Origin of the sequence: Streptomyces sp. NPDC052023, assembly GCF_044548465.1 — a bacterium.
Lineage (GTDB): Bacteria > Actinomycetota > Actinomycetes > Streptomycetales > Streptomycetaceae > Streptomyces.
The window spans coordinates 496033-551597 of record NZ_JBIUBW010000001.1; the positions used below are offsets into that span (position 1 = coordinate 496033).

Annotated in this window: 57 protein-coding genes and 1 tRNA gene (2 of these 58 only partly in view); 30 read left to right on the forward strand and 28 right to left on the reverse strand. The window is 71.1% G+C overall.

Features of this window, described 5'->3' with window-relative positions; all coding sequences use genetic code 11:
• A protein-coding gene (locus ACIHCM_RS02295; RefSeq protein ID WP_399887890.1) for a helix-turn-helix domain-containing protein crosses the window boundary here: on the reverse strand, window positions 1-767 show its 5' portion. The gene continues 82 nt to the left of window position 1, outside the view; 767 of the gene's 849 nt are visible here — the first part of the coding sequence; the start codon lies at window positions 765-767; the stop codon falls past the left edge of the window.
• A gap of 92 nt (window positions 768-859) precedes the next feature.
• On the opposite strand from ACIHCM_RS02295, the gene ACIHCM_RS02300 reads away from it, so the two are divergent.
• From ACIHCM_RS02300 to ACIHCM_RS02315, 4 genes are all read left to right on the forward strand, one after another.
• Complete coding sequence (locus ACIHCM_RS02300) at window positions 860-1300, forward strand: ATP-binding protein (RefSeq protein ID WP_399887892.1); 441 nt, start codon at window positions 860-862, stop codon at window positions 1298-1300.
• 141 nt (window positions 1301-1441) lie between these two features.
• Entirely contained in the window at window positions 1442-3058 is a 1617-nt protein-coding gene (locus ACIHCM_RS02305) for a 4-hydroxyphenylacetate 3-hydroxylase N-terminal domain-containing protein (protein ID WP_399888702.1), read from the forward strand.
• A gap of 84 nt (window positions 3059-3142) precedes the next feature.
• Complete coding sequence (locus tag ACIHCM_RS02310) at window positions 3143-3622, forward strand: flavin reductase family protein (protein ID WP_399887894.1); 480 nt, start codon at window positions 3143-3145, stop codon at window positions 3620-3622.
• Between the two features lie 155 nt (window positions 3623-3777).
• A complete protein-coding gene (locus ACIHCM_RS02315) occupies window positions 3778-6834 on the forward strand; it encodes a BTAD domain-containing putative transcriptional regulator (RefSeq protein ID WP_399887896.1) in 3057 nt (1018 codons plus the stop codon).
• Between the two features lie 28 nt (window positions 6835-6862).
• Here ACIHCM_RS02315 and ACIHCM_RS02320 read toward each other — a convergent pair whose 3' ends face one another.
• Window positions 6863-8902, reverse strand: coding sequence for a bifunctional glycosyltransferase 87/phosphatase PAP2 family protein (locus ACIHCM_RS02320; RefSeq protein WP_399887898.1), 2040 nt, complete (start codon window positions 8900-8902; stop codon window positions 6863-6865).
• Window positions 8903-9259: 357 nt separating this feature from the next.
• On the opposite strand from ACIHCM_RS02320, the gene proP reads away from it, so the two are divergent.
• Complete coding sequence (proP, locus tag ACIHCM_RS02325; protein ID WP_399887901.1) at window positions 9260-10651, forward strand: glycine betaine/L-proline transporter ProP; 1392 nt, start codon at window positions 9260-9262, stop codon at window positions 10649-10651.
• Window positions 10652-10817: 166 nt separating this feature from the next.
• On the forward strand, window positions 10818-11489 hold the full coding sequence (locus ACIHCM_RS02330; protein WP_399887902.1) for an O-methyltransferase: 672 nt from the start codon (window positions 10818-10820) through the stop codon (window positions 11487-11489).
• A 16-nt stretch (window positions 11490-11505) separates the two neighbouring features.
• On the opposite strand, the gene ACIHCM_RS02335 is transcribed toward ACIHCM_RS02330, so the two are convergent.
• Window positions 11506-11898, reverse strand: a complete 393-nt coding sequence (locus ACIHCM_RS02335; protein ID WP_399887904.1) for a hypothetical protein — start codon at window positions 11896-11898, stop codon at window positions 11506-11508.
• A 98-nt stretch (window positions 11899-11996) separates the two neighbouring features.
• Here ACIHCM_RS02335 and ACIHCM_RS02340 point away from each other — a divergent pair, with 98 nt between their 5' ends.
• Window positions 11997-12407, forward strand: a complete 411-nt coding sequence (locus tag ACIHCM_RS02340) for a DUF1992 domain-containing protein (RefSeq protein ID WP_399887906.1) — start codon at window positions 11997-11999, stop codon at window positions 12405-12407.
• Window positions 12408-12429: 22 nt separating this feature from the next.
• On the opposite strand, the gene ACIHCM_RS02345 is transcribed toward ACIHCM_RS02340, so the two are convergent.
• Window positions 12430-12768 carry a hypothetical protein gene (locus ACIHCM_RS02345; RefSeq protein WP_399887908.1) on the reverse strand — a complete coding sequence of 113 codons (339 nt, stop codon included), beginning with the start codon at window positions 12766-12768 and terminating at the stop codon, window positions 12430-12432.
• 269 nt (window positions 12769-13037) lie between these two features.
• Window positions 13038-13733, reverse strand: coding sequence for a hypothetical protein (locus ACIHCM_RS02350; protein WP_399887910.1), 696 nt, complete (start codon window positions 13731-13733; stop codon window positions 13038-13040).
• 165 nt (window positions 13734-13898) lie between these two features.
• Between ACIHCM_RS02350 and ACIHCM_RS02355 the strand changes: the two genes are divergently transcribed.
• The 4 genes from ACIHCM_RS02355 (at window position 13899) to ACIHCM_RS02370 (ending at window position 16066) form a co-directional block, all read left to right on the forward strand.
• Window positions 13899-14027 (forward strand): hypothetical protein, encoded by a 129-nt coding sequence (locus ACIHCM_RS02355; protein ID WP_399887912.1) that lies wholly within the window; start codon window positions 13899-13901, stop codon window positions 14025-14027.
• Window positions 14028-14226: 199 nt separating this feature from the next.
• Complete coding sequence (locus ACIHCM_RS02360; protein WP_399887914.1) at window positions 14227-15012, forward strand: hypothetical protein; 786 nt, start codon at window positions 14227-14229, stop codon at window positions 15010-15012.
• A gap of 77 nt (window positions 15013-15089) precedes the next feature.
• Window positions 15090-15476, forward strand: coding sequence for a hypothetical protein (locus ACIHCM_RS02365; RefSeq protein ID WP_399887916.1), 387 nt, complete (start codon window positions 15090-15092; stop codon window positions 15474-15476).
• Window positions 15477-15559: 83 nt separating this feature from the next.
• Window positions 15560-16066, forward strand: coding sequence for a DM13 domain-containing protein (locus tag ACIHCM_RS02370; protein WP_399887918.1), 507 nt, complete (start codon window positions 15560-15562; stop codon window positions 16064-16066).
• Here ACIHCM_RS02370 and ACIHCM_RS02375 read toward each other — a convergent pair.
• Together ACIHCM_RS02375 and ACIHCM_RS02380 are read right to left on the reverse strand one after the other, a co-directional pair.
• Window positions 16044-16274, reverse strand: coding sequence for an anti-sigma factor family protein (locus ACIHCM_RS02375; RefSeq protein ID WP_399887920.1), 231 nt, complete (start codon window positions 16272-16274; stop codon window positions 16044-16046). The two genes, ACIHCM_RS02370 and ACIHCM_RS02375, sit on opposite strands and share 23 nt — an antisense overlap.
• A complete protein-coding gene (locus ACIHCM_RS02380; RefSeq protein ID WP_399887922.1) occupies window positions 16261-16941 on the reverse strand; it encodes an RNA polymerase sigma factor in 681 nt (226 codons plus the stop codon). The genes ACIHCM_RS02375 and ACIHCM_RS02380 overlap by 14 nt, the downstream gene beginning before the upstream one ends.
• A 92-nt stretch (window positions 16942-17033) precedes the next feature.
• Between ACIHCM_RS02380 and ACIHCM_RS02385 the strand changes: the two genes are divergently transcribed.
• Complete coding sequence (locus tag ACIHCM_RS02385; RefSeq protein WP_399887924.1) at window positions 17034-17513, forward strand: GNAT family N-acetyltransferase; 480 nt, start codon at window positions 17034-17036, stop codon at window positions 17511-17513.
• Window positions 17514-17741: 228 nt separating this feature from the next.
• Here the strand turns inward: ACIHCM_RS02385 and ACIHCM_RS02390 are convergent, their stop codons facing one another.
• A complete protein-coding gene (locus ACIHCM_RS02390; RefSeq protein WP_399887927.1) occupies window positions 17742-19796 on the reverse strand; it encodes a DHA2 family efflux MFS transporter permease subunit in 2055 nt (684 codons plus the stop codon).
• A gap of 191 nt (window positions 19797-19987) precedes the next feature.
• On the opposite strand from ACIHCM_RS02390, the gene ACIHCM_RS02395 reads away from it, so the two are divergent.
• On the forward strand, window positions 19988-20908 hold the full coding sequence (locus ACIHCM_RS02395) for a peptidoglycan-binding protein (protein ID WP_399887929.1): 921 nt from the start codon (window positions 19988-19990) through the stop codon (window positions 20906-20908).
• Window positions 20909-21218: 310 nt separating this feature from the next.
• Here the strand turns inward: ACIHCM_RS02395 and ACIHCM_RS02400 are convergent, their stop codons facing one another.
• The gene (locus ACIHCM_RS02400) at window positions 21219-21878 is read right to left on the reverse strand and encodes an HAD-IA family hydrolase (RefSeq protein ID WP_399887931.1); all 660 of its coding nucleotides are present in this window, start codon (window positions 21876-21878) and stop codon (window positions 21219-21221) included.
• Window positions 21879-22066: 188 nt separating this feature from the next.
• Complete coding sequence (locus ACIHCM_RS02405; RefSeq protein WP_399887933.1) at window positions 22067-22648, reverse strand: TMEM165/GDT1 family protein; 582 nt, start codon at window positions 22646-22648, stop codon at window positions 22067-22069.
• Between the two features lie 403 nt (window positions 22649-23051).
• Here ACIHCM_RS02405 and ACIHCM_RS02410 point away from each other — a divergent pair, with 403 nt between their 5' ends.
• The 5 genes from ACIHCM_RS02410 (at window position 23052) to ACIHCM_RS02430 (ending at window position 29131) form a co-directional block, all read left to right on the forward strand.
• Window positions 23052-23696 (forward strand): HNH endonuclease family protein, encoded by a 645-nt coding sequence (locus ACIHCM_RS02410; protein ID WP_399887935.1) that lies wholly within the window; start codon window positions 23052-23054, stop codon window positions 23694-23696.
• A 161-nt stretch (window positions 23697-23857) separates the two neighbouring features.
• Window positions 23858-25498 carry an alkaline phosphatase D family protein gene (locus ACIHCM_RS02415; protein WP_399887937.1) on the forward strand — a complete coding sequence of 547 codons (1641 nt, stop codon included), beginning with the start codon at window positions 23858-23860 and terminating at the stop codon, window positions 25496-25498.
• Window positions 25499-25703: 205 nt separating this feature from the next.
• Window positions 25704-27620, forward strand: coding sequence for an FAD/NAD(P)-binding protein (locus tag ACIHCM_RS02420; protein WP_399888705.1), 1917 nt, complete (start codon window positions 25704-25706; stop codon window positions 27618-27620).
• A gap of 93 nt (window positions 27621-27713) precedes the next feature.
• Window positions 27714-28319 (forward strand): DedA family protein, encoded by a 606-nt coding sequence (locus tag ACIHCM_RS02425; protein ID WP_399887939.1) that lies wholly within the window; start codon window positions 27714-27716, stop codon window positions 28317-28319.
• Window positions 28320-28507: 188 nt separating this feature from the next.
• Entirely contained in the window at window positions 28508-29131 is a 624-nt protein-coding gene (locus ACIHCM_RS02430) for an FxLYD domain-containing protein (RefSeq protein ID WP_399887941.1), read from the forward strand.
• A 277-nt stretch (window positions 29132-29408) separates the two neighbouring features.
• Here ACIHCM_RS02430 and ACIHCM_RS02435 read toward each other — a convergent pair whose 3' ends face one another.
• The gene (locus ACIHCM_RS02435) at window positions 29409-29639 is read right to left on the reverse strand and encodes a DUF2277 domain-containing protein (RefSeq protein WP_399887943.1); all 231 of its coding nucleotides are present in this window, start codon (window positions 29637-29639) and stop codon (window positions 29409-29411) included.
• A gap of 146 nt (window positions 29640-29785) precedes the next feature.
• Here ACIHCM_RS02435 and ACIHCM_RS02440 point away from each other — a divergent pair, with 146 nt between their 5' ends.
• Window positions 29786-30715, forward strand: coding sequence for a ketopantoate reductase family protein (locus tag ACIHCM_RS02440; protein ID WP_399887945.1), 930 nt, complete (start codon window positions 29786-29788; stop codon window positions 30713-30715).
• Window positions 30716-30752: 37 nt separating this feature from the next.
• On the opposite strand, the gene ACIHCM_RS02445 is transcribed toward ACIHCM_RS02440, so the two are convergent.
• From ACIHCM_RS02445 to ACIHCM_RS02455, 3 genes are read right to left on the reverse strand one after another with little or no spacing between them, the layout of a single operon-like run.
• Entirely contained in the window at window positions 30753-31118 is a 366-nt protein-coding gene (locus tag ACIHCM_RS02445; RefSeq protein ID WP_399887947.1) for an iron chaperone, read from the reverse strand.
• Window positions 31119-31128: 10 nt separating this feature from the next.
• Window positions 31129-31956: an NAD(P)H-binding protein gene (locus tag ACIHCM_RS02450; RefSeq protein WP_399887949.1), complete on the reverse strand. Its 828-nt coding sequence runs from the start codon at window positions 31954-31956 to the stop codon at window positions 31129-31131.
• Window positions 31953-32384, reverse strand: a complete 432-nt coding sequence (locus ACIHCM_RS02455) for a nuclear transport factor 2 family protein (protein WP_399887951.1) — start codon at window positions 32382-32384, stop codon at window positions 31953-31955. The genes ACIHCM_RS02450 and ACIHCM_RS02455 overlap by 4 nt, the downstream gene beginning before the upstream one ends.
• Before the next feature lie 137 nt (window positions 32385-32521).
• Here ACIHCM_RS02455 and ACIHCM_RS02460 point away from each other — a divergent pair, with 137 nt between their 5' ends.
• Together ACIHCM_RS02460 and ACIHCM_RS02465 are read left to right on the forward strand one after the other, a co-directional pair.
• On the forward strand, window positions 32522-33112 hold the full coding sequence (locus ACIHCM_RS02460) for a TetR/AcrR family transcriptional regulator (RefSeq protein WP_399887953.1): 591 nt from the start codon (window positions 32522-32524) through the stop codon (window positions 33110-33112).
• Between the two features lie 126 nt (window positions 33113-33238).
• Entirely contained in the window at window positions 33239-33574 is a 336-nt protein-coding gene (locus ACIHCM_RS02465) for a hypothetical protein (protein ID WP_399887954.1), read from the forward strand.
• Between the two features lie 147 nt (window positions 33575-33721).
• Here the strand turns inward: ACIHCM_RS02465 and ACIHCM_RS02470 are convergent, their stop codons facing one another.
• From ACIHCM_RS02470 to ACIHCM_RS02485, 4 genes are all read right to left on the reverse strand, one after another.
• Window positions 33722-34270 carry a DUF1062 domain-containing protein gene (locus tag ACIHCM_RS02470; protein ID WP_399887956.1) on the reverse strand — a complete coding sequence of 183 codons (549 nt, stop codon included), beginning with the start codon at window positions 34268-34270 and terminating at the stop codon, window positions 33722-33724.
• 203 nt (window positions 34271-34473) lie between these two features.
• Complete coding sequence (locus ACIHCM_RS02475) at window positions 34474-34608, reverse strand: hypothetical protein (protein ID WP_399887958.1); 135 nt, start codon at window positions 34606-34608, stop codon at window positions 34474-34476.
• A gap of 108 nt (window positions 34609-34716) precedes the next feature.
• Entirely contained in the window at window positions 34717-35544 is an 828-nt protein-coding gene (locus tag ACIHCM_RS02480; protein WP_399887960.1) for a zinc-dependent alcohol dehydrogenase family protein, read from the reverse strand.
• A gap of 194 nt (window positions 35545-35738) precedes the next feature.
• The gene (locus ACIHCM_RS02485) at window positions 35739-36014 is read right to left on the reverse strand and encodes a hypothetical protein (protein WP_399887962.1); all 276 of its coding nucleotides are present in this window, start codon (window positions 36012-36014) and stop codon (window positions 35739-35741) included.
• A 503-nt stretch (window positions 36015-36517) separates the two neighbouring features.
• Between ACIHCM_RS02485 and ACIHCM_RS02490 the strand changes: the two genes are divergently transcribed.
• Both ACIHCM_RS02490 and ACIHCM_RS02495 read left to right on the forward strand, forming a co-directional pair.
• Window positions 36518-36718, forward strand: a complete 201-nt coding sequence (locus ACIHCM_RS02490; RefSeq protein ID WP_399887964.1) for a hypothetical protein — start codon at window positions 36518-36520, stop codon at window positions 36716-36718.
• A gap of 402 nt (window positions 36719-37120) precedes the next feature.
• Window positions 37121-37765 carry an SMI1/KNR4 family protein gene (locus tag ACIHCM_RS02495; RefSeq protein WP_399887966.1) on the forward strand — a complete coding sequence of 215 codons (645 nt, stop codon included), beginning with the start codon at window positions 37121-37123 and terminating at the stop codon, window positions 37763-37765.
• A 612-nt stretch (window positions 37766-38377) separates the two neighbouring features.
• Here the strand turns inward: ACIHCM_RS02495 and ACIHCM_RS02500 are convergent.
• A tRNA-Val gene (locus tag ACIHCM_RS02500) sits at window positions 38378-38452 on the reverse strand.
• Between the two features lie 214 nt (window positions 38453-38666).
• On the opposite strand from ACIHCM_RS02500, the gene ACIHCM_RS02505 reads away from it, so the two are divergent.
• From ACIHCM_RS02505 to ACIHCM_RS02525, 5 genes are all read left to right on the forward strand, one after another.
• Window positions 38667-39560 (forward strand): DUF4097 family beta strand repeat-containing protein, encoded by an 894-nt coding sequence (locus ACIHCM_RS02505; RefSeq protein WP_399887968.1) that lies wholly within the window; start codon window positions 38667-38669, stop codon window positions 39558-39560.
• A gap of 77 nt (window positions 39561-39637) precedes the next feature.
• On the forward strand, window positions 39638-41023 hold the full coding sequence (locus ACIHCM_RS02510; RefSeq protein ID WP_399887970.1) for a hypothetical protein: 1386 nt from the start codon (window positions 39638-39640) through the stop codon (window positions 41021-41023).
• Window positions 41024-41175: 152 nt separating this feature from the next.
• Window positions 41176-41760, forward strand: a complete 585-nt coding sequence (locus tag ACIHCM_RS02515) for a DUF4383 domain-containing protein (RefSeq protein ID WP_399887972.1) — start codon at window positions 41176-41178, stop codon at window positions 41758-41760.
• A 9-nt stretch (window positions 41761-41769) separates the two neighbouring features.
• Complete coding sequence (locus ACIHCM_RS02520) at window positions 41770-41991, forward strand: zinc ribbon domain-containing protein (protein WP_399887974.1); 222 nt, start codon at window positions 41770-41772, stop codon at window positions 41989-41991.
• 81 nt (window positions 41992-42072) lie between these two features.
• The gene (locus ACIHCM_RS02525) at window positions 42073-42813 is read left to right on the forward strand and encodes a DedA family protein (RefSeq protein WP_399887976.1); all 741 of its coding nucleotides are present in this window, start codon (window positions 42073-42075) and stop codon (window positions 42811-42813) included.
• Between the two features lie 103 nt (window positions 42814-42916).
• Here the strand turns inward: ACIHCM_RS02525 and ACIHCM_RS02530 are convergent, their stop codons facing one another.
• The 3 genes from ACIHCM_RS02530 to ACIHCM_RS02540 form a co-directional block, all read right to left on the reverse strand.
• Window positions 42917-43744: an HAD family hydrolase gene (locus ACIHCM_RS02530; protein WP_399887978.1), complete on the reverse strand. Its 828-nt coding sequence runs from the start codon at window positions 43742-43744 to the stop codon at window positions 42917-42919.
• On the reverse strand, window positions 43744-46308 hold the full coding sequence (locus tag ACIHCM_RS02535; RefSeq protein ID WP_399887980.1) for a phosphoribosyltransferase: 2565 nt from the start codon (window positions 46306-46308) through the stop codon (window positions 43744-43746). Before ACIHCM_RS02535 ends, ACIHCM_RS02530 begins: the two co-directional genes overlap by 1 nt.
• Before the next feature lie 137 nt (window positions 46309-46445).
• A complete protein-coding gene (locus tag ACIHCM_RS02540; RefSeq protein ID WP_399887982.1) occupies window positions 46446-47624 on the reverse strand; it encodes an HpcH/HpaI aldolase/citrate lyase family protein in 1179 nt (392 codons plus the stop codon).
• Between the two features lie 208 nt (window positions 47625-47832).
• On the opposite strand from ACIHCM_RS02540, the gene ACIHCM_RS02545 reads away from it, so the two are divergent.
• Window positions 47833-48717: a TerD family protein gene (locus tag ACIHCM_RS02545; RefSeq protein WP_399887984.1), complete on the forward strand. Its 885-nt coding sequence runs from the start codon at window positions 47833-47835 to the stop codon at window positions 48715-48717.
• Window positions 48718-48815: 98 nt separating this feature from the next.
• Here the strand turns inward: ACIHCM_RS02545 and ACIHCM_RS02550 are convergent, their stop codons facing one another.
• From ACIHCM_RS02550 to ACIHCM_RS02575, 6 genes are all read right to left on the reverse strand, one after another.
• The gene (locus ACIHCM_RS02550) at window positions 48816-49553 is read right to left on the reverse strand and encodes a Tellurium resistance (RefSeq protein WP_399887986.1); all 738 of its coding nucleotides are present in this window, start codon (window positions 49551-49553) and stop codon (window positions 48816-48818) included.
• A 121-nt stretch (window positions 49554-49674) separates the two neighbouring features.
• On the reverse strand, window positions 49675-50808 hold the full coding sequence (locus ACIHCM_RS02555; RefSeq protein WP_399887988.1) for a DUF475 domain-containing protein: 1134 nt from the start codon (window positions 50806-50808) through the stop codon (window positions 49675-49677).
• Window positions 50809-50866: 58 nt separating this feature from the next.
• Window positions 50867-51442 (reverse strand): TerD family protein, encoded by a 576-nt coding sequence (locus ACIHCM_RS02560; protein ID WP_385381546.1) that lies wholly within the window; start codon window positions 51440-51442, stop codon window positions 50867-50869.
• A 103-nt stretch (window positions 51443-51545) separates the two neighbouring features.
• The gene (locus ACIHCM_RS02565; RefSeq protein ID WP_399887991.1) at window positions 51546-52121 is read right to left on the reverse strand and encodes a calcium homeostasis/redox stress adaptation protein; all 576 of its coding nucleotides are present in this window, start codon (window positions 52119-52121) and stop codon (window positions 51546-51548) included.
• 112 nt (window positions 52122-52233) lie between these two features.
• Window positions 52234-52692 (reverse strand): peroxiredoxin, encoded by a 459-nt coding sequence (locus ACIHCM_RS02570; protein WP_399887993.1) that lies wholly within the window; start codon window positions 52690-52692, stop codon window positions 52234-52236.
• Between the two features lie 109 nt (window positions 52693-52801).
• The gene (locus ACIHCM_RS02575; protein WP_399887995.1) at window positions 52802-53239 is read right to left on the reverse strand and encodes a DUF3052 domain-containing protein; all 438 of its coding nucleotides are present in this window, start codon (window positions 53237-53239) and stop codon (window positions 52802-52804) included.
• Between the two features lie 418 nt (window positions 53240-53657).
• Here ACIHCM_RS02575 and aceE point away from each other — a divergent pair, with 418 nt between their 5' ends.
• A protein-coding gene (gene aceE, locus ACIHCM_RS02580) for a pyruvate dehydrogenase (acetyl-transferring), homodimeric type (protein ID WP_399887996.1) crosses the window boundary here: on the forward strand, window positions 53658-55565 show its 5' portion. It continues 840 nt past the right edge of the window; the window shows 1908 of its 2748 coding nt (coding positions 1-1908); its start codon is at window positions 53658-53660; its stop codon lies beyond the right edge, outside the window.

A 55565-nucleotide genomic window follows, 5' to 3' on the forward strand; every position in this document is an offset into this window, starting at 1 on the left:
CTGAGGGAGAGAGCGGCGGCCTGGAGATGATCGTAACGGAGCGAGCAGTCCCTGACGGTGTCCGGATTGGCGGTCGGATGCCCGCTGCCGTAGCCCTCGGTGTAGACGATCGCCGGATCGCTTGGAAAGCGATAGATGTCGAACGAGCCTTGCAGTCCCGCGTGAGCTCCTGCCGTGAACGGCAGCACCTGCATGTTGATCCGTGGGTTGCCCTCGAAGGACAACAGGTGGGCGAGTTGTTGCCGCATGGGCTCCCGGCCGCCGATCTCCTGATACAGCGCTGCCTCACTGAGGATGAGCCAGAAGATCGGCGGCTCGGCCTGTTCGAAGATGTGTTGTCGAGCCAGTCGGACGGCTGTGCGGTCGTCGAGGTCGGTCTGGTCCAGCACGCCGAGCACCGCACGCGCATACCCGTCGGCCTGCACCAAACCGTGCACGAGGTTCATCTCGAAGCAGCAGATCTCCGTGGCCCGCGATTGAAGTTCCGCCGTCTGCTGAAACCAGGCCGGAAGTTGGCTGCGCAGCACCAGCTCGGTCAGCCGGGAGAGCAGACCGCCCGTCCCCAGCGCCGCGTCCACCCGCTCGCTGAACGCGGGCGTCGGCAGCTTGCGCGCGGTCTCGATCTGCCCCACCAGCGAGCCGGTGTAGTTGATGATCTCGCCGAGCTGCCGCTGCGTCAGTCCGGCCGCCTCGCGATGTCGCCGCAGTTCGTAGCCGTAGTAGTCCAGCGGCGACGCACCCGGGTCGAGGACGTTGATGTGGGTCATGCTCGGTCCCCTCTCACGCAACTCCGCCCACAGCGGGACGGGTTGTATCCGATCCGTTGCCCACAGTAGTCACGGCTGGCCAGCCTCGTAGCGTGAACGAATACATTCCGCCGGCCTACCTGGCCCCTCGTCCCGTCCAGTACCGCATGAGCCTCGCCGTGGGTGAGCACTCGGCGCGGCATGTCCGCCGTATCGTCCGCTCGCTCCTGTCGGAGTGGGAGATGACGGAGCTGACCGACGCGGTGGAACTCGGCGTGACGGAGCTGGTCGCCAACGTCGTACGGCATGTCCGGGACCGGCGCTGTGTACTGCTGGTGCTGCGGCTGAAGACGGGGGTGCGGGTGGAGGTGACCGACTCCTCTCCCCAACTTCCGCGCATGCGCCGAGAGTTGTCGGCGGACGCGGAGGGCGGGCGGGGGCTCGTTCTGCTGGACGCGCTGGTCGACAAGTGGGGTGTGGATCAGGGGCCCCTGGGAGGCAAGACCGTGTGGTTCGAGTGCGGGCCGACGGAGAGCGGGCTCGGCGCACGGTGAGCGAGCCGCCCGCGGGCACCCCGCCGTCGGGCGGCACGGCGGTGCCCGTTCGCAGGACCATAAACACCCTGTTCGCGGAGTGTTAACGCCGTGACCACCACGATGAGCCCCGTCCCTGGAGAACTGGAGGCAGACGTGACCATGAGGACCGGTTCCGAGTACCTGGAATCTCTGCGTGACGGGCGTAACGTCATCATCGACGGCGAGCGCATCGAGGATGTGACGAAGCACCCTCTGACCCGTGGCTACGCCGAACAGGCCGCCCGCTTCTACGACCTGCACCACGAGCCCGGGAACCAGGATTCCCTGACCTTCGTCGACGAGGACGGCAAGCGGCGCCCCATCGGCTGGCTGTATCCGCGTAGCCAGGGCGACCTCGAACGACGGCGCGACTACGCGAACACGGTGATCCGCAGCTTCGGGGGCGGCGCGTTCGGCCGCCTCCCCCAGAGCAACAACGGCAACTGGTACGCGCTCGTGGACGACACCGCCCCCTGGGCCGAGCTGTCCGTGGACACGCCCGAGACCGTCGACCTCGCCCGCAACATCGTCGCGGACTTCGAGGCCAACCGCGACGCGGACCTCTGGACGGTCCCCCTGCTCAACGACGTCCAGCGCGACCGCTCGGACCCCTCGGTGGCCGCACGCAACCCGATGCTCCGCGTCAAGGAGCGAAACGACGAAGGCATCGTGGTCGAGGGCTGGAAGGGCGTCTCCACCGCGGTCATCTTCGCCGACACGATTCTGCTCGGCAACATAGTGAAGCCCGGGACGGAACCGGAGCACATCGTCTGGGCGAGCGTCCCCGTCAACCACCCCGACGTCACGCACGTGGGACGCCGTTCCAACGCCACACCCCCCGACGCCGGCTTCGAGCGGCCGCTGTCGAGCCTCGGCGACGAGCTCGACTCCATGGCGTACTTCGACAACGTGCTCATCCCGTGGGAGCACGTCTACCACCTGGGCAACGTCGATCACTCCAGGCTGTACGCGCAGCGTACGTTCGACTTCGAGCACGCCGACACCCTGCACCACATGATCGTCAACGCGGAGCTCATGACCGGACTTGCGGTCCTCGTCGCACAGTCCACCGGAACGGCTCAGCACCCGGTCGTCGGATCCGACATCGCCGACCTCGTCCGCTTCCACGAGACGCTGCGCGCCTTCAGCATCGCGTCGGAGGCGACCGCGTTCGTCACGCCCAGGGGGCTGTGCAAGCCCAACAACATTTTCTACGACTTCGGCCGCGCCCACTACCTCGAGAACGTGAGCCGGCTGACGGAGAAGCTCGTGGAGATGTGCGGCCGCTCCGCGGTGCTGTCGCCGAGCGCGAAGGACTTCGAGGTTCCCGGGATCGGCACCCGGCTTCTGGAGATGTTCCACGGCACGACGTTGAGCGCGCACGACCGGGTGCGGCTGTTCAAGTTCGTCCAGGACCGGTTCCTCAGCGACTGGGCCGGACGCTTCAGGTCGTTCGAGAGGTTCCAGGGCACGCCGCTGTTCCTCATCAAGCTGCTGACGATGCAGCGCATCTCGACCGACCCCGGCGGCTCCATCACCGAACTGGCCCGCCAGGCCGTCGGTCTCGGCACCTCCGAGGAGATGACCGCACGCGCCGTCGCCGAGCGGAAGGAGCTGTTCGGCTCGGTGGCTCCCGTCGCCACCGGGGCCGTCCCCACCGGTGCCGCCGCGGCCAACCAGGGCTTCTCGCTGGACGACAAGGATCAGCCCGACTACATCAAGACCCAGGACGCGTGACCGCCTCCGGTGTGCCCGGCCCACAGGATCCCGCGGGCCGGGCGCACCGGCAGAGCGCCACACCCGCCCTTTCGGAGGTTTTCCATGACTGAGACCCTCGACACGACCGTCGCGTTCCGGGCCACCATGGGCCGTCTCGCCAGCGGTGTCAGCGTCATCACGACCCGGACCGGAAGCACGCCCATCGGCATGACGGCCAGCGCGGTCTCCGCCTTGTCGCTGGACCCGCTGCAGTTGATCGTGTGCGTCGGCAACCACCTGTTCACCCGCACCGCGATCGCCGAGCACGGACGCTTCGCCGTCAACATCCTGGGCGAGGACGGCGAGGACCTGGCCCGCACCTTCGCCGCGCCGGTGCCCGACCGGTTCGCCGGCGTGGCCGTCGACGACAGCCACGGCGTTCCGGTCCTCCAGGACGCCATCGCCACCGTGGTCTGCCAGGTCTCCCAGGCCCTGCCCGGCGGCGACCACACCATCTTCGTCGGCGACGCACGGCACTTCACGCACAAATCCGCGAGCCGTCCGCTGGTCTACTTCGCGGGCGAGTTCGGTGTCATGAGCTAGGGACGATCTCCCCGACTTGTCAGGCGCTCTTTTCGGACAACCGGCTTAGACTCCAGCAGGAGCCAGGAAGCGCGGAGGTTGGGCGATGTCGGACCACATGGCCTGGAGTGCCGGGAGAGGAGCCTGCTCCCCCGGACGTCACGGAAGTTGCTCCGATGGCTGAATCCGGTACCGGCCGGTCGACCGGCCCCAAGGCACCAGGCCGTCACCACCGCACGATCATCAGACGCAAACTCGCCGTACCCGAGCCGGCGAAGGAGACGGTCCACCGCCGCAGGCTCAGCCGGCGTATCCACGAACTCCTCGACCGCCACACGGTGGTGAAGGTCTGTGCGACCGCGGGCGCCGGCAAGACGACCGCGGTCGTGCTGGCTCTTCGCGACCTCGACAGGCCCGTCGCCTGGGTCTCCCTGGACGGGACGGAGCAGGCCGCGGGACGTCTGCTCGTCTATGTCGAGGCGGCCGTCGAGGAGAAGGTCTCCGGGGCGGCGGGTGTCGCCTCGGACGCCCTGAGCAGCGGCCTTCAGATCGGTGAGGCGGCCGGACTGCTCGCCGAAAGCCTGCAGGGCGGCCGGCTCGTCGTGGTCTGCGACAACGTGGAGCGCGTCGCCTCCGACGAGAGCTGCGCCGCGGTGCTGTCCTCCTTCGCCCGCTACCTGCCGTCCGACGCGAACCTCGTCCTGATCTCGCGCGTCGACGTCCAGCTCGACGTGGGCTCCACCAGCGAGCGCGACCGGGTCGGCGAGCTGGTCGAGGCCGACCTCGCCTTCGACGTCCAGGAGGCGGGCGACGCGCTGCGAACGGCCGGCGGCCCCGACGTCGACCCCGGGCAGGCGGTGGCCGCGACGGGGGGATGGGTGACCGGCGTCCTGTTCAACGGCTGGCGCCACACCCGCTCCGGCGAGATGGACCCCGACGCGCTGCACTCCTACGTCGCCGCCAACATATTCGACTCCCTTTCCCCGACGGAACGAACCTTCCTGCTCCATACGAGCCCGCTGGACGAGATATCGGTCGACGCGGCCCGGGCACTGGGCCAGGAGAACGCGGCGCACCTCATCGCGGGCCTGCGGCGCCGGCATCTGCCGGTGACGTGGTCCGCCGACGGTTCGCGCATGACGCCCCACCCCATGTTCCGCGACTTCCTGCGGGTGGCCCTCGAACGGGAGGACGCCAGGACGCTCGGCGAGGTGCGTCGCAGACACGCGGAAGTCCTGATCAAGGGCGGCGCACGCGAGCAAGCGGTGGACGAACTGCTCCGGCTCGGCGACCTGGAGACGGCCGGGCGGCTGGCCGCCGCCGCCCTCCCGAGCCTGGTGGCGCGCATGGACTTCGCGCAGGCGGCACGGTGGCTCGAAGCGCTGGGCGCGTCGGCCCGGACCCCGACGCCGGAGATCGGATCCGTCGTCCTGCACGTGGCCTTCGCGCTGGAGCAGTGGGGACGCGGAGTCGAGTTCATCGACCGGCACGGCTACGGCTGGCTTCCGGAACTGGGGGCTCCAGGCTCCGAGGAGGCGCGCGTCCTGGCGTGCTGGAGCCTTTGGCACTCCGGGCGGGTCGGCGAGGCCCGGTCCCTCGGCGACCAGCTGCCACCCGGCCGCAACCGGCGTCTCGCCGACTCGTTGATCGCGGGCGCGACCGGCGAGGAGCCGCCGCCCTTCCCGGAGTACTCGACGATGCCCTCCGGCCCCCTCGACGGCCTGCTGATGCGGCTGGCCTTCATCCGCGGTCGCCTCGACGGACTCGACAACCCGATCTCCTTCGACCCGTGGCGCACGGTCCTCGGGGGTCCCTGGGTCGTCGCCGCGTCACGTGCCACCGGGCGCCTGGACGCCGCGATGGCCCTCTACGAGCCTCGTCGTGCTTCGTCGCAGCCGGTCTGGCTGCACGCCGTCGACGCCGTCGACCTCATGCTCGACGTGGGACGCGGAGAGGAAGCCTGGTCCTTGCTCAGGAGGGGGCGGGACCTCGTCGCGTCAACAGGCTCGAGGGTGTACCAGAACATGAGCCTGCTCACCGAGGCCAAGATGTGGCTGCGTCTCGAAGGCGACTGGCGGCGGGCCGACGGCGTACTGGCGGCGGCCGCCGCCAACGGCGCCGCGGACTACGCCCTGACGCGCGAGACATGGCAGCTGTGGACCGGTCTTTCGCTGCTGCTGCAGCGCAGGGACGCCGAGGCGCGGGAGCATCTGTCGGCGTGCCTGCTGAGCATGCAGCGAGGAGACCGCGGGCTCGATCTCCCGACGGCCGCGGTGTACTTGGCCGAGGCGCAGTGGCGGCTCGGTCTGGAGGACGAGTCCGACGCCACGGCGGAGCTGGCCATCGGCTCCGCCTCGGCCCACGGCACCCAGCACTTGCTGCTGACAGCCCTGGCGGACGCGCCGTCGGTCGCGCCCAGGGCGGCGGACACCAAGTCCAGCCGCATGTCGCAGTGTCACGAGATCCTCACCGTGCTGTCCGGACGCCACCCCGTGCGCGTGAACGCGATCGCGCCCCGTCTCGTCCTCGAGGAGTTCGGGGAGCCGACGCTCACGGTCGACGGGAAGGTGGTCCAGCCCCGCCTGACGAAGAGTGTGGAACTGCTCAGCTATCTGCTCGGCACCCCTGACCGCAGGGCCACCCGCGACGAGCTGCTCGGCGCGCTCTTCGGCGGCCGCAACGATGCCGCCAGCCGGAGCTACCTGCGTCAGGCCCTCTTCCGGCTTCGCCAGGCGCTCCCCGCGGACCTCGGGCCCTCGCAGGACGGGGACGTCTTCAGTCTGGTCGGTCCGGAGCTGGCGGCGGGCTCGGCACAGCGGGCCGTCGACACGGTCGCGCAGGCCGGCAGACAGGACGGCGAGATCCGGCTCCGGACGCTCCTGCAGGCCCTCGCCGGCGCCGAGCGGGGCCCCTTCCTGGCGACGGTGTCGGGGAACTGGGCCGCGGAGCGTCGCGTGGCTGTGAGCGAGGTCCTGCTGTCCGCCAGGGTCGACGCGGCCAGGCTGGCCCACCGGCTGAACCGGCTTCGTGAGGCGAAGGACCTGGTCGACCGCGTGCTGCGCGACGATCCCTACCGCGAGCAGGCCTGGCAGCTCGCGATCCAGCTCGAGTCCGCCGGCGGCGGCGAGGACACGGTGCCGGCGCTCTACCACCGCTACGTCTCACGGATGAGGGAACTCGGCGTCGCGCCGTCCGCCGAGGTCCGCCGCCTCGTCACCCGGCTGCGCCGCTAGGCCGCCCTCGCCCTTCGCCCCGGCCGCACTACACGCTGGGCGCCTTCTGCGGGTCGGGCTGCCGGTCCGTGCCGGGCGCGGCGGCCGGTTTCGGGGCGCGCGCCCGCGGGCCCTGGAAGACGTACGCCAGTCCGAAGCCCGCGCCCACCACCAGCGCGCCGCCGGCGGCGTCCAGCACCCAGTGGTTGCCGGTCACGACGATCGCGGTCACCGTGAAGGCCGGATGCAGCAGACCCAGCGCCTTCATCCACATCTTGGGCGCGACGATCGCGATCACCACGCCGCACCACAGGGACCACCCGAAGTGCAGGGAGGGCATCGCCGCGTACTGGTTGGTGAGGGAGGTCAGGGTGCCGTAGTCCGGCTGGGAGAAGTCCTGGACGCCGTGGACGGTGTCGATGATGCCGAAGCCCGGCATCAGGCGCGGCGGGGCGAGCGGGTAGAGCCAGAAGCCGATCAGGGCCAGCAGGGTCGTCAGGCCGAGCGTCGAGCGGGCCCAGCGGTAGTCGACCGGGCGGCGCCAGTACAGGACGCCGAGGACGGTCAGCGGGATCACGAAGTGGAACGACGTGTAGTAGAAGTCGAAGAACTGGCGGGCCCAGTCGACCTTCACTATCGCGTGGTTGAGCGTGTGCTCGATGTCGATGTGGAGGATCCGCTCCACGGAGAGGATCTGCTCGCCGTGCGCCTCGGCCCGCTCCCGGCCGCCGGATATCGTGCCGCCGGTCGCCGCCAGCCGGACCTGCGAGTACGCGGCGTAGGTGACGCGGATGAGCAGCAGTTCCAGCAGCAGGTTGGGCCGGTTCAGGACCCGGCGCAGGAAGGGCAGCAGCGGTATGTGCTTCCAGCGTGCGGGGACCGGTGCCGCGTACTCCGTGGGGACGGGCGCGCGGTAGTAGGGGGAGGTCCGCGACAGGAACGGCACGGCCGTGGCCGCGGCGATCGCGGCGAGGAGGACGACGTTGTCACGCAGCGGGTGCAGCGCGGCCACATTCGGCAGGAGCATCCTGGCCGGAAGCGTCATGACCAGCACGACCGCCACCGGCCACACCAGGCGGTCGGAGGCACGCCGGCCGACCCGGCCGACCACCGCGAGCAGCACCCACAGCAACTGGTGCTGCCATGCCGTCGGCGCGACGACGATCGCGGCGCAGCCGGTGAGGGCGACGGCCAGCAGCAGCTGCCCGTCACGGGCGTACCGGACGGCCCGGCGCAGGCCCAGTGCGGCGATCACCGCGCCCAGGGTCAGGAAGAGGGCTATCTCCAGCGGGCCGGACAGGCCGAGCCGGAGCAGCGCGCCGTGCAGGGACTGGTTGGCGAGGTCGTCGGCCCGGCCGCCGAGTCCGACGCCGGCCATGTGGTGCACCCAGTAGGTGTACGAGTCGCGCGGCATCGCCAGCCACGTCAGCGCGGTGGTGCCGGCGAAGGTCGCGCCCACGGAGGCCGCCGCGTCACGACGGCCGGTGAACCACAGCAGCGGGGCGAAGAGCAGCACCGTCGGCTGCAACGCGGCGGCGACGCCGATCAGCGCGCCGCCCGCCCGCCCGCCGCGCACGGCGAAGCAGCCGAGCAGCACCAGCAGGACCGGGATGACGCCGGTCTGGCCCAGCCAGAACGCGTTGCGCACCGGCAGCGACAGCATCAGCAGGCAGATCGCGACGGGCGCGGCGACCAGCGCCGTACGGCGGCTGACCGGGCGCGGCAGGGCGCGGGCCGCGACCAGGCCGAGCACGACCACCAGCAGCAGCGTGCCGAACGTCCAGCCCCAGCCGAGCGCCTGTTCCGCGGTCCGCGTCAGGGGCTTGAGCACCAGGCCGCCGAAGGGCGTGCCGGTGAAGCGGGTGGAGTCGTACAGCGAGCCCTCGACGTGCAGCACGCCGGCCGGGCCGACCCAGGTCTCCAGGTCGGTCAGCCGCTCGCCCCTGGGCGTGCCGAGGACGACCGCGATCTGCCGTATGCCGAGGACCGCGGCGACCAGCCACAGGGCCAGGCGCGCGGCGCGCAGCCGGGCACCCGCCGTCGCCTCGAAAGTCCCCACCGGTCTTCCGCCGTGTTCCGCATTCGCCACGCCCCGCGGCCTCCGCCCCATCGTTCTGCGCACCTTGAGGGGTCGCACCGCCCCCGGAGGGAGACGCAGGCAACCCCTGATTCACCTGACGTCCGCCCTCCTTTCGTCCGGAAGACGATAGTGGGCGGGGGGTCGGGTTGCTTCGGCCGGGCGCGAGATAGATCACAAGGCCCGTCCGGGAGCGGCGTCCGGACGTCCGCCGACACGCCTGGACAGGGCGTATTTACGTGCCCCATGCACCGAAATGGCCACCCTGCGTAATCGGGACAAGAGCACCTATCGTCGAATTTCGGCCTGCCGCCGACGCTGCCGCGTGGGCCCGTCCCTGTCCCCGTCGAGAGGTAGGCGAGCGAAGTCTTGTCCAGTGCCACCGTCGCCGCACCGAACCCGTTCCCCGTCCCCACCCGCCCGCCGGTGCAGGACGTCACCGTCACCGACCCCGCCCTGGTCAAGCGGGCCGTGAAGGCGGCGGCCCTCGGCAACGCCATGGAGTGGTTCGACTTCGGTGTCTACAGCTACATCGCGGTGACGCTCGGCAAGGTCTTCTTCCCGTCCGGCAACCCGACGGCGCAGCTCCTGTCCACCTTCGGCGCCTTCGCCGCGGCCTTCCTGGTCCGCCCGCTGGGCGGCATGGTCTTCGGCCCGCTGGGCGACCGCGTCGGCCGCCAGAAGGTCCTGGCGCTCACGATGATCATGATGGCCGCCGGCACCTTCGCGATCGGCCTGATCCCCTCGTACGCCGCGATCGGCGTCGGCGCCCCGATCCTGCTGCTCGCCGCGCGCCTCGTGCAGGGCTTCTCCACCGGCGGTGAGTACGCCGGCGCGTCCACCTTCATCGCCGAGTACGCCCCCGACAAGCGGCGCGGCTTCCTCGGCAGCTGGCTCGAATTCGGCACGCTCGCCGGCTACATCGGCGGCGCGGGCCTGGTCACCCTGATGACCGCACTGCTCTCCTCCGAGGACCTGCTGTCCTGGGGCTGGCGGATCCCGTTCCTGATCGCGGGCCCGATGGGCATCATCGGCCTGTACCTGCGGATGCGCCTGGAGGAGACCCCCGCGTTCGCGGCGGAGCTCGAGAAGGCGGAGACCGAGCGGCCGAAGGTGCCGCTGCGCGAGATGGTCACGGGCCAGTGGAAGGCGCTGCTGCTCTGCATGGGCCTGGTCCTGGTCTTCAACGTCACCGACTACATGCTGCTGTCGTACATGCCCAGCTACCTCACCAGTGAGCTGCACTACGACGAGACGCACGGACTGCTGGTCGTCCTGGCAGTGATGGCACTGATGATGATCGCCCAGCCGTTCACCGGCGCCCTGACCGACCGCGTCGGCCGCCGCCCGGTCATCGCCGTCGGCTGCGCGGGCTTCCTGTTCCTCTCCATCCCCGCACTGCTGCTGATCCGCCAGGGCAGCCTGCTGGCCATCGGCCTGGGCATGGGCGCGCTGGGCCTGCTGCTGGTCTGCTTCACCGCGGCGATGCCGTCCGCCCTGCCGGCGCTGTTCCCGACCCGGGTCCGCTACGGCTCCCTGTCCATCGGCTTCAACGTCTCGGTCTCGCTCTTCGGCGGTACGACGCCGCTGGTGGTCACGGCACTGATCGGCGCGACGGGCGACATGATGATGCCCGCGTACTACATGATGGCCGCGGCCGTGATCGGCGGCGTGGCGGTCTGGCTCATGACGGAGTCGGCAGGCCGACCACTGCCGGGGTCTGCGCCCTCGGTGGAACCGGCGGAGCTGCGCCGACCGTGACCGGACGTCCGGACAGGGCCGCCGCGGGATGCATGCGGCGGCCCGGCCGGCAAGGGACGGCCGGGGACGGCGTGCCCTCCTCTCCGTGGAACCGCCGTAGGACTACCTTCGTTAGGGCATCTAGTTAGGTGCGCTAATGAGGACCGTCTTATGAGAGGCAGAGCGCATGAGCGAGTCGCAGGTCTGGGACAACGTCGACGCGTACTTCACCACCCACCTCGCCCGTGACGACGAGGCCCTCCAGGCGGCCCTGCGGGACAGCGACGCGGCCGGTCTGCCCCCCATCGGCGTCACGGCGAGCCAGGGCAAGTTCCTCCAGCTGCTCGCCGAAGTGCAGGGCGCCCGCGCCATCCTGGAGATCGGCACGCTCGGCGGCTACAGCACGATCTGGCTGGCCCGCGCCCTCCCGGCCGACGGCCGGCTGATCTCACTGGAGTACAGCCCGAAGCACGCCGAGGTGGCGTCGCGCAACATCGCCCGCGCAGGCCTGGACAAGGTCGTCGACGTGCGCGTCGGCGCGGCACTGGAGTGCCTGCCGCAGCTCGCCGACGAGAACCCCCCGCCCTTCGACCTGGTCTTCATCGACGCCGACAAGGCGAACAACGCCCACTACGTCGAGTGGGCGCTGCGGCTCACGCGGGAGGGCAGCCTGATCGTGGTCGACAACGTCGTCCGGGGCGGCCGCGTCGCCGAGGCGGGCGCCTCCACCCCCGACGTCCAGGGCACCCGCGCCGCCATCGAGCTCATCGGCTCCCACCCGAGGCTCACCGGCACCGCCATCCAGACGGTGGGCAGCAAGGGCTACGACGGCTTCGCCCTGGCGCGCGTCCTCGGGTGACGCCGGCCGGGCCGCGTCAGACCTCGTGGTAGAAGCCCACGTTCACGCTGCGCGGCCCGGTGCGGTCCTGGATGACGATCTCGCCGTTGCCGCCCTTGGGCAACGGCATCGTGCCGCCGTACGCGAGCGGCTGCGCGTACTCGCCGGACACCAGCCGGACCTCGGAGGAGGGGTCCGGCTGTGAGCCGCGCAACCAGGTCACCTGCCAGTCGCCGTCCGGCCCGCACAGGAACTCCAGGTGCACCCGCGAGACGAACAGCCAGTCCTCGGGCGTCGCGAGCCGGCACACGGTGTTGTCCCGGCCCACCCGCAGCACCGTTCCCGGCTCGCTGGGCGCGTCGGCCATGATCATGCCGGCCGTGACACCCGCGTCCGCCCCGGAGACGGAGGCCATGGTCAGTTCGAGCACGTGCGCTCCCTTGCAACGTCCAGATACGGCAGCCCGGTTGGCCTGCCGCCGCCGAATGATAAATCGCCCGGCGCGGCGGCGTCCGGCACAATGGCCTCATGACCGAGCGAAAGCCACCGGGCGTCAGCTTCGAGTCCTGGACCGACAAGCAGATCCGGGACGCCGAGGCGCGCGGCGACTTCGCCCACCTGCCGGGCGCGGGCAAGCCCCTGCCGAAGGACGTCGAGGGAACCTACGACGAACAGTGGTGGATCAAGCGGAAGTTGGCGCGCGAGGGCATCTCGGTCCTGCCGCCCACCCTCGCCCTGCGCAAGGAGGCGGAGGACGCGCTGCTCGCCGCCATGCGGGCGCCCTCGGAGCGGCTCGTGCGGAAGATCGTCGAGGATATCAACGTCAAGATCCGCGACGTCATGTTCAAGCCGCCGCCCGGCCCCCCGCTGGGTCTGAAGCCGTACGACGTCGACGAGGTCGTACGGCGCTGGCGGGAGGGCCGGGCAGCGGCCGGATAGCTCTTTTTCCGGCTGCCTGCGCTCAGTGACGCAGGAGCCGCTCCGCGAGCTCGCGGTAGTCCCGCAGGGCGAGGCGGAGCTGTTCGGTGTCGGAGGTCGCCGTGGTGGCCTCGTCGGTCGACTCCCAGGACCTGCGCAGGGTGCGGCGCCGCTGGGTCACGGCCTCCGTGAACCGGGCCGCGATCTCCTCCAGCACATGGTCCGCCTCCTCGATGGCGGCCCGGGGACCGTCCACGAACGAGGACACCGCCTGCTGCATGCGCAACTCCAGCTTGCCGGTCTCCTCACCCGACAGCAGCGGGGACATGCGGGAGGTGGGCGCGGAGGGGTCGGCCGGGGGCCGCGCGGAACCCGTGGGCACCGCGGCGGAGCCACCGGCGGTGGGGGCGGCCCCACGAGCCTCCTGAGCATCAAGAGTCTCCTGAGCGCCACGAGACTCCTGTGCCCCACCGTCCCCGAAACCACCGGGCGCCACAGAACCCGCACGAAGCGAAGCACCGGACCCGTCCGGAACCTCCCTCGCCGTCCCCGGCGCCGTGTCCCGCCCTATGAGGTCGTCACGCCGCGCGGTGCGGTCCGGCTCCGGCGGCTCGCCGCCGCCCATGGGCCGTGTCACGTCGGTCATGTGTCTCAACTCCCCTTCGCGTGGCGCCCGAAGGCCGCCGGCAGATGCAGCCGGCCGGAGCCTGCGTGGGCTGTCGTCCTGGTCCGTTCGGCGGGCGGACGTCCGTGGCGGTCGTCACGCGCCGGACGCAGCAGGTCGTCGAACAGGGCGCGGGCCTCGACCATGGCCTCGCGCATCTCCTCGGTGGCGGCGCCCCCGTCCTGCACGGCGCCGGTACGGCCGTCCTGCGCACCGCTCGCGGGCGTGCGGGCGATGCGGTGGACGCGCCGGTAGCCGTGCACGTGGTGCGCGTGGTGGACGGACAGGGCGGCGAGCTGCTCCTCGTACTGCCCGCCGTCCGGGAAGCCCCGGACCCCGGCGAGCTCGGCGAGCAGCCGGTCCGCCTCGGTCACGGCGTCCTGCGGCGAGTCGACGAAGCGCTCCTGGGCCGCCGTCCAGCGGGCCTCGAACCGCTCGCGGTCCGCCGGTTCGAGCGGCCGCTCACGCAGCTTGCCGTGCCGCTCCACGCGCTCGGCGAGCTCACGTTCGGCGGCCGTGGCATCCCCGTCGTGCCGGGCCACCGCCCGGTCGTACTCAGGTCCGAAGCGCCGCCTCAGGTCCCGTCCGCCGCCCGCGCCACGGCCGCGCAAGGTCAGGGCGGCCGCGATGAGGGCGACCGCCGCCACAATCACGATCAGAGCAATGATCCAGCCAGTGGACATGAATGCCTTCCGGGTTCTCGACCCGACCGACCCCTCACCGGGCCGGTCCGCTGACCGGGTTGCCCGCAAAGCCCCACCCAAACGAGAACCCCCACCCGAACGAGCCCGCCCCGAAATCTTCGGATGCCGCTTGTAACGTTCGGCGCCCGGGCCGCACTGAGGAGTATGAGCCTTCACGACCCGCGTGCGCTGTTCCCCGACCGCACGCCGCAGAAGAGCCCCCAGCGCGGCCGCACCCAGGGCCTGATCGACCTCAGCCACCGGGGTGCCGGTCGAGCACCCGAGTACCGCTGAGCCCGGACACCGCTGAGCCGAGGCACCGCCGTGCCCGAAAGCCGCAGGTGCCCGGAGCCGCAGGTGCCGCAAAGCCGCAGGTGCCCGACGACAGCCGAGCCCGGCCACCACCGAGCCCGGCCACCACCGTGGCCGCCACCACCGAGCCCCATTGCCACTCAGCCCGACCAAACAGCAACACAGCGACGAGAGAGCCAACATGACCGTCGAGTCCGTCGAAACCGTCCCCACCTGCGCCTACCCGGGCTGCACCAATCCGCCCGAGGCGCCCGCGCCCGGCGCGCAGGGGCCGGCGCCCCGCTACTGCCCGCACCCGGAGCACAACGCACTCGGCGCGTTCCGGAAGTTCCGCGCCAAGCGTCAGCAGCGCAAGGAGGACAAGCGCGCGGCAGCCGAGGCCAAGAAGGCGGCAAAGCAGGCCCAGGCTCCGGTCACCGGACAGCCCTGGCCAGTCGCCTCCGCTGCCGTCATGGCTCACGGTGCGCCGGGGCACACACTCGCCCCGGAGACGATGCCCGAGCCGTCCGAGCAGGCGCCGGCCGCCCAGTCACGCGATGCCCTGGTCGCCCTCATCGAGCGGCTCGCCGCCGAACTCCCCACCTACATCGAGGAGTTGGCGATCATCACCGACTCCGCGGCGGCCGAGGCCCGCATAGAGGCGGTCACCCGCGCCGGCGCGCAGCGCATCCTGGCCGCGGAGGAGCGTGCCGTGCTCGCCGAGGAGGCGGGCGACATGGCCGTCGCCGCGCTCGACGCCGCACAGGAGAAGTTCACCGAGGAGACCGCCGCGATCCGAGAGGAGACGGCCCGCCAGGTGGCGGACGCCGCGTTCGTCCGGGCCGAGCTGGAGCGCTACCGCGAGCGGGTGGGCATGCTCGAGGCCCGCCTCGACGCCGTCCGTGACGAGGCCGACGAGCTGCGCCGGGAGAAGGCCGCGCGCGCCACCGGACACGACCGGCCGCGCCCCGACGGCCAGGGGTGCTGAACGACCGTCGGCACGAACCCGCGATGCCGTCCCCTGCGCCGGCATCGATCCCGCACTGATCAGACAAAGGAAAACGCATGCAGAACAGCGCGCTCAGGAAGAAGTGGTCCGCCCGGATCGCGGCCGCCACGGTGATCGCCGCGACCGCCGCCCTCGTCCCGGCGGCCGGCGCCCAGGCGGGCACCCCCCATCAGTTCCGTCTCTGCAACAACGGCCGCGGCTACGACACCGTCGTCGAGTTCCCGAGCCACGGCGGTTACGCGTTCCGCGTGCTCGCCGGAAAGTGCCAGACCGTCGGGGCCCCTGTCCCGTCCTCCAACCAGGCGGTCACCCTCCACGCGGTCCAGGGGGCGTGGAAGGGCTCCCGCAGCTACGTCTTCGCCGGGTTCAGCTACGACGACCGGCGAGGCATCGACATCACCACGTCGGGAACCTACGGCGCCGTCAACTGGAGCTGGCGTTAGGGAAAGTCCGGGCCGGTTCGGGTCCGCCCCGAACCGGCCCGTACGCCCCAGGACCACCGAGCACCTCACAGAAACGGACCCCCATGAGCCGAATCAAGCGCCCTGTCCTGTGGATCAGCACCGCCGCCGTCGTAGTCGTGGCGGCCGTCGGGCTCTACCTCTTCCAGCCCTGGCGGCTGTTCACCACGAACCGTGTGGATGAGGCGGTTCCCGCGTCCCGACAGGCGCAGCCGTCGGTCTCCGGCAGCTTCATCTCCCACGAGCACGAGACCAGCGGCTCGGTGGAGGTCCAGCAGCTCGCGGACGGACGGACCAACCTGCGCCTGACGAACCTGCGCACCTCCGACGGACCGGCCCTGCACGTCTGGCTCAGCGACCAGCCGGTAGAGCAGGACGGTGGCGGCAACCTCGACGACGGCACCCACATCGACCTCGGCGACCTCAAGGGCAACGAGGGCAACCAGAACTACGCGATCCCGGCAGGCACCGACCTGGACCGGTTCTCCACGGTGACGATCTGGTGTGAACGCTTCAGCGTCTCGTTCGGCGCGGCCGAGCTGAAGCAGGTCACTGCCGCGGCCAGTCCCTGAAGGCGGTGAGCAGCTGCTGCCGGGCGTCCGGAGAGATGCTGTCCGGCGTCAGTTCGCCCGTCGTGGTGATCGTCTGACGGAACTGATCGAGGTAGCGCTCGCACCCGGAGCACTCCGCCAGGTGCTCGATGAAGCGCCGCTCATCGCCTTCGGGCAGGGCGCCCTCGAGGAGTTCGGTCACCAGCTCCACGAAGTCAACGCAGTCCACGGTCGTCCCCTCCCGCTGCGACGTCCTGAACACCGGACAAGTAGTCCTCCAGTTTAAGCCGCAACAAAGCCCTCGCCCTATGGAGGAGGACGCGCTGGTTGCCCGGCGAGATCTCCAGCAGGGAGCACACCTCTTCGGAGCCGTACCCGTCGACGTCACGAAGCGTGATCACCCTGCGGAGGCGGGGCGGGAGTTCGTCGAGGGCCCGGGCTATCACCTCGCGGACCTCGCCCCGCAGCACATGGTCCTCGGGGATGTGCCAGGACCGCGGTTCCTGCCCGACGGCCCAGTGCCCCGCGTACCGCTCGCCGGGGGCGCGGAACCGCGAGGCCTCGACCGTCGGCCCTTCGTCCTCCGGCAGCAGGCTGGTGAAGGGAACGGTCCTGCTCTCCTTGGTACCGCGCGCCTTGGCGGTGCGGACCAGGATCCGGTACACCCAGGTCTTCAGGGAGGAACGGCCTTCGAAGTCGCCGATCCCCCTGATGACCGCAAGCCAGGTGTCCTGGACGGCCTCCTCCGCGGACGCCTTGGTCGGCACGAACGACATCGCCAGCCGCAGCATGCCACCCGACCAGGTGTCCAGCACGAGGGCGAACGTCTCCTCGTCACGGTCACGCAGCCGCTGGACCAGGACCTCGTCCGGCGGCAGTTCGCGTGCGCCCGCCATGCGTCTGTCTCCTTGCCGGCCGTCAACTGGGCTGTCAGCTTAGGGCAGTCCGGTGAGCGGCACGCTCGTCGCAACCCACGAGGATGCTGGGCATGACCTGGACGATCACCCCCGAACCCACCGACTCCCCGACCGCCGGCGCGCTCTGGCGGGCGTACTACACGGAGGTCAGCGACCGCTGGTACCTGCTGCACCACGGTCGCACGACCGAGCCGGCCGAACTGGAACGGGAGATCGCCGCCGACCCGGGCACGGACCTCACCCTGCTTCTCCTCGCACGCCACGAGGGCACCCCGGCCGGCATGGCGGGCATCCGCCTGACCGACCCGGCCACCGCCGAACTGACCCGGGTCTTCCTCCTGCCCCGCCTGCGCGGCAGCGGTGGAGCGGCCCGCCTGGTCACCGCCGCCGAGCAGGCCGCCCGCGACCTCGGCGCCACCCGGATGATCCTCGACACCAGAAGCGACCTCACCGAGGCCCGGGCCCTGTACGCCCGCCTCGGCTACGAGGAGACCCCACCGCACAACACGGCCCCGTACGCCGACCACTGGTTCACGAAGCCACTCGCCTGAGCCGCGAAGCCGCACCCGCGTGCGGCGAGACGGGGCCGTGCCGGGGGGTGTCCGCCCGCAGCGGCCGGCGCGTCAACCCTGGCGAGTCGGCAAGTGACCGATTCCGCGCCGTTCCCGAGGACGGACACCCCCGGCGCGGCCCCGACCCACCCGCCGCCCCCCGGCGCTGCAACAACCCCCACCCCACGCACACGGCCGCCGCAGGCATCCCCGAACCACCCCCGAACCTCACCGGAACCGAGCCACCGGCCGCGCCTCATGCGGCTCCTCCCGATCCGACCCGCACAGTTCCTCGTTCAGCTCCCGCACCAACTGCACCAGATCCGTGGGCCGCTCCGGCCCCCACCAGTCACCGAGCAACTCCGCCAGCGACTCCTCACGGGCCGAGGCCAGCCGCTCAGCGACCACCCGCCCCTGTTCGGTCAGCACCAGGTCGAGCCCCTCGCGCACGGCGAGCCGCCGTTCCTCGACCTGACGGGCACCGTCGCGGATCACCCCCAGCGGCACCGAGCTGCGCTCGGCGAGCACGCCCGGCTCCACCCGCCCGTACCTCTTGATCCGGAGCAACAGCCAACTGGCCGCCGGCACGAGGTCGTACCCCGCACGCACGGAGATCTTCCGGTACACCTCGTGCCGCCCCTCCCGCGTACCGAGCACCGACAACGCCCGGCACACCTCGTCGTACGACGACCGCTCGACCGGATTGCTGGCCAGCGTCTCGGAGACGTCGGGCGCGGTGACGGACACCCGCAGCCGGTCCTCCTTCAGGAACCACGCCAGCACGAACGCGACGAACGCGACAGGAGCGCTGTACAGGAACACATCGGTGATGGCGGACGAGTACGCGCCCAGCGCCCGCGCCCGCAACTCGCCCGGCAGGGCGGCGATCCCCCGCGAGTCGGCCGCCAGACTCTCCACGGACACACCGGGCGGCAGCGGCACGCCACGGAAGGCGGACGCCAGTTGCTCGCCGAGGCGCCCGGCGAAGAGGGATCCGAAGACGGCGACCCCGAACGCCGCCCCGATCGACCGGAAGAAGGTCGCACCGGACGTGGCGACGCCCAGGTCCTCGTACGGGACGGCGTTCTGCACGATGAGCACGAGCACCTGCATGACCAGCCCGAGCCCGAAGCCGAAGACGAAGAAGGTCCCGCTGATCACGGCGTCGGAGCTGTGCTCGTCGAGGTGGTGGAGCAACAGCAGCCCGAGCGTGGTGACAAAGGTCCCCGCGACGGGGAAGACCTTCCAGCGCCCGGTGCGGCTGACGATCTGCCCGGAACCGGTCGAGGCGAGCAGCAGCCCCAGCACCATCGGCAGCAGGTGCACACCCGACCAGGTCGGCGACACACCCTGCACGACCTGGAGGAACGTCGGCAGATACGTCATCGCGCCGAACATCGCGAAACCGATGATCAGGCTGATCGCGGCGGCGAGGCTGAAGGTGCGGACACGGAACAGCCGCAGTGGCAGCACCGGTTCCGCCGCCCGCCGTTCCGCCGCGACGAATCCCACGGCGAGCACGGCCGCCAGCACCAGCAGCCCGACGATCTGCGCCGAGCCCCAGCCCCAGGTGGTGCCCCCGAGGGAGGCCACCAGGACCAGGCAGGTGGCCACGGCGGCGATGAGGAAGGTGCCGAGGTAGTCGATGACGTGCTTGGTGACGGTGCGCGGCAGATGCAGCACGGTGGCGATCACGACCAGCGCGACCACCCCGACGGGCAGGTTGACGTAGAAGACCCAGCGCCAGCTCAGATGCTCGGTGAACACCCCGCCCAGCAACGGCCCGAGCACGCTCGACGCCCCGAACACCGCGCCGAACAGCCCCTGGTAGCGACCGCGGTCGCGCGGCGGGACCAGATCCCCGGCCATCGCCATCGACAGCACGATCAGCCCGCCGCCACCCAGCCCCTGGATCCCCCGGTAGGCGATCAGCTGCGGCATGTTCTGCGCGATGCCGCACAGCGCGGAGCCGATGAGAAAGATCACGACGGCGATCTGGAACAGCCGTTTGCGCCCGTACTGGTCGCCGAGCTTGCCCCACAGCGGGGTCGCGGCGGTCGACGCCAGCAGATAGGCGGTGACCACCCAGGACAGATGCTGCAGACCGCCCAGTTCGCTGACGATCGTCGGCAGGGCGGTCGCCACGATCGTCTGGTCCAGCGAGGCGAGCAGCATGCCGAGCAGCAGCGCGCCGATCGACACGAGGACGTTCCCCGGCACCTGCTCGCGGTCCACGGCGCCCGGTATCTGAGCGGCCCTGCCGCTGTGCGTCCGCCCGGCCATGCACACCTCCCGAGGCTGCCTCGCCCGGCCTGCATTACCTCCTCCATCGTGGGCGGTGTGCCCCGTTATGGCCTGTCGAGCCCGCGGGAAAACGGTCGTTCCCCAGCGATTCCGGGGGCGCCGCCTACGGGGCGTATACGGAATCTGCATAATCTCTGGGACCACGAAGCCGCGAGGGGAGGGACGCAAGCGTGGCGCATCCGAACGAACACCGGTGCCCGGAGTGCGGGACGCCCAGGGGGGCGGACAACACCCCGTCCTGTGAGTGCGGCGAGCGGGCCGCCGAGGCCCTGCGTGACGCGCGCACGGCGGAACAGGCGGCGGCGGAAGACTTCGACCCCCTGCGCATACGCCCCTACGTGGCCCTGAGCGCGCCGACCGAGCCGCCGCCGGCATCGACCGAGTTCCCTGAACCTCCCGAACCCGGCGAGCCCGAGGCACCCGGCGACCACCACGCCCCCGCCGAACCCCCCACACCCGAAGCCACCGCGAATCCCGACCCCGACACCCACCCCCACCCCCGTCGTCGCCGCCGCACGACTCTCCTCGCGACCGCCGCGATCGTCACGGTGGCCGCCACGGCGGGCTTCGCCGGCGGCCTGTTCTCCTACGATCCCCCGGCGAGGGACAGCGCGGCTCCGGAGCCCGTACGGGAGGCGGTCCCGCAGGCCCGCACGACCGCGCCGGTCCCGGCGCCCTCGACCGCGGCCACGTCGGCCACCTCCACCCCGCAATCCCCGTCCCCCGCACCGTCGGCCACGCCCACCCCGTCGCCCACGCTCAGCACGTCACCATCGGCCCCGCCCCCGTCACCGACGGCGACGCGCTCGTCCTCACCCACCGCCCCCGCCACGAACACCCAGGCCCCCGCGGACCGCGACGAGCCGCCCCCGACGCTCCGCCGGGGTGACTCCGGCCCCGAGGTCACAGAGCTCCAGCTCCGCCTGCGCCAGCTGTACCTCTACAACGACGACCCGCACGGCCACTACACGCAAGAGGTCGAGTACGCCGTGCGCAACTACCAGTGGGCCCGCGGCGTACGGACGGACGAACTGGGTGTCTACGGCGAGGAGACCCGCCAGAAGCTGGAGTCGGAGACGTCAGAACCCTGACGCGCCCGAAAACCCACCCGCCCCGCTCGCCGCGCGAAACTCAACGCGCCCCACCGCCCGAAACCGCGACGGCCCCCACTCGCCGCACCCGGCGGGCGGCCCCCACCGCCCCCTCAGCCACACGGAACCCAGGCCCCGCCACGCGGTCAGCACGCCCGCCCCGCGCAGTCAGCACCCCCGCCCCCAACGCAGCACCCGCGCCCCGCAGACACCACTGCGAGTCAACACCCCAGCCCCCCGCAGACACCACTGCGAGTCAACACCCACACCCCGACACCCCAACGCCCCGCCCCCCGGCGGCCAGCACCCCTCACTCGAACGAAACCCGTATCCCCCTACCCGCAACACCCTCCACCCGCACCCCGCTCAGATCCCCCACCAGCACGTCCGGCCGATGCGCCGAGGCCCGCGGCCCCACCCCGACCACCCGCATCCCCGCGGCGCGCCCCGCCGCGATCCCCGCGCCGGAGTCCTCGAAGACCAGACAGTCGGCGGGAGCCACGCCGAGCTCGGCGGCGCCCTTCAGGAACCCCTCGGGGTCGGGCTTGCTGGCGCCCACGGACTCCGCGGTCACCCGTACGTCCGGCAGCGCCAGCCCCGCCGCGGCCATCCGCGCCGTGGACAGCGGCACATCCGCGGAGGTCACCAGGGCATGCGGCAGCCCGCGCAGGGAGGCCAGAAGATCCGCCGCGCCGGGGATCGCCACGACGCCGTCCATGTCGGCGGTCTCCTCCGCGAGCATCCGCGCGTTGTCCGCCAGGTTCTGCTCCATCGGCCGGTCCGGCAGCAGCACCGCCATGGACGCGTACCCCTGCCGCCCGTGGACGACCTTCATGACCTCGTCCCCGTCCAGTCCGTGCCGCTCGGCCCACCGTCGCCAGATGCGCTCCACGACGGCGTCGGAGTTGACGAGGGTGCCGTCCATGTCGAGCAGGAGGGCGCGGGCGGTGAGCACGGTGGTGGCCGTCATCGGCAGCTCCAGTACGCGGGTGGGGGCGGCGGGGAAGCGCCGGCCCGGGAACAGGGCGAGCCCGGGGGAACAAGGCGGCCCCGCCCGCCGGTCAGGGAAAACGGGCGGGAGCCACTTTGTTCCTCCACGGTACAAAACAAGTCGCGCGACCGCCAGCGCCGTAGCCAAGCCTTCACTTACCGTTCAGCTCAGCCGGTGACGGCCTCCCAGAGGCTCCACACCCCGAGACCGAGCATCAGCAGCGCCGTCACCTTGGTGATCAGCCTCAGCGGCACCCGCGTCATCAGCGCCCTGCCACCGACGATGCCCAGTCCGGCCACCGCCCACAGCGCCAGCACCGCACCGAGACCGACGGACAGCGGGTCGTCGTACCGGGCGGCGAGGTTCGCCGTCATGATCTGAGTCAGGTCACCGAACTCGGCGACCAGGATGAGCATGAAGCCGGCGCCGGAGACCTTCCAGAAGGACTGGTCCTGCGGCCTGCGGATCTCCTCCTCCCCGTCGCCCTTCCTGAACAGCAGCACCGCCGCTCCCCCCAGGAAGAGCACACCGGTGAGCGCGTGCACCAGCTGCTGCGGCAGCAGCGTCAGCACGCTGCCCGCCGCTACGGCGAGCGCGACGTGCAGCGCGAAGGCCGCGGCGACCCCGGCGAAGACGTACGAGGCGCGGTAGCGGGTGCCGAGGACGAGCCCGGCGAGCGCGGTCTTGTCGGGCAGTTCGGCGAGGAAGACGACGCCGAAGACGAGCGCCGTGACGGTCAGGCTGATCAAGGTTCCTCAATCGGTCGGGGCCACCGGCCGAGAGTCGCGGTGAAACGTCAGACCTCGGCACGGCAGCACACATGGCACCCGTGCCGTGGGGCACGGGCGTGCACTGCTTGCCGAAGGTCTCGCTGGCCGGCCTCGTCATCGAGACCCGCCTCCGGGCGCCGGCTCGGATCCCTCGCGGGCTGAGCAGTATGTCGACGGACCGGCGAAGAGCTACTCCCCTTCTGCGCCCCCCATGGTACGCGACGGCCCCACCGGCCCCTCGGACGGAAAAGTTCCGTCTTGAATCTTGTCGTGTCATGCACGTGTCACTAGCTTCTCACCGAACGCACACCCGTTCGCAATACGGCATCGACAGCATTCCCTCGCTCGTACGCCAACACCCCCACACTCCAAGGGAGTTCGCATGCCCAGGTTCTACGCGCGTCGACGGCTCAGCGCAGTCGCGGCGATCAGCGCCTTCGCCGCCTCCGTCGCACTGTTCAGCGCCCCCACCGCCTCCGCCGCCCTCCCCACCCCGGTCAGCGGCGCCACCGCCCGCTCCTACCTCGCGCAGCTCCCCGTGCGGGCCGAGGACCGCACGGGCTACGACCGTGACCTCTTCCCGCACTGGATCACGCAGTCCGGCGCCTGCAACACCCGTGAGACCGTCCTCAAGCGCGACGGCTCGGGTGTCGTCACCGACTCCTCCTGCGCCGCCACCAGCGGCAGCTGGTACTCCCCGTACGACGGCGCCACCTGGTACGCCGCCGCCGACGTCGACATCGACCACCTCGTCCCGCTCGCCGAGGCCTGGGACTCCGGCGCCGGCAGCTGGACCACCTCCAAGCGCCAGTCCTTCGCCAACGACCTGACCCGCCCGCAGCTCATAGCGGTCACCGACAACGTCAACCAGGCCAAGGGCGACCAGGACCCGGCCACCTGGATGCCGTCCCGCACCACCTACCGCTGCACCTACGTGCGGGCCTGGGTCCAGGTGAAGTACTACTACGGTCTCTCGGTCGACTCCACCGAGAAGAGCGCGCTCACCAACCACCTGGCCTCCTGCTGACCCACCCGGCCTCCGGCTGACTCCGACGCGCCACTTTTCCGGCGCGGAACCTCCCCGCCGGCCTCCGTCGTTCCGTACCGTACGGGGCGACGGAGGAAGCCGGTGAAGAGGGCGCGGAGCGCCCTCGGGACGGGCCGACCAGAGAGAAGGCGGAAGATCACGTGGCGGCACTGCGCCTGGGACCACTGCTGAGGTACGTCGACGGCTCGACGGCGACCGTCTGGGTCGAGGCGAGCCGCCCCTGCACCGCCGAGGTGCGCTGCGCCGACGGCGCCCACGGCACGGCCCGCACCTTCCAGGTCGCGGGCCACCACTACGCCCTGGTGCCGGTGACGGGCCTGACGGCCGGCACGACCACGGAGTACCAGGTGCTGCTCGACGGCACCCCCGTGTGGCCGCTGCCCGACTCGCCGTACCCGCCCTCGGTGATCCGCGCCGGATGGGCCGACGGCACCGTCCGGGTCGCCTTCGGCTCCTGCCGCTGGGCCGCGCCCCCGGCCGACGGCAAGGACCCCGTCGGCCCCGACGCCCTGGACACCCTGGCCGCCCGCATCGCGGCCGACCCCACGGCCGAACGGCCGGACGTCCTGCTGCTCCTGGGCGACCAGGTCTACGCCGACGAGACTTCCGAGGCGACCCGGCGCCGGCTGGCCGCCCGCCGCGACCTGAAGGAGCCGCCGGGCAACGGGGTGGCGGACTACGAGGAGTACACCGAGCTGTACTACGAGTCCTGGCGCGACTCCGAGGTGCGCTGGCTGCTGTCCACCGTGCCCACCTGCATGATCTTCGACGACCACGACGTCATCGACGACTGGAACACCTCCGCCGCCTGGCTCGCCGAGATGCGCACCACCGACTGGTGGCAGGAGCGGGTGGTCAGCGGCCTGATGTCGTACTGGGTCCACCAGCACCTGGGGAACCTGTCACCGGCCGAACTGGCCGCCGACCCGCTCTACGCGGCCGTACGGGACACCCCGGACGCCACCGATCTGCTGCGCACCTTCGCCACCGAAGCCGACGCCGACCCGACGACCGTGCGGTGGAGCTACCGGCGCGACTTCGGGCGGGTCCGGCTGCTGATGGTGGACAGCCGCGCCGCCCGCGTCCTCGCGGAGGGCAGCCGTTCGATGCTCGACGCCGGCGAGCAGGAGTGGCTGCGCACCGAGGCGCTGGACGAGCCGGGATCGTTCGACCACCTCCTGATCGGCACCTCCCTGCCCTGGCTGCTGCCGCACCTGGTGCACGACGCCGAGGGGTGGAACGCGGCGCTGTGCCGGGGCGAGAAGGGCGAACGCTGGGCGCGGTGGGGCGAGAAGATGCGGCGGGGGGCGGACCTGGAGCACTGGTCGGCCTTCCCGGAGTCCTTCGACGCGCTGGCGGCGCTGATCGCCGAGGTCGGCTCGGGAGACGCGGCACCGGCGACCGTGTGCGTGCTGTCGGGGGATGTGCATCACGCTTATGTGGCGGAGCCGACGTGGCCCGCCGGCGGCCCGGACGCACGCGTGCTCCAGCTCACCTGCTCGCCCGTGCACAACTCCATCCCGCCGGTGATGCAGATGGGCTTCCGATTCGGCTGGAGCCGCTTCGCGCGGTTCCTGGGCCGCCGGATCGCGGGCCACGGCAAGGTGCCGCAGCCGCCGATCGACTGGCGCTGCACGAGCGGGCCGTGGTTCGGCAACCAGCTCATGACGCTGACGATGAACGGGCGTTCGGCGCGGCTGCTGCTGGAGCACACCGCGCAGGACGGGCAGGGCGGCGCACGGCTCACGACCGTGGAGGAGTCGGTTCTCACCACCTCATGAGGTACATCCGGGACCTGTGGGACCCGCGTTGGCTTCTGATGTTCGCGACGGCATGATGAAGCGGACCGTCCGCTTACCCCCTGGACGGTCCGCCGCACTGCGCCCCACATGCCCGGGAGTCACCCCTTTGTCTGCACCGACCGCGGAATCCATACCGGAGGCCCCCCTGGCGGAGGCTCCACGCGGGACTTCTCCGGAAGGGTCGCTGCCACCCGGGACCAGGTCCGCCCCCGCCCCGGTCTCCGTCGCCCTCGTCGGTGCCGGGCCACGCGGCACCAGCGTGCTGGAGCGCCTGTGCGCCTCCGCCACCGAACTCCTGCCGCCCGGTACGCCGCTGACGGTGCACGTGATCGACCCGGCGGCACCCGGCCCCGGACAGGTCTGGCGCACCACCCAGTCCGCCGAGCTGCTGATGAACACCGTCGCCTCGCAGGTGACGCTGTTCACGGACGAGAGTGTGGACTGCTCGGGGCCGATCCGGCCGGGCCCGAGCCTGTTCGAGTGGGCGCGCGGCGAACTCGGGCCGGACGACTACCCGACCCGGGCGCAGTACGGCCGCTACCTTGCATGGGTGTTCGCGCGGACGATGCGTCAGGCGCCGCCCGGAGTGCGCGTCGAGGTCCACACGGCCCGCGCGGTCCGGCTCGACGACGGCCCCGACGGCCATCAGGTCCTCGCGCTCGACGACGGCCGGCTGCTGACCGGACTCGCGGCCGTCGTCCTCGCACAGGGCCACCTGCCGACGGCACCGGACGAGGAACAGCGCCGGCAGACGTCGTACGCCGACCGCAACGGCCTGCGGTACGTCCCGCCCGCCAATCCGGCGGACGTCGACCTGGACCCCCTCTCCCCCGGCGAACCGGTGCTGCTGCGCGGCCTGGGCCTGAACTTCTTCGACCACATGGCACTGCTGACCACCGGACGGGGCGGCCGCTTCGTCCGCACCGAGGACGGCCTGCGCTACCTCCCCTCCGGCCGTGAGCCCCGCCTTTACGCCGGCTCCCGGCGCGGGGTCCCGTACCAGGCGCGCGGCGACAACGCCAAGGGCCCCTACGGCCGCCACGAGCCCCTCGTGCTCACGCCGGAGGTGATCGCGGGCTTTCGCAAGCGCGCGGACTCGGGGGACGCGCCGGACTTCCTGACGGAGATATGGCCGCTGGTGGCGAAGGAGGTCGAGACGGTCCACTACGCCACGCTGCTGGACGGGTCACGCGCGTTCACCGCACGCTATCTCGCCGTACCGCACGGCGATCCGCAGGAGGCCCGTCTGCTGGACGAGTTCGGGATCCCGGCAGCCGAACGCTGGTCGTGGCGGCGGATCTCCCGGCCGCACGCCGACCGGACGTTCGACGGACCCGGCGCGTGGCGTGACTGGCTCCTGACCTATCTGCGCGAGGACGCCGCGCAGGCCGCCCTGGGCAATGTGCGCGGCCCGCTGAAGGCGGCCCTGGACGTGCTGCGCGACCTGCGCAACGAGATCCGGCTGATCGTCGACCACGCCGGGCTGACGGGCGCCTCCCGCCGGGACCACCTGGACCGCTGGTACACCCCGCTCAACGCCTTCCTCTCGATCGGCCCACCCCGGCGCCGCATCGAGGAACTGGCGGCGCTGACGGCGTCCGGCGTGGTGGAAGTACTGGGCCCGCGGCTGGAGGTGCGGTGCGCGGACGGCGCGTGGGTGGCGCACTCGCCCGAGGTGCCGGGGTCGGCGGTACGCGTGACGACCCTCGTGGAGGCACGGCTCCCGGAACCCGACCTGCGCCGCACCGCCGACGAGTTGCTCACCGGGCTCCTCGGCACCGGGCAGTGCCGGCCGCACACGGTCGACGGGTACGAGACCGGCGGGCTGGACGTGACCCGGCGGCCGTACCACCTGATGGACCGTCAAGGAGTGCCGCACGAGCGGCGGTTCGCGATCGGGGTGCCCACGGAGGGCGTGCACTGGGTGACGGCGGCGGGCGCGCGGCCCGGCGTGGACTCGGTGACGCTGTCGGACACCGACGCGGTGGCGCGGGCGGTGCTGCGGGTGGCGGCGGAGCCGGGGGCGGCGGCGGGCGCGGAACCGGGCAGCGGGGTGAGCGCGGCCGACCTGGCCGGGCGCCGTTCTTCGGTGTGTACGTGAACATCCGGCACCGAACACACGAGCCCCCCGTGAATCTCTTGTCACACCCCCGGCGTACTCTGTGATGCTCACGGGGGATGACGGGGAGTCGCGGTGCTGGAGAGTGTGGGGTCACTGACGGGCAGTCCATGGATCTACGCCATGGTGGCCGCGTCGGTCCTGCTCGACGTGTTCGTTCCGGTACTGCCGAGCGGGGTGCTGGTCATCATGGCGGCGACGGCCGCGGCCGCCGGCTCCGGCGCGGCCACCGGACATGTCCCGGCCGACGTCCCCGACATCCTGCTCCTCACTCTCTGCGCCACCACCGCGTCCGTGCTGGGTGACCTGGTGGCGTACCGCCTCGCCTGGAGCGGCGGCGCCCGCCTGGACCGCGCGCTGGCCCGCCTGCCTCGCCTCAGCACTGCGCAGGAACGTCTCGGCACGGCCCTGGCCCGGGGCGGCGGCGCTCTGGTCGTCCTCGCCCGCTTCGCCCCCGCGGGGCGCTCCGTCGTCTCCCTCACCGCCGGCGCCGCCCACCGCCGCCCCCGCGACTTCGTCCCCTGGTCGGCCCTGGCCGGCCTCACCTGGGCCACGTACAGCGTCGCCCTCGGCTACTTCGGCGCCCACTGGCTGGGCACGACATGGCTGGCCACGGGCGTCTCGCTGCTCGCCCTGTTCGCGGCGGGGGCGGCGGCCACGCATCTGATGCGGCGGGCCTGAGTCTCGCCGGGGCGCTCGCCCGAGGCCGGGTCCGCGCACCGGAGCCCTGGAATGGCCAAGCCGCTACGGTGCGTGCACGATGGGTCACATACAGGTATGTATGGCCATAGTCAGGCTGAAAGCGGGCAAACAGTGGCGGACCGTGTCACGCGCACGTCCCCGCCCGCGGCCACCAGGGAAGGGACCTCATGGGGACCACACCATCGCAGCGGGCCCAGGTACGGACCGCGCTGGCCGGGCTGCTGCTCGCGGCCGCGGGTGCGGCGGCCCTCGTCTCCTGCGGCGGCGGGGACGACGGCGGCGGCGACGACGGCACGGCCTCCGTGCGACCCGCCCTGTCGGGCCCCTACACGGCCTCGTTCTCCGGCACCCCGGCCTCCGCTCTCGCCTCGCTGGCGGAATCCGCGCGGGCCCGCGCCTCGGCCGCGGCCTCCTCCGCCTCGGCCCGCGCCTCGGAGTTCGAGGCGTCGGTGTCCGCGGAGGTCGCCCGCGCCAACGAGGCCGCGCAGCGGGAGCTGAAGGACCTCAAGGGCCAGGGCAACGCCATGGCGGACGTGTCCCTCACCGGGAAGCCGCGGGCCGACACCGGGGGCCTGCTCGCCGTCGCCGTGAACATCACCAACCGCACGGACGAGACCGCGTCCTTCGCGGTGCGGGTCGACTTCCGCGACTCCGACGGCAAGGTCGTCGAGACCCGTTACGTCGGCGCGGAGGACCTCGCACCCGGGGACAAGGCGCAGCCCCTCGCCATCAGCCGCATCCCCGCCGGCCAGAGCCTGACGGCGGCGATCACGAAGGCGCAGCGGTACTGACCGGCGGCGTGGTGACCCGTACCGACGGGTTCATCGCCTGCACCCCGGCCCCCCGTGAACGACGGCGAATCACGAGCCGCCCGCCCTCCTCACCGACGCGCGGTGGGCTGCCGGCCCGTGCCCCGGCGGGGCGAAGGACGCCGGTGCGCCTGACGGCCTTGCTGATCCCCCGGCCGGCGGACGGCCGAGCCCGCGACCGACGGACGGCGGATTACCGAGCCCGACCGCGACCGGCGGCCGACCCCGGCCCAGCCCCCCGCCCGGCGATCCCGGACCGCTAACCCGCCGGGCGGGCGGTCTGGCCTCGGACCTCGAGGCCGGACAGGAGTTCGGCCGTGGCCTCGGTGATCGCGTCCACGGCCCGGTCGAAGACCTCGCGGTTGTGGGCGGCGGGCGCCCGGAAACCGGACACCTTCCTCACGTACTGCAACGCGGCGGCCCGGATGTCCTCCTCCGTCGCCTCCTCGGGCAGCACGGGCGGACGGAGCGTCTTGATACTGCGGCACATGGCTCCAGTCTCACCCCGTCCGCCCCCGTGCGTCTCGCAGTCCGTACCTCCCGGTCCGAAGCGGCGCCACCGCCGGGCCCGCCCGCCTGTCATGATCGGCTCCCAGGCGGCCACCCTCCGGGGCCGACCGGCAGGAGGAGCGAGACATGGCGTACGGCAAGGACACCACTCCCACCACACCGCGCGATCTCACCGTCGCCGTGCTGGGCCCCGGCGGCGTGGGCGGTCTGCTGGCCGCCCTGCTCGCCCGCGCGGGCCATCGGGTGATCTGCCTGGCCGGCGACACCACGGCCCACACCCTGCGCACCACCGGCATCCACGTCCGCAGCTCCCGTCACGGCGAGTTCACCGTCCCCGTGGAAGCCGACACCGAACTCCGTGAACCGGTCGACGCCTGCCTGATCACCGTCAAGGCCACCACCCTCGACGCGGCGCTGCCCCGCGTCCCCGCCCCCGCCCTCGGCGGCGCCGTGCTCGTCCCCTTCCTCAACGGCGTCGAGCACCCCGCCCGCCTCCGCTCCCGCTACCGCCCCGGCCAGGTCGCCCCGGCCGTCATCCGCGTCGAGTCGACCCGCGTGGCCCCCGGCGAGATCGAGCACACCAGCCCCTTCGCCGAGATCGACCTCACCGGCGGCCCCGTCCCCCGCCCCCGCCTCGACACACTGGCCGCCGCCTTCGCCGGCGCCGGCCTCACCACCCGCGTCCTGGACGACGAGGCGGCCGCCCTGTGGGCGAAGATGTCGTTCCTCGCCCCCTTCGCCCTGCTCACCACCCGCTACGCCCGCCCCCTCGGCGACATCCGCGTCCACCACCGCGACGAACTCACCGCCCTGGTCGCCGAAACGGCCGCCGTCAGCCGCGCCTGCGGCGGCCCCGCCGACCCGGCCGAGGCACTCGCCCGCTTCGACGCCTTCCCGCCGGGCACCAAGTCCTCCATGCAGCGCGACGCCGAGGCAGGACGGCCGCTGGAGCTGGACGCGATCGGCGGCGCGCTGCTGCGCGCGGGCGAGCAGCACGACGTACCCACCCCCGTGGCGGCGAAGCTGGTGCGGGAGTTGCGGGCAGCCGGCCACTGACACCCCGCCGGCGCCACATGGGACCCCGGCGCAGCGATCAGCAGACCTGCCCGGGCCCGGCGGCCGTCGCCTTCAGCAGATCACGCACCAGCTCGAAGTCGATCAGCTCGGGCTTGCGGAAGCGCAGGCACCCCTTGCCCATGTCCTGCGCGGCGAGCCGTTCCTCGAAGGCCTCGCGGACGTCGCCGCGCATCAGATAGAAGGAGATGTACTGCTTCTGGCCGGCGAAGGCGATCTCGGCGGTGCCGTCCCGCTCATAGGCGGGCATCCCGTACGCCATCACCTCACGGAACCCCGCCAACTCCCCGACGCACAGCGCCCGCAGCCGGCTCAGCGCCTCCCGGCGCTCCTGCGGCACCTCGGCGAGATACGTGTCGACGTCTTCGGCCTTGCTCTGCACCATGACCCCGAGCCTACCGACGTACGGCGCGCTCCACATGGGTCCGGAAGTCACGCGGCGGACGGCCGGTGAGGCGCAGGACGGTACCGGTGGTCCGGTCCTCCGCGCCCTCGGCGATCGCGCGATCCATCCCGGCGAGCATGGCGGCGAACTCCTGCGGCATGCCGGCCGCCAGGCGTTCGCGCATCTCGTCGTACGTCAGCCGCTGGTGGGTGACCTCACGCCCGGTGACCTCGGTGAGGACCGCGGCGACGTCGGCGTGGCTGAGCGCCCGCGGGCCGGTGACGACGAGGTCGGTGCCGGGTGCCTCGGCATCGGTCAGGGCGTGCGCGGCGACGGCCGCGATGTCGTCGGCGTCCACGAACGCGACCCGCCCCTCGCCCGCCGCGGTCCTGATCACGCCCTCTTCGCGGATCGTCCGGGCGTGCAGGTGGTGGCCGGTGAAGTTCTGCATGAACCAGGACGGCCGCAGCACCGCCCACTCCTCGAACAGCGAGGGCAGCGCCTCGTGCACCTGCCCCACGGCCGGGCCTCCTGGCGGGATCGCCGAGGAACTGAGCAGCACCGCCCGGCGTACGCCCGCCACCCGGGCCTTCTCCAGGAAGGGCAGCATGATCTCGGCGGGCGTGGCGGTCCCGACGGGCGGGACGAGGTAGACCCGGTCGGCGCCGTCGAGCGCGGCGTCGTGGGTGCTGGGGTCGTACCAGTCGAAGCGCACCGTCCCCGGCCCGCCGGGGGCCCGCCGGCCGGCCGCCCTGACCCGCACTCCCCGCGCGGCCAGTTGTGCGCACACGCGGCTGCCGGTGGTGCCGGTCGCTCCGATCACCAGAGTCGTCGTCATCGGCCGTCCGCCCTCGCGAAGTCGGCCGCGCCGCCCTGGGGCAGGGCGAGCGGGTTCCAGTAGTCGCGGTAGTGCGTGATCCGGCCGTCGGCGACCGTCACGACGGCGATGTACGTCATGTCGAAGGGCGCTCCGCTCTTCACCAGCCGCCCCACGCCCCGCATCTCGACCACGACGGTCCTGACGTCGTCGGTCCGGTGGATCTTCACATCGGCGAAGTCCTGGAGGTCGATGTGGTCGGGATAGTCACGCATGTACGCGGCGACGGCGGCCTTGCCCTCCAGTCGCCTCGGCCATCCCTGGGGCGCGAACGGGAACTCGAACACCCCGTCCTCGGCCCAGAGGTCGACCCACGCGGGGATGTCCTTGTCGAGCAGCAGCCGCAGACCGTGTCGGTACAGCTCCGCCGGTTGCACGGGTGGGGTCATGGGAGTCCTCTCGGATACGATGGCGGCTTATACGGACCGCAGGTCCGCTTACCGCGCCGGCCACAATACGGACCGCTGGTCCGCTTAGCAACCCGTCAAAGCCGTCGACCCGCCCGCACGACCCTGGAGGATGTGGCGTGCCCGAACGCAAACCCCGCGCGGATGCCGCGCGCAACCGCGAGGCCGTCCTCGCGGCAGCCGACCGGCTGTTCGCCGAGAGCGACAGCCCGGAGCAGGTCACCATGGCCCACATCGCGACCGCCGCCGGCGTCGGCAAGGGCACGCTGTTCCGTGGCTTCGGCGACCGCCCGGGCCTGATCCGCGCCCTGTACGAGGCGCGCCTGGAACCGATCCGCCGCGCCGTCGCGGAAGGGCCCCGCCCCCTCGGCCCCGGCACCCCACCCCGGGAACGCGTTCCGGCTCTCCTCGACACCCTCCTGAGCTTCAAGCTCGACCACCGCCACCTCTCCCTGGCCCTGGAGGAGGCGGGCGCCGGCAGCAGCCCGTACCGCACCCCGCACTACGACTGGTGGCACGCCACACTCCGGGACACCCTGGACCGGCTCCCTGGCTTCACCGGCAGCGACTTCACGGCACACGCCCTGCTGGCCGCGGTCCGCGCGGACCTCGTCGACCACCTGGCGGGCCCGCGGAAGCTCTCCCGGGGGCATCTGCGAACCGAGCTGGCCGCCTTCACGGCGAGGGTCCTGGGCGAGACCAGCCCCTGACCCGACCCGCCCGGTTGACTCACCACCCGCAGCTCACGGCCCCACGCCTCCCGCACGTACACCCGTTCGCATGAACAACGGCGACCGACTCGCCACGCTAAATCGAACAGGCGTACCATTGCGGCCGTGGCGACGACCTATGACTTCCCTAGCGACCTCCGTGCCGGTCAGGAGGAGCTGCATCAGGTCCGGGCCGAGCTGACGGCCCTGCTGAAGCGGCTCCCCTGGTCGGTCGAGCCCCTGGACGGCTTCAGCGACGCGGGCGGCTGGCGCAAGATCGAACGCCCCGCCTCCCCCGGCTGGACGGCCGACGAGCAGGCAGAGGTCGAGAAGCTCCGCCGCCGCGAACGCGAACTCGCGATCTTCGTCACCACCCACCGCTACTGGTCGGAAGTAACGGGCCCGGACCGCGTGGACGCCCGAGCCGAACTGAAGCACTCGCAGGGCCCCGCACCGAGCTGACCTCAGCGGAACCCGCAGCAGCCGTACCCGCCTCGCCGGCGCCAACGCCGACTACCGATGCCTGAGCGCCTGGTGAGCGCCCCCGGTTGCCCGGCGACCAGGGCGGTCCGGCCGCAGTCGCCGGACCGCCCTGGCCCCGAGCGGGGTTCAGCGCTTGAGCGTGAAGGTGAAGTCGCCGGAGAGCTTGCCGTTCAGCCGGACTGCCGAGACGAGCTTCCCCTCCGTGATCAGTCTCCCGGCCTCGGCCCGCGAAAGCGCGCAGCCTTCGGCGATCAGCCGCACCGGCCGGACAGGGATGCGCGCCGCGAAGCGCACCGAGACGTCGATCACCTCGCGATCCAGATGATCCGCTCCCCCGGTGTCGAGGCGCCAGGCGTCGCCCCAGTCGAGGGCGATGCGGTTACGGCGCCGCACGACCGGGTCCCGGAGCAGCTCGGCTGTCAGCCCGGGGTCGTTGTCGTGCAGCCGGTCCAGCAACTCGGGCCGTACGGAGCGCACATTGACCCGCTCCAGGACCGTGAGCTTCGCCGTCTCCCCGCACGTGGAACACAGCACGAGGAGCCAGGCGTCGATGAGCTTGTGGTTCGCGTTGACACGGAACTTGCCGCTTGCCCGGAAGCGCCCGGACACGCATGCGTGGCAACGGCGGAGAACGAGCGGCAGGCAGGTGGGCATGACCACCCAGGTGAAGAGCACAGAAGTACACCGGTTCCAGTGAGAAATCCGCAGCAAAAAGGAGCGCGGCGCAGCTGCGCGACGCGCGACGATTCAGCGCTTGGGAGGTCTCACACGGTGTACAACGGCAGGCCTTTGGCTGGACGACTTGGCTCGGCTGCACGGTAACGGCGCACGGCGGCGCCGCTCCACCGGTTTTCGAGCCCGTCGGGCAGGGCCGTTGCCTACGCGGCCTGTTCGTCCCGGTCGTCTTCGAAGACGAGAAGTGGTTTGCCGCCATGTGCGGGTGCTTCGGCGAGAGCGATGGCTTCCGTGAAGCGTTCCAGCGGGAAGGGCTGACCCTGGGGAACGCTCAGCACCTCGTCAGTGACGAGACTGCGGACCCGGGACAGCGCCTGCAGCGCATCCTCGGGCGAGGCGGCGCCGAACCAGCGGTTCAGCCAGAAGCCACGGACCCTTTTGGTCTCCTAGATGACCGAGCGTGCCTGCAGCGGGATCGTCAATGCCGCCGGGTCGGTATGCCGATGGGTGGACAGCGCCCCGTACACCACGGCCTCTCCCCCAGGAGCCAGCGCCTGGGACACCTGGGCTCCCACGGGCCCCGCCACGCAGTCGACGGCCTTGCGCACGCCGGCCGGACCAGCTGTCTCGGCCACCCGCTGCAACAGGTCCTCGTCCTCGGTGCAGATGACCTCGTCGCCACCGAACGCCTTGGTCTCCTCGACGGCGTCGCGGCGCCGCACGACATTGATCGTGCGAATGCCCAGATGCCGGGACAGCTGGATGACGAGCCTGCCGACGGTGGAGCCCGCGGCCGTCTGCAACAGCCAATCACCCGGCTGTGCGTCGGGTTCGTGGGTCACCAGGAGCAGCGCGGTCAGCGGATTGACGGCGAGCTGGCAGGCGCTGGAGTCGCTCAGCCGGTCGGGGACCGGGACGATCCGTCGGATGTCGGCGACACGGTATTCCTGCCAGGTGCCGGACACAGGGGGTCCGGGTACCGCCGGGACCGCGGCGACCACCACGCGCTCGCCGATCTCCGGACCCTCGGTGTCCGGGCCCAGGGCCTCCACATGGCCGACGCATTCCATGTGGCCCCCGACAGTGGGAAATTCGGGGGAGAAACCGTAGCGGCCGCGCAGCACGTGCAGATCACTGGCGTGCACCGGCGTCGCCTTCACACGGATCAGCGCCTGACCGGCTTGCGGCGTGGGAACAGGCCGGGATTCCAGCCGCAGGACATCGGTGGGCTCGCCGACCTTCGCGGCCACGAGCGCGCGCATGGAGTGAGGCATGAGTGACCTTTCGTCTCCCGATGCCCGCCGGAATCCACGGGCGTTGCGGACAAGAACCCGTGTTACTCAGCATGGGCGCTGCGTATGAGGCCCGCGAGGCGAGGCGAGGCGAGGCTCGGCGCCGCGCCCGGCGACGACTGCCCGGCGGCGGAGCGGCCTGATGTCACCGGCCTCGACCGTCCGCATCGGCACCTCTAACGCGGTTCGTGGGCCGCCGCCCGGCAGGCACCGGTCGCGGCGCCGCCCGCCACTCCGGCCCCGGTCAGCCCGGTCACGCAACCTTGCAGGTCTCCGACCACGCCACGGCCGCAGGCCGCTGTGACGGAGTCGGACGCGGTGGCACCGGCCAGCTCGGCCATCCGCGTACAGGCGGGGATGTCCGCCCGAACCGCGGGGGCGGCGAGGACCGCACCGCCGAAGGTGAGCGTCAAGCCGGCGACGGCACCGGCGATACGGGTCTGCGTACGCATAGGACACACCTGCCTCATGGGTTGGCCACGCGGTCCTGGTTCCGGCGGGCCGGATCAACGTGCTCAGGCCGCATGGCGACGCTCGATGAGTGGCACCTCCGGCCGGCGGGTTCACAGACTGACCGCACGATGCTGCGTCGCATCCTTTGAGCCGCCCCAAAACCTGGCGCCAGACCGAAGGACAGGGCCCCGGACCGCACGAGACGGAGACGCACTCGGACCTCCACTCGCTCCCGGGCCCCTCACTCCAGCGTCGCATCCCCTCCCCCGCCCGTCCTGGGCACCGAGGGTCCGCGCCGAGTTGCGGAACAACGAAGAGACCACTCCTCCCTGACGGGATGGCTTTTTCGCTCCATGCCTGTTCAACGGGTCGCGTCACCGACCCCGCATCCGACAGCAATTTCACCCGAATGGCGCAGCATAACGCGCCACCCATCACCCACCTGGGCGAAGATCGAACGGACTAGTGCCCCAACCGAGGCAACTCTTGAAAGGGGAACCACATGCGCATTCGACGAATCCTCGCCGCCGTCTTCACCACGGCAGCCCTCGCCGGACTCGGCCTCACAGGAGCCGCCACCGCACAGGGTGCCCCCTCCGTCGTCACCCCTTCCGAGTGCAGGCAGGGCGGCGGAACGCCCGCGATCAACGAGGAGGGCAACTACTGCAAGGGCGGCACGCAAGACGGGGAGCAGATCGACTAGACCCTTCAAGGCGCGCCGCGGGGCGCTCGCGCGCAGGGGCCGGGGAAGCCACCGGGACTGCGCCGACCCGCCGGGCACGCCAGACCCGAGCCGGCCGGTCCCCCTGGGCCAGGCCGAGGCCTTAACGCCTACGGTCGGCCGGTGTACCACCCGTACGAAGGCAGCCGAGCTGCTCACCACGCGGCAGGCTCTCGACGAACTGGGCGGCATCACCCGCCGCAATGCCTACCGCTGACGGGAGTTGCACCTCACACCGGCCTGCATCCGGCTGCCGAACGGTGAGTTCGGGCTCCGCGTGCACGCGGAGCCCGGCCGGTAATGCGGCCCGTGTGCGACGGTCGCAACGAGTTGCCGAGGCCGGTCCTCGGGAGTTGTCGGCACCGGGTGGCAGGATGCCGTGTCATGACCACACCGATCAGTGAGTCGTGGACACGCATCGAGGACTGGCTGGCCGGGCACGCCCCGGCGACCTACGCCGCGCTGGCGCCGCCCGCGGATCCGGCGGACATCGCCGCGATCGATCGCGTCATCGGCCGGCCACTGCTGAAGCCCTTGGTGAGCTCGCTGTTGCGGCACGACGGTCTCCTCGACCAGCGGGGCTCACTGCTGCCAGGGTTCTACAGACCGATGAGTGCACGCGAGATAGCGGCTGCGTGGCAACTTCTCACCGGCTTCCACGACGAGCGCACGATGGATGAGATGGGACAAGAGGCGGACAACGACTTCATGAAGATCGGGACCAGCAGCGTCCTGTACGGACACCCGCAGTTGATCCCCATCGCGCGAGCCGTCGGCGGGGGTCATCTCGTGCTGGACCACCGTCCCGAGATCGACCGGGGGCGCGTCCACGAAGCCGAGGCCGTGGAAGGCATCATGCGCGTATCGCACGAGATGTGGACGTCCCTGCCGCTACTGATGGAGGCGATCGCCACGTCTCTTGAGACCTCCCAGCCCGTGAACGGTTACACGCCGGTGGTGGACGAGGAACAGAGGCTGCGCTGGGACTTCGTGCCGCTGCGCAGTGACCGGACCTTGCATCGGTCATGACACAGCAGCGGAAAGTGAGAACGGTGGAATCTCAAGGGCGAGTCAACGGCGGGACGTCGCCCATCGGCGGAAGGCGGCGCCCCGCCGGGGACAGGTTCCGCCGAGGCCTGTGGCCTCCTCACCTGACCACCCGGTGGCACAGCAGGACGATGCGTGGCGCGTGATCCGTCTGGACCAGCGGCTTCCTGTTGGTCACCTCGTGGGCCTTCGGAAAGAAGCGGTCAGCAGCCCTCCTCCTCAACCCACCACTTTCCCCAGCTCCCAGTCCGCCGTCGACCCACACACCGTGGAGCGGGTGTGGTTCCCGGCGTCCAGGTGGAGCACGCCGCTGTGCGAACGACCCGGACGCGCACGCCCCTATCGGCCCGCAGCCGGGTACGGCGCCCCTCCCTCCCGGTGCCGGCCGATCCCCCGCCGGAGGGCGGCGTCTCCGCCGCAACAACTTCCACCAGATCGCCGACTACGCCGACGGGCAGATCCGGAAGGTGAAGCGGCCCCCACGCGGCCCATCTGGCACGCGACTGGCACGGCAGCCCGAACCGCCGACAAAGATCAAGGCCCAGATCCCCGGGTACTTACCCGCTGACCTGGGCCTTCGATATGTCCTGCAACTGGTGGGCGCGGACGGTTTCGAACCGCCGACATCCGCCTTGTAAGGGCGGCGCTCTACCGCTGAGCTACGCGCCCAGGACGAGTCGACAGCCTACCTTGCCGGAGGCAGTGCCCTGCAATCCCGTATTGCCGCGGCGTCCGAGGGCCGGGGGATATCCCCACCCCGGATGCGGGAGCGGACCGGATCCCCTGGTGACGGGCGGGTCCGTACGGTCGAGTGGTCGCCTTCCCGGCCGCTGCCGCGGCCCGGCCGGAAGGCGTTCCGCAGACCGCCGCAGGGGGAGATCTCATGGCCCGTACCGTTTCCGTGTCCGCTTCCGTGTCCGCCCGCACCGCCGCCCTGGCCGGGGCCGTCATGGTCGTCGTCGCGGGTGTCACCGGCTGCGCGGCCGCCGGGGACGACCAGGAGCCCGAGCGGCGGTCCTTCCCGTTGCGGGGCTCCACGCTCACCGTGGACTCCGACGACTCGGCCCTGGAACTCGTCACCTCGGACGCGGCCCCCGACGGCCGTGTCCAGGTCACCCGCTGGTTCGAGGGCTCGGTCGTCATGGGCAGGGATCCCGAGGTGACCTGGGCCATGGACGGTGACCGGCTGGTCCTGCGGTTGAGGTGCTCCGGCTTCGTCGCCGACTGCGCCGCCAAGCACCGCATCGAGGTGCCGCGCGGCGTCGCCCTCGAGGTCAAGGACGGCGACGGCAGCGTGCGCGCCGGCGGCTTCGAGGAGGCGCTGGACATCCGTACCGGCGACGGCTCGGTGCGCGTCCAGGACGTCACCGGTGCCGTGCGGGTGCACAGCGGTGACGGTTCCGTCCGCGTCGACGACGCCACCGGCGCCGTGCGGGTCTCCACCGGCGACGGGTCGGTGCGCGTCGGCTCCGCGAGCGGACCGCTGGACCTGCGCACCCAGGACGGTTCCATCCGCGCCGACGTCACCTCCCGCCAGGTCCGCACCCACACCTCCGACGGCTCCACCCACCTCGAACTGGGCGCCGTACCCGACCTGGTGGACTCCAGCAGCGGCGACGGATCCGTCACCGTCTCGGTGCCCCGGGCCACCTACCGCGTGACGACCGAGACCGGCGACGGCGGGGTCGAGGTGTCCGTGCCCCGCGACGACGCCGGCCGCCACATCGTGTCCGTCCGTACCGGCGACGGCAAAGTCACCGTACGGACCGCGAACTAACCACCCCGTGTGTTCGTCCTTAACGGGTGGGAGAATGACACCACCGGGCAGGGCGGATGACAGCACGGGAGAGGGATGTGACGGCGACACCACCTCAGCCGGACTCGCCGTCGAGAGCGCCTGTGCGCCGCCGTGTCCCAGCGGGTGTCCGTGACGCCCTCACCCTGATGAGCCTGCCGCTGGCCGCCGCTCTCGTGCTGCCCGCCGCGTTCGCCGGCGGCGGCACCCGGCGCTGGTTCGGCGGGCGGGCCGAGAATCAGCGCGCCGAGGCGCAGGCCGCGAAGGACGCCGCCGCGGCCGCGTTCTACGAACTCGACACCGCTCAGCGCGATCTGCGCATCTCCATCGAGACGATCGCGGCCGTCGACGACTCCCCCGCCGCCCGCCGCGCGGCCGCCGACTTCGTGGCGCTCGGCCACCGCATCGACGAGGCCAGCCACCGCTACATCAACGCCGTCGACGCCCACGACCTCGACCGTGACGACCTGGAGGCCTCGGCCGCGGCCCGCGCCCGCACCGAGCTCACCGAGGCCAAGGACGAGCTCGGCCGGGTCAAGCAGGACCTGGACCGCTTCTCCGACGGCCTCGGACCCCTGCTCGGCAAGGCCGAGACCCAGCTCGCCCGCCTGGCCCCCGCCGTCGAACGCGCCCGCCAGTCCCTGCTCGCCGCCTCGAACGCCCTCGACACCGTACGAGGATCGGGGCTGAAGGCGGACGGCCTCGCCGCCCGTCTCGCCGCCCTCGCCCCCGAACTGACCAAGCTGAACCAGGGCGCCGGCCAGCACGGCGTCCCCCAGACCCTGGAACGGGCCGAGCGGGTCGCCCGGGAGGCCGAGGCCATCCGCTCGGAGGCCGAACGGCTGCCCGAGCGGGCCGCCGAGATCGACCGCCGCCTGGTCTCCCTGCGCACCCGCGCCGAGGCCCTGACCACCCGTGCCGGGCAGGTCGAGCCGGTGCTCAGTGAGCTGCGGCGCCGGTTCACGGCCGCGTGCTGGCAGGACCTGCAGCCCGTGCCCGCCCAGGCCGCGGAGAACGTCCGCCAGGCCGAGCAGAAGCTCACCGAGGCCCGGACGGCACGCCAGGCCCAGCGCTGGCCCGACGCGACCGCTCTGCTGGCCACGGTCCGGGCCCTGCTGAACTCCACCGACGAGGCCGTCTCGGCCGCCGGCGACCGCCTGAAGCGGCTGAACGCCGTCCAGAAGGATCCCCAGCAGGAAATCGACCGGACCCGCTTCGCCATCCGGGACGCCCAGCGGCTCGCCATGGCCGGCCGCAACACCCCTGATCCCCGTCACGCCCGTCCCCTGGACGAAGCCGTCGGGCGGCTGGAGCGCGCGGTCGCCACCCTGGAGGGCCGCCACCCGGACTACTGGCACTTCCTGACCGAGACGGAAGCGGTCCGGCAGGCGGTGGCCGGTGTCGTGGGGCAGATCCGTGAGGAGCGCGGGGGTCCGGCCCACTGAGCGGACCCGCTCCGGTGACCCGTCCGCCCCATGGGCGCTGAGCTGGGACGAAGCCGAGATCTCGGTTCCCTGTGTTGCCCACCGGGGCAGGGCGGGCAGATATTGAAGGGAAAGGGACGCAGGGCCTCCGCTATCGCCCTCTGGGAGGCGACATGGCCATACACGCATCGCACGGAGAAGCACGGCAGCGGATCCAGTTCGACAAGCACCTCCCCGTCGACCACCGGCTGAACCAGGTCTACCGCTTCGGTGCCGGACTCATGGGTCTGGTGCTGGTCGCCTTCGGCATCCTCGGTCTGATCGACAAGGTCGGCTTCTTCGACACCCGCGGTGACCAGGTGGCGGGCCTCAACACCAACGGCACACTGAGCGTCCTGTCGATCTGCGTGGGCGTCCTGCTCTTCGTGGGCATGGTGATCGGCGGCAACTTCGCCTCCACGCTCAACATGGTGGTCGGCATCGCCTTCATCCTCAGCGGCTTCCTGAATCTGGGGCTTCTGGACACGGACTACAACTTCCTGGCCTTCCGGATCCAGAACGTGCTGTTCAGCTTCGTGGTGGGCGTGGTCCTGATGTTCTTCGGGATGTACGGGAGGGTCGGCTCGGCTCTGCCCCACGACAATCCGTACTGGCGGGCCCGCCATCCCGACATGGTCGGGCCGGAGCCCGGGGAGCAGGGGCGTGGCGACGCCGCGGCGCGCGAGCGTTCCCTGCCTCCACCGAAGGATGCCCGTTAACCTGAGGGCATGCCTCGCTACGAGTACCGCTGCCGGACCTGCGGCGACACCTTCGAACTGAGCCGCCCCATGGCCGAGTCCTCCGCCCCGGCCACGTGCCCCTCGGGCCACGACGACACGGTGAAGCTCCTGTCGACCGTCGCGGTGGGCGGCTCGGTGTCCGCCCCCGCTCCGCAGGCGAGCGGGGGCGGCGGTGGCGGCGGGTGCTGCGGCGGAGGTTGCTGCGGCTGACGCCCGAGCGGCTCACGACCGGGACTGCCCCGGCCTGCTTCCTCAGGGTCTCTTCAGCTTCGGTTTTCTACCGTGACCGGCATGACAGCCATCGCAGCGCAGCCGGCACCACAGTGGATCAACGAGCTCATGGAGACCCTCGGCGCACCGGGCGCCGGGCTCGCGGTGGCGCTGGAGAACCTCTTCCCACCGCTGCCGAGCGAGGTGATCCTGCCGCTGGCCGGCTTCGCCTCCAGCACGGGGCAGATGAATCTGTACGCCGCGCTGATCTGGACGACGGCAGGCTCGGTGGTCGGCGCCCTCGCGCTGTACGGCGTGGGGGCGCTGCTCGGGCGGGACCGCACGCTGGCGTTGGCGGCGCGACTGCCGCTGGTGAAGGTCGCGGACGTGGAGAGGACAGAGGCCTGGTTCGCCCGGCACGGGACGAAGGCCGTCTTCTTCGGACGGATGATCCCCATCTTCCGCAGCCTGATCTCCGTCCCGGCGGGGGTCGAGCGCATGCGCCTGCCGGTGTTCCTCGGCCTCACCGCACTGGGCAGCGCGATCTGGAACACCGTGTTCGTCCTCGCCGGCTACGCGCTGGGTGAGAAGTGGACCGAGGTGACCGCCGTGGTGTCCACGTATTCGAAGGTCGTCCTCGTCCTGGCCGCGGTGGCGGTCGTGGCCTTCATCGGCGTACGGCTGCTGCGCCCGGGCGGCGGCGTGAGGAGGCGGGGACGGCACGACGACCAGGGTTCCCGCGGCACAGCAGGTGCGGGCACGGGCGAGGGGCAGGCGCGGCAGACGCCGGCGTCCCGCTCGCGGGTGCGATCGAGTCGATAGCGCCTGCCGCGGAAGACCGCCGCACGGCCGGTGGCACCCGCACGTCCGGTGCCACCCACTCGGCCGGCAGCAGCCCCACCACCCTCGCCATACGCCCGCTCCCCTACGCCCGCTCCCCTACGCCCGCTCCCCCCGCCACGCGCAGGAACTCCCGCAGGATGCGTTCGCCCGCCAGTACCCCGCGCTCGGGCAGAGAGGTGATGTCAGGGGCGGTCCAGCCGCTGTCGGCCAGTTCACCGTGGTTCGGGCGCCAGCCCCTGTCCGCGGCGAGCAGGAGATCCGCGTCGAGAAGGGAGTCGCCCGCGGCCAGGACGAGGTCCGCGCCGGTGCGGCGGGCGACCTCGTGCACGGCGGCGCTCTTGGTGAGCGGCTTCGGCACGGCGTAGACCTTGCGGCCCTGGAGGGAGACCGTCCAGCCCCGGTTCTCCGCCCACACCGCGAGCTCCTTGACCCAGTCCTCGGGCAGCAGTTCACGCTCGACGACGAGGTAGGCGAAGAGGTCGTCGGCGACGCGGTGCTTGCGCACCCAGACGGGGTCGGCGGCGGTCAGCAGGTGTTCCTGCACCTCGGCGAGCGACGCGCACTCGTCGGCGAGCCGCGACTGCACGCTCGCGTGCCAGACGGGATCGGACACACCGTCGACCAGCAGATGCCCGCCGTTGGCGCAGATCGCGTACTTCGGCGTGGGGCCGGGGAGGTTGATGCGCAGGTACTGCTTGCGGGTGCGGGTCGTGGTCGGCACGAAGACCGCGGCGTCGGCGAGGTCGGTGAGCAGCCCGGCCGCCGTCTCGGTCATGTAGGACAGCGGCTTGCTCTCGTGCACCTCGACGCACAGCAGCCGGGGCGCCCGCGCGTCCGGCATGGTCAGCGCCAAGGCGGCGGAGGAGTAGATGAGCGTACGGTCGAGGTCGCTCGCCACCAGCACCGGCATCAGACAGCCACCGCCTTTCCGTCGGCGCCCGTCGCGCCCCGTGTGTACTTGGGATGGATCAACCCCACGCAGGTGTAGGGGAGTTCGGCGACCTCCTCGACCGGCACGCCTCGCTGCTCGGCCAGCAGGCGGACGTGGTCGAGGTCGGGACCCGCCCCGGCACGGGCCAGGATCTTCCAGGGCACGCGGCGCAGCAGCACACGGGTCGTCTCACCGACGCCGGGCTTGACGAGGTTCACGTCGTGGATCCCGTACTCCTCGCTGATGCGCTCGACGGCCGCCCAGCCCTCCCAGGTCGGGGTGCGGTCGGCGGACAGCAGTTCCTTCGTGGCGGCGTCCACCGCGTCCGTGACCTCGTCGAAGCGGGCGGAGATGGCGTCGAGGAAGAGGGTGGAGACGTCGGCGCCGGCGAGTTCGCGGTAGAACTTCGCGCCGTGGTAGTCGTGCGGGCCGACGAGGTCGGCGCGCAGGACGGTGCGGGATATCAGCCCGGAGACCGTGGAGTTGAGGCAGGCGGACGGGATGAGGAAGTCCTCGCGGGTGCCGTAGGTGCGGACGCAGGAGCCGGGGTCGGCGAGGACGGCGATCTCGGGGTCGAAGCCGGTGACGCCTTCCGCCTCCTCGAACTCGCGCAGCCCGGCGGCCAGTTCGCGGGTGATGGCGCCCTTGCCGGTCCAGCCGTCGACGAAGACGACGTCGCGGGGATCGTGCCGGTCGGCCAGCCAGCGCAGGGCGTTGGCGTCGATACCGCGGCCACGGACGATCGAGACCGCGTAGTGCGCCACGTCGAGGCCGTGCCGGTGCTGGGCCCAGCGGCGCATCAGGACACCGACGGGGGTGCCGGCTCGGGCGAGGGAGACGAGGACGGGGCGCGGGGAGCGCTCCGCGAGGACGGTCTCGGTCACGACGCCTGCGGCGTGGGCGATGCGGGCGGCGGAGGTCTCCAGGGCCGCGTGGAAGAGGGCCTGGTACTGCTCGCTGGGCTGGTACTCGACCGGCAGTGACTCGGCGTAGTGCGCGCCGCCGCTCTGGATGGCCTCCTCGCGCTCCTCGGTCGGCGCCTCCAGGGTGACGTCCGACAGGTCCTGGAGCAGCCAGCCGACGTCCTCGGGCGCGTAGCTGGAGAAGGCGGGGCCGCGAAGGGGCTCGGGCAGCATGGCGGGCCTTTCGGGCGCGGGCGGGGTCCCGGGGACGTACGACGGGACGACCGCGAGCAGGACGTGCGGGGTGTGCCGCGCGAGCTGGGCGAGGAGGCCGTCGGGGGCGTGCAGGGCGGGGGTGTCGCCGGCCGAGTCGACGACGGCGATCACGGCGTCGAACGCGGCACCGGCGACGTTGTAGGCGTAGCGCTCACCGGGGCCGTCGGCGGGGTTGTCGTGCGCCGGGAAGACGAGGCGGGTGCGGATGGCGTAGCCGGGGTCGTCGACCGCGAGCACGGGGGAACGGGTGGTCGTGGAGAAGCGGATCCGCGTGGAGGGCAGCAGTTGCTCCAGCTCACCCGCGAGGCGCAGGGGAGCGTACATCAGTTCCTCGAAGCCGAGGACCAGGACGCGACGGGCGCCGGAGGGCAGCGCCTCGGCGAGGCGGGCGCCCAGGGCGGGCAGGGCGTTCTCCAGCCTCGTGCGGTGGGCGGCGGTGAAGCCGTGCCGGCCGCCGTCGGGCACGTCGGCCGGCCAGCGCAGATCGACCCGTCCGATCCGCCCGCGCCCGGCGGCACCGGCAGCCGCGCGCACGGCCGCTGCCGGCTCATGCTCGGCGACCAGGGCCTGGCCCTTCTCCAGCACCCCGTCCGGGAGCCGCACCGTCCCGCGCGCCGCCGTGACCAGGTCGATGCGGGCGCCGATCTCGGTGGCGAAGTCCGTCAGGCGGTCCTGGTCGGTGCTGGAGCGCATGTCGACCAGGGCGACGACGACGTACCGGTCGCGGGGATAGCGCTCGTGGAGGGCGCCGATGGTGTTGAGGACGGTGTTGCCGGTGGAGAACTCGTCGTCGACCAGGACCAGCGGGCCGTCCCCGGCGAGGAGGTGCGGGTCCTCGGGCAGCAGGAGATGGGACGTGGCGTGCGAGTGCGACTCCTCGAAACCGCCGGCCCGGGCGACACCGGTCACGGGGCGGCGGGTGGAGTGGAGGTAGGGGGCGTGGCCGAGACCGTCGGCGACGGCGTGCCCGAGGCCGGTGGCCGTCTCGGCGTAGCCGACGACGACCGCGCGGCGCGCCCCGGCGGGGCCGAGAAGCGCGTGCACCCTGCGCCCGAGGGTGAAGCCGGAGCCGTACACGACGGACGGGGACTGTGGTACGTGCTTGCCGAGGACGTTCGACACGAGGAGGTGGGCCCGCTTGGGGTTGCGCCGCAGGGCGAGCCCGAGCATGCCGGTGAGGGTGTCGTCGCCCTCGAGCTGGACCCCGAGCCGCTCGGCGACCCAGCTCCCGGACCACACGTCGTCGCCCTGGCCGACCCGGTTCGGTGCGCCGGCCCCGTCGGACCCGTCGCTTCCGCCGGATCCGCCGGCGTTGCCGAACCCGTCGCCCCGGCCTGTGGCCGCGTCGTTCACTGCCTTGTCCATGCGTCCCTTGTGTTCAGCCGTTGCTCAGCGGTTTCAAAGGTCTTCTGAGATCTTCTGAGGTCTTCGGAGGTCTTCGGAGGTCTTCGGAGGTCTTCGGAGGTCTTCTCACACGCCCGATGGCGTCCGCCGCCCGTCCCTCACCCGGGGATCCCCGCGGCGAGCAGCTCCACGAAGCCGATGTCCTCGTTGGCGACGCCGAAGACCTCGGCGCGCAAGAGGGTCCGCTCGGCCCAGGCGCGATGTGGCTTCACCTCGTTCATCTTGTTCGTGTACGCCGACCTCAGCACGCCACCGCCGAGCAGTTCCGGCCTCAGGATGTCCTGGGCGTCGCTGAACTCCTCGTGACTGACGACGGACAGCGCGTGCACGGGCAGCACGTGCGAGGGGTGGATACAGGTCTTGCCGAGCAGACCGTTGGCCTGGTCCAGCGTAATCTCCCGCAGCAGCCCGTCCATGGAGTGCTCGATCAGGGCCTCGCGGAGCTCCTCGGCCTGGCCCTCCAGGAAGGGGCTGCGCCGCAGCTGGGGCTTGAACATACGTTCCTGCACCCGGAAGTACTCCCACACCGGCCCGGTCACGGTGAACCCGGTGCCGTCGGCCCGTCCCAGCATGTTCACCACGTCGGCGATGACGGAGGCGACGACCTGGACGTCGTACGCGGTCATGTCGGGGGCTCTGCGCAGGCCGTAGGAGGAGCAGAAGTCGGTCACGCCGAGGCGCAGGGCGAGGACGCGCTCGCGGTACTTGTCGACGGCCCGGAAGATGCCCTCCAGGGTCTCCACCCGGGACTCGCGGTAGAGCAGCTCGGGTGACTCCAGGACCGGCATGGCGAAGAGCCGGCGGCCGGCGGCGGCCTCGGCGATCGTCAGGGCCTCCAGGAAGGGCATGCCGCGTTCCTCGGTGAACTTCGGCAGCACGAATCCGGACAGCAGCCGGACGGTGGCACCGAGGCGGCGGACCAGGTCCGGGATCTGCTCCGGCGCGCGGACACGGATGAACAGCAGCGGGAGGTCCGCCCCGGGGGCGCGCTCGCCGAACGCGGCGAGTTCGGCGAACTGGCGCACGAGGTTCTCCTCGCCGGCCAGGACGTCCGCGTCGCCGATCGAGTCCTCCAGGCACAGCACCATCGAGACCACACCGCGGCCGGTCTGCTTGACGATGTCCTCGGCGAGCCGCGGCCTGGTGGCCGGGCTGTACAGGGTGGCGCCCAGGGCCGCGGCGAGCAGCCGGGCCGGGGAGCCGGCGGTGAACTCGCACGGCTCCCGGTGGAAGAGGCGCTGTCGCACCTCAGGGGCGATGTGCCCGAAATGACGCATATGGCTTCCCCGTGGTGCTTGATCGGCCTGAGTACCGGCCGAAGGTGGCCGGTAATAGTACGTAGGAGTCCATGTCATGGGTTCCCGCCGGGCATGAATTTCAAGTAACGCAGAGACGGGCAACGTCTCCCGGCCGCGCCGCCGGGCGGCTCGGCGCCCGCCCGACCCCGCATTGTCGTGAGCAGGACCGAGAGGGCAGGATGACCGCATGAGTCATGCGATGTTGAAGGGGTCCAACGTCCCGCTCGAAGCCACGACGGTGCGCGCCGTCCTGCGCTGGACGCCCGGGCAGGGGGTCCCTGATGTCGATGCCTCTGCACTGCTCCTCGGCCCCGACGGTCGTGTGCGTTCCGATGAGGATTTCGTCTTCTACAACCAGCCCCGGCATCCCTCCGGGAAGGTGTGGCGGCTCGGCAAGAAGCGTGTCGCCGAGGGCCTGACCGACACGATCCAGACAGAGCTGACCGGTGTCGAGTCGGACGTCAGCCAGATTCTGCTGGTCGCATCGGCGGATGGCGTGACGTTCGATCGCGTACGGTCACTGCGCATCCTGCTGTACGACGCGGCGTCGCCCGAGGGTGAGCCGCTGGCCTACTTCGACGTCAAGCCGGAGACCGGCGAGGAGACCGCACTGATCTGCGGGGAGCTCTACCGGCGCGGGGACGGGTGGAAGTTCCGGGCGCTCGGGGAGGGGTATTCGAACGGGCTGAAGGGACTCGCGACGGACTTCGGGATCTCGGTGGACGAGTCCGAGGCGGCCGCGGAGGGGACGGCGGCCGACGCCGAGGGCAGGTCCGCCGCCACCCAGGCGGGACCCGAGGTCTCGCGGCCGCTCCCGCCGGAGCAGCCCACGGCCGTGGTGCCGCAGCCGGTCACGCAGCCCGGATACGGCTATCCGCAGCAGCAGCCGGCCGCGACACAGCCCGCGTACGGCTACCCGCAGCCGGCCGGCCAGCCCTCCTACGGCTATCCGCAGGCGGCACCGCCCACCGCCCAGTCAGGGTACGGCTACCCGCCCCCGGTCCCGGTGCCCGCGGCCCCGGACCCCGACTTCCGGCTCCCGCCGCAGGGCCCGCAGTTCATCGGCCGCTAGGACCTGTCGTTTGGATCACGCCGCAGACGCGGGGTCACCGGCGCTGACGAACTACCGTCGATTCTGTGCGACCTGATCCAAACGACAGGCCCCAGCAGTCACCGCTGTGACTTCGCCTTGTGCCCCCTCCCCCACTGCAGCCCCCACCCGTACAGCCGGTCGAGTTCCGCCTGGAAGCCGTAGACGAACTTGACCTCGCGCCGCACCCACACCTCGTTCTTCACGTTCTCGATCATCACCACCGCGCAGGAGCGGGCCTGAGGGTGTCGTTCGTCGAGCCCGATCTCGATGCGGGGGCCGTTGCTGGGGTAGAGGGTGACGATGGCGTGGGTGCGGTCGAACGCCGGGGTCTGGTCGTAGATGTAGACGAACACCAGCAGGCGCTTGATCGCCTCGCGGTGGTCGAGATTGACGTAGATCGTCTCGCCCGACGCCGAGCCGAACCGGTCGTCGCCGCTGAGCTTGACGTACGGCGGTGCGTTGACGTCGCCGAGGTAGCCGCCGAGCGGCTGTACGACGCCCTTGGTGCCGTCCTGCAGCTCGTACAGGCAGCCCAGGTCGAGGTCGACGTTGACCATGCTCTGGCTGTGGCCCATGACCTCCGGCGGCTTGAGCGCCTTGAACGGGTGCCGCAGCAGACTTTCCCGCTGGGGCCCGCCGATGTCGGAGCTGCGCATCCGCCAGGTCAGATTGATGCGCAGATGCCCGGTCGCCGCCCCCTGTTTGGTGAGTGACACCTGGCTGTGCCGCTTGGTCAGCTCGATCGCGTTGCTGGCCGCGCTGCCCGAGTCGAACTCGGCCGTGCGCCCACGCCAGAGCCCGTCAAACAACCCCATTGCGCCCCCCAGACTCCCCACACACCGTGCCGTGCCGAACAAGACCGACGGGGCGGCCCCGAGGACATCATGTCGTCCTCGACGGCCGCCCCGCACAGAGCGTTCCTCACCCGAACGGGTGTCACACCCCGGACGAGACCTCAGTCTTGTCCGCGCCGGCGTTTCCCTCGGCCGCCGCCAGCGCGCGATTGCGGCGGACGGAGGACCAGAAGGACCAGGCGATGAGAACGACACCGATCAGGCCGGTGATGATCTCGGAGATCTCGTACTGGATGGTGACCAGCAGGATCACGGCGAGCGCGCCGATGGCGTAGTGCGCGCCGTGCTCCAGGTACACGTAGTCGTCCAGGGTGCCCTGGCGGACCAGGTACACGGTCAGGGACCGGACGTACATGGCGCCGACGCCGAGACCGAGGGCCATCAGCACGATGTCGTTGGTGATGGCGAAGGCACCGATCACGCCGTCGAAGGAGAAGGACGCGTCCAGGACCTCCAGGTAGAGGAACATGAAGAACGCGGCCTTGCCGGCCATCAGCATGACGGGCTTGCCGGTGCGCTTGGCCTCTTCCTCCTGCTCGTGCTCGCGCTCCTCCTCTTCCTCGAGCTTGTCCTCGAAGTAGCCGGAGAGGCCGCCGACGATCATGTACGTGATGAGGCCGGCGACACCGGAGAGCAGAACGGTCTCCGCCTTGTTGGCGGGCCCGGCGTGCAGGTGGGCGTGGGTGGCGAAGGTCATCGACGTGATCAGCAGGACGATCAGGGCGATGCAGACCGAGAGCATGTCGACCTTGCCGAGCTTGGCCAGCGGGCGCTCCAGCCAGCCCAGCCACTTGATCTCCCGGTCCTCGAAGATGAAGTCCAGGAAGATCATCAGCAGGAACATGCCACCGAACGCCGCGATCGCCGGGTGGGCGTCGGTGACCAGCTCCTGGTAGCGCTCCTTGTCGGTCAGGGCGAGGTCGACGGCCTCGATCGGACCGAGCTGCGCGCTGACGGCGACGATGACGACGGGGAAGATCAGCCGCATGCCGAAGACGGCGATCAGAATGCCGATGGTGAGGAAGATGCGCTGCCAGAAGGCGTTCATCTTCTTCAGGATTCCGGCGTTGACCACCGCGTTGTCGAAGGACAGCGAGATCTCCAGGACGCAGAGGATCGCCACGATGCCGAAGGCGGTCCACCCCCCGTAGAAGACCGCCGCGACGAGGCCGAGCGCGGTGACCGCGAACGACCAGCCGAAGGTTTTCAGAACCACTGGCTACCCAATCCCTTGTGTACGGGGTGTACGGGTCTCCCCCGCGCCCTACCCGGCTTTACGAAACGTTGACTCCAAAGTCTAGAGCGATGCCCCTCAGCCCCGACGCGTACCCCTGGCCTACGGCCCGGAACTTCCATTCTTGCTGGTAGCGGTAGACCTCGCCAAAGATCATGGCGGTCTCCGTGGAGGCGTCCTCGCTGAGGTCGTAGCGGGCGAGCTCCTGGCCGTCGGCCTGGTTGACCACCCGGATGAAGGCGTTGCTGACCTGGCCGAAGGTCTGGCCGCGCTCGTCGGCCATGTGGATCGAGACCGGGAAGACGATCTTGTCGCACTGGGCGGGCACCTTGGAGAGGTCGATCAGGATCGACTCGTCGTCGCCGTCGCCCTCACCGGTGAGGTTGTCGCCGGTGTGCTCCACCGAGCCGTCCGGGCTCTTGAGCTGGTTGTAGAAGATGAACCACTCGTCGCCCATCACCCGTCCGCTGCTGCACACCAGGGCGCTGGCATCGAGGTCGAACGGGGCTCCGGTGGTGGACCGCGCGTCCCAGCCGAGCCCGACCATCACCTGAGTGAGGTTCGGCGCGGCCTTGGACAGGGAGACGTTGCCCCCCTTGGCGAGTGTGACGCCCATGATGCTTGTCCTCCCCTGGGTGCTGCCTGATGTGGTTGTCCTGCGCGTCCGGCGCCGCACGCAAACGTGCGGCGCCGGACGGGCCGAGCGAAAAGGACGTGACTCAGACGTTGACGCCGAAGTCCTGCGCGATGCCGCGCAGGCCCGAGGCGTACCCCTGGCCGATGGCGCGGAACTTCCACTCCGCACCGTGCCGGTACAGCTCGCCGAAGACCATCGCGGTCTCGGTCGAGGCGTCCTCGGACAGGTCGTAGCGCGCGATCTCGGCGCCGCCGGCCTGGTTGACGACGCGGATGAACGCGTTGCGGACCTGGCCGAAGGACTGCTGGCGGTTCTCGGCGTCGTAGATGGACACCGGGAAGACGATCTTCTCGATGTCGGCGGGGACGCCTGCCAGGTTGACCTTGACCTGCTCGTCGTCGCCCTCGCCCTCACCGGTGAGGTTGTCACCGGTGTGCTCGACCGAGCCGTCCGGGCTCTTGAGGTTGTTGAAGAAGATGAAGTGCTGGTCACTGCTGACCTTGCCGGAGTTGTTCAGCAGCAGCGCGCTCGCGTCGAGGTCGAAGTCCGTGCCGGTAGTGGTGCGCACGTCCCACCCCAGACCGACAATGACCGCGGTCAGGCCCGGGGCCTCCTTGGTCAGCGAAACGTTGCCGCCCTTGCTGAGGCTGACTCCCACGAGTCCTCCATTGGTGTCCAGGGGCGGGTGCCCCGTCGTGCGTTGGTATCGGATCAAACGAGTCGATCCTAGTGACGGGTTCCCGGCCGCCGCAGGCCCCGGGACCGAAGAATCACAGGGTGTCGAGTGCCTTGAGGTACTCGTCGAGGTCCCGGGCGTCCGGAAGGCCGTTGACGACGGTCCAGCGGACCACGCCCTCCTTGTCGATGACGAAGGTGCCGCGCACCGCGCAGCCCTTGGCCTCGTCGAGGACCCCGTACGCCCGTGAGACCTCGCCGTGCGGCCAGAAGTCGCTGAGCAGCGGGTACTCCAGGCCTTCCTGCTCGGCGAAGACGCGCAGGGTGTGGATGGAGTCGTTGGAGACGGCGAGCACCTGGGTGTCGCGGTCGGAGAACTTCGGCAGGTTGTCCCGGACCTCGCACAGCTCGCCGGTGCACACGCCGGTGAAGGCGAAGGGGTAGAAGATCAGCACGACGTTCCGCTCGCCGCGGAAGTCCGAGAGCTTCACGGCCCGGCCGTGGTTGTCCTTCAGCTCGAAGTCGGGGGCCTTGTCGCCGACCTGGATGGCCATCGTCGTCCCTTCGATGGGGCTGTTCGGGTGGCCACCACCCTACGCAGCGATCACGGACGGCCGACGGACGGGCTGACGTCCGTCAGCCCGTCCCACGTTCAACGAACGGTCACCGCTTGGACTTCGCGGCCTTCGGCGTCGCCAGACGGCTGCCGCTCCAGTCCTTGCCGACGCTGACGCTCTTGGACGCGGTCAGCCCGGCCGTGGTCGCGGCTTCCGAGATGTCGCTCGGCTCCACGTATCCGGACCGGCCGGTCTTCGGCGTGAGGAGCAGGATCGCGCCGCCTTCCTCGATGTACGTGGTGGCATCCACCAGCGCATCCGTAAGGTCGCCGTCGTCGTCACGGAACCACAGCACAACGGCGTCGGCCACGTCGTCAAAGTCCTCGTCCATCAGGTCGCCCTCGATGGCTTCCTCGATGGCCTGGCGGAGCTCCTGGTCGACGTCGTCGTCGTAGCCGATCTCCTGGACCACCTGCCCGGGCTGGAACCCCAGCCTGGCGGCAGGGTTCGTCCGCTCCTCCGCGTGGTCCGCGGTCGCGCTCACGGGTTGCCTCCTGATCATGTTTTGGATTGGGGGGTGCCCCCTGCTCGTCAAGAGCCTGGGGGAGTCTCAGCCACGCGCGTGCGCGAAGCATTGGCCGTAGTCCACACGGGCGGGACGGATCGCGCAAGTACCCGGCGGTTCAGACCGCCGAAACGGTGACGATCCCGGCCGTGTCGCCGCAACTTCAGGCATGCGACCACGACCGATCGTGACGTACACCACACCTATCTGCCCCGTATGTACGTTTGGGAATCATCCCTGGGTACGAGATTCGCACGGCCCGGCGTCAGGAGCGGGCCGGGGAGCTTCGTTACCTCACGGTAGAGGTGACGTTTGCGGCCCCGAGGTACACGATGGGGAACGGTGCAGGCATACCGAAAACCCTCGATAATCGGCCCTCCGACAGGTAAGGAACAGCGTGGCTTCCGGATCCGATCGCAATCCGATCATCATTGGCGGCCTTCCGAGTCAGGTTCCTGACTTCGACCCCGAAGAGACCCAGGAGTGGCTCGACTCCCTCGACGCCGCCATCGACGAGCGCGGCCGTGAGCGGGCCCGCTATCTGATGCTGCGCCTGATCGAGCGGGCCCGCGAGAAGCGCGTGGCCGTGCCCGAGATGCGCAGCACGGACTACGTCAACACCATCCCCACCAAGAGCGAGCCGTTCTTCCCGGGCAACGAGGAGATCGAGCGCAAGATCCTCAACGCCACCCGCTGGAACGCGGCCGTGATGGTCTCCCGTGCCCAGCGCCCCGGCATCGGCGTCGGCGGGCACATCGCCACCTTCGCCTCCTCGGCCTCCCTCTACGACGTCGGCTTCAACCACTTCTTCCGCGGCAAGGACGAGGGCGACGGCGGCGACCAGGTCTTCTTCCAGGGGCACGCCTCGCCGGGCATCTACGCCCGCGCGTTCCTGCTCGACCGTCTCTCCGAGCAGCATCTCGACGGCTTCCGGCAGGAGAAGTCGAAGGCGCCGTACGGCCTGTCCAGCTATCCGCACCCGCGGCTGATGCCGGGCTTCTGGGAGTTCCCGACCGTGTCGATGGGCCTCGGCCCGATCGGCGCGATCTACCAGGCGCGGATGAACCGCTACATGCACGCGCGCGGGATCGCGGACACCTCGAAGTCGCACGTCTGGGCGTTCCTCGGGGACGGCGAGATGGACGAGCCGGAGTCGCTCGGCCAGCTGACCATCGCCGCCCGAGAGGGCCTGGACAACCTGACCTTCGTGGTCAACTGCAACCTCCAGCGGCTCGACGGCCCGGTGCGCGGCAACGGCAAGGTGATCCAGGAGCTGGAGTCGGTCTTCCGGGGCGCCGGCTGGAACGTGATCAAGCTCATCTGGGACCGCACCTGGGACCCGCTGCTCGCGCAGGACCGCGACGGCGTGCTGGTGAACAAGATGAACACCACGCCGGACGGCCAGTTCCAGACGTACGCGACCGAGACCGGCGCCTACATCCGCGACCACTTCTTCGGTGACGACCACCGGCTGCGCGCGATGGTCGAGAACATGACCGACCACCAGATCCTGATGCTGGGCCGCGGCGGTCACGACCACCGGAAGATCTTCGCGGCGTACAAGGCGGCCGTGGAGCACACGGGCCAGCCGACGGTGATCCTGGCCAAGACGATCAAGGGCTGGACGCTCGGGCCGAATTTCGAGGGCCGCAACGCCACGCACCAGATGAAGAAGCTGACGGTCGACGACCTCAAGGGCTTCCGGGACCGGCTGCACCTTCCGATCTCCGACCGCGACCTGGAGTCCGGCCCGCCGCCGTACTACCACCCGGGCCGGGACTCGGAGGAGCTCCAGTACATGCACGACCGCCGCAAGTCGCTCGGCGGTTACGTGCCCACCCGCGTCGTCCGCTCCGAACCGCTCGCACTGCCGGACGACAAGACGTACGCGACCGTGAAGAAGGGCACGGGCCAGCAGTCCATCGCGACCACCATGGCCTTTGTCCGGCTGCTCAAGGACCTCATGCGGGACAAGGAGATCGGCAAGCGGTTCGTGCTGATCGCACCGGACGAGTACCGCACGTTCGGCATGGACTCCTTCTTCCCGAGCGCGAAGATCTACAACCCGCTGGGCCAGCAGTACGAGGCGGTGGACCGGGAGCTGCTGCTCGCGTACAAGGAGTCGCCGACCGGGCAGATGCTGCACGACGGCATCTCCGAGGCCGGCTGCTCGGCGTCACTGATCGCGGCGGGCTCGGCGTACGCCACGCATGGCGAGCCGCTGATCCCGGTGTACGTCTTCTACTCGATGTTCGGCTTCCAGCGCACCGGCGACCAGTTCTGGCAGATGGCCGACCAGCTGGCC

Bases quoted from the DNA above. Each gene is read 5' to 3' on its own strand.
- ACIHCM_RS02560 (WP_385381546.1), bottom strand. From the start codon at position 51,442: ATGGGCGTCACACTCGCCAAGGGGGGCAACGTCTCCCTGTCCAAGGCC.
- ACIHCM_RS02430 (WP_399887941.1), top strand. From the start codon at position 28,508: ATGGGGACCACACCATCGCAGCGGGCCCAGGTACGGACCGCGCTGGCC.
- ACIHCM_RS02445 (WP_399887947.1), bottom strand. From the start codon at position 31,118: ATGGTGCAGAGCAAGGCCGAAGACGTCGACACGTATCTCGCCGAGGTG.
- ACIHCM_RS02305 (WP_399888702.1), top strand. From the start codon at position 1,442: ATGAGGACCGGTTCCGAGTACCTGGAATCTCTGCGTGACGGGCGTAAC.
- ACIHCM_RS02455 (WP_399887951.1), bottom strand. From the start codon at position 32,384: ATGACCCCACCCGTGCAACCGGCGGAGCTGTACCGACACGGTCTGCGG.
- ACIHCM_RS02485 (WP_399887962.1), bottom strand. From the start codon at position 36,014: ATGCGTACGCAGACCCGTATCGCCGGTGCCGTCGCCGGCTTGACGCTC.
- ACIHCM_RS02355 (WP_399887912.1), top strand. From the start codon at position 13,899: ATGAGCCTTCACGACCCGCGTGCGCTGTTCCCCGACCGCACGCCGCAG.
- ACIHCM_RS02525 (WP_399887976.1), top strand. From the start codon at position 42,073: ATGACAGCCATCGCAGCGCAGCCGGCACCACAGTGGATCAACGAGCTC.
- ACIHCM_RS02315 (WP_399887896.1), top strand. From the start codon at position 3,778: ATGGCTGAATCCGGTACCGGCCGGTCGACCGGCCCCAAGGCACCAGGC.
- ACIHCM_RS02520 (WP_399887974.1), top strand. From the start codon at position 41,770: ATGCCTCGCTACGAGTACCGCTGCCGGACCTGCGGCGACACCTTCGAA.
- ACIHCM_RS02410 (WP_399887935.1), top strand. From the start codon at position 23,052: ATGCCCAGGTTCTACGCGCGTCGACGGCTCAGCGCAGTCGCGGCGATC.
- ACIHCM_RS02570 (WP_399887993.1), bottom strand. From the start codon at position 52,692: ATGGCCATCCAGGTCGGCGACAAGGCCCCCGACTTCGAGCTGAAGGAC.
- ACIHCM_RS02385 (WP_399887924.1), top strand. From the start codon at position 17,034: ATGACCTGGACGATCACCCCCGAACCCACCGACTCCCCGACCGCCGGC.
- ACIHCM_RS02545 (WP_399887984.1), top strand. From the start codon at position 47,833: ATGAGTCATGCGATGTTGAAGGGGTCCAACGTCCCGCTCGAAGCCACG.
- ACIHCM_RS02330 (WP_399887902.1), top strand. From the start codon at position 10,818: ATGAGCGAGTCGCAGGTCTGGGACAACGTCGACGCGTACTTCACCACC.
- ACIHCM_RS02350 (WP_399887910.1), bottom strand. From the start codon at position 13,733: ATGTCCACTGGCTGGATCATTGCTCTGATCGTGATTGTGGCGGCGGTC.
- ACIHCM_RS02360 (WP_399887914.1), top strand. From the start codon at position 14,227: ATGACCGTCGAGTCCGTCGAAACCGTCCCCACCTGCGCCTACCCGGGC.
- ACIHCM_RS02340 (WP_399887906.1), top strand. From the start codon at position 11,997: ATGACCGAGCGAAAGCCACCGGGCGTCAGCTTCGAGTCCTGGACCGAC.
- ACIHCM_RS02440 (WP_399887945.1), top strand. From the start codon at position 29,786: ATGGCGTACGGCAAGGACACCACTCCCACCACACCGCGCGATCTCACC.
- ACIHCM_RS02515 (WP_399887972.1), top strand. From the start codon at position 41,176: ATGGCCATACACGCATCGCACGGAGAAGCACGGCAGCGGATCCAGTTC.
- ACIHCM_RS02480 (WP_399887960.1), bottom strand. From the start codon at position 35,544: ATGCCTCACTCCATGCGCGCGCTCGTGGCCGCGAAGGTCGGCGAGCCC.
- ACIHCM_RS02390 (WP_399887927.1), bottom strand. From the start codon at position 19,796: ATGGCCGGGCGGACGCACAGCGGCAGGGCCGCTCAGATACCGGGCGCC.
- ACIHCM_RS02435 (WP_399887943.1), bottom strand. From the start codon at position 29,639: ATGTGCCGCAGTATCAAGACGCTCCGTCCGCCCGTGCTGCCCGAGGAG.
- ACIHCM_RS02450 (WP_399887949.1), bottom strand. From the start codon at position 31,956: ATGACGACGACTCTGGTGATCGGAGCGACCGGCACCACCGGCAGCCGC.
- ACIHCM_RS02505 (WP_399887968.1), top strand. From the start codon at position 38,667: ATGGCCCGTACCGTTTCCGTGTCCGCTTCCGTGTCCGCCCGCACCGCC.
- ACIHCM_RS02530 (WP_399887978.1), bottom strand. From the start codon at position 43,744: ATGCCGGTGCTGGTGGCGAGCGACCTCGACCGTACGCTCATCTACTCC.
- ACIHCM_RS02380 (WP_399887922.1), bottom strand. From the start codon at position 16,941: ATGGCGGGCGCACGCGAACTGCCGCCGGACGAGGTCCTGGTCCAGCGG.
- ACIHCM_RS02535 (WP_399887980.1), bottom strand. From the start codon at position 46,308: ATGGACAAGGCAGTGAACGACGCGGCCACAGGCCGGGGCGACGGGTTC.
- ACIHCM_RS02400 (WP_399887931.1), bottom strand. From the start codon at position 21,878: ATGACGGCCACCACCGTGCTCACCGCCCGCGCCCTCCTGCTCGACATG.
- ACIHCM_RS02310 (WP_399887894.1), top strand. From the start codon at position 3,143: ATGACTGAGACCCTCGACACGACCGTCGCGTTCCGGGCCACCATGGGC.
- ACIHCM_RS02550 (WP_399887986.1), bottom strand. From the start codon at position 49,553: ATGGGGTTGTTTGACGGGCTCTGGCGTGGGCGCACGGCCGAGTTCGAC.
- ACIHCM_RS02490 (WP_399887964.1), top strand. From the start codon at position 36,518: ATGCGCATTCGACGAATCCTCGCCGCCGTCTTCACCACGGCAGCCCTC.
- ACIHCM_RS02540 (WP_399887982.1), bottom strand. From the start codon at position 47,624: ATGCGTCATTTCGGGCACATCGCCCCTGAGGTGCGACAGCGCCTCTTC.
- ACIHCM_RS02370 (WP_399887918.1), top strand. From the start codon at position 15,560: ATGAGCCGAATCAAGCGCCCTGTCCTGTGGATCAGCACCGCCGCCGTC.
- ACIHCM_RS02495 (WP_399887966.1), top strand. From the start codon at position 37,121: ATGACCACACCGATCAGTGAGTCGTGGACACGCATCGAGGACTGGCTG.
- ACIHCM_RS02365 (WP_399887916.1), top strand. From the start codon at position 15,090: ATGCAGAACAGCGCGCTCAGGAAGAAGTGGTCCGCCCGGATCGCGGCC.